Genomic DNA, 57,671 nt, shown 5'->3' with positions numbered 1-57,671 from the left:
TTTTTCTCGTAATTCTGATTGACGAATACTTTTTCCAATGAAAGCTTCGTTTTTCAATTCTATTTGACGCAATACGATTTCAGTTTCGGTTAGCGTATCCGGAACATCTATTTCATGCTGGTCTAAATAGGATTTAAATGCTGTCACCTGAGAATCTGTTCCTATCACACATATTTCATCGCCAGGAAATAAACGTTCATTCTTATTGGGAATATTGATCATAATATCACCTCGCTTGATAAAAGCAATATTTATTCCTATTTGCTCTCTAATCTTCAATTCTTCCAATGTTTTTCCTGCAATATTGGACTCATTTGCAATATCGAAAAAAGTCATGTGACCGTCCCAAGGGGATAAATCGCTTCGGCTTCTTTTAGCTTTTGTCATTTCTCGGGCATTTAGGTTTTTTAAGAAATGACTTTCGATTTTATGATATTGTGCATTTAATCTTTTTTGAAAAACAAAATAAACGCCTAAAGCTACAATTAATGTTAAAAAAGCAACAATTGGAGAGAAGAAAATATTTAGTAAAAAGCCAATGAAAAATATGGTAAGTAGCAATCTGAAAAGAAACATCATAACAATCGGCCCACGATATTTTCGTTCTTCCAGCAAAATGGCTACTTCATTTACAGCAACACGGCGCAATGAAAGCGCCCATAAAAAAGGAGAAAGTACCACCAAAGTAATTAATGCGCCTAATGCCTTGCCAAATTTAAAATCAGTAACTAACGGCAATAGATATTTTGACGAAAGTAAAATGGCTGCAAATATAATTACGGAGTAAACAACGACTTGAAGGATATAAGCGTTTATTACAATTTGCCAATTGCTGACTGATTTAATGGCTTGGGCATTTGCGCTGTAACGTTCAATCCTTTTAATCCATCTTCTAGGTAATTTTTTAGATAAATATTCTGAAAATGGAGTAGACATTTTTATCATAAATGGGGTGGTAAATGTTGTTACCGCCGAAACCGCCACCACTATAGGATACAAGAAAGAACTTGTTACATTCAGTGTCATTCCTAATGTTGCAATGATAAAAGAAAATTCACCAATTTGTGACAAACTCATTCCTGTTTGCACCGATTGTTTTAAAGGTTGCCCGGAAAGTAATGCTCCGATTGTTGAACTTATCGATTGACCAAAAATGGTAACGATTGTCAAAATCATTACAGGAATTGCATGTGCATATAATGTTTGCGGATTGATTAACATCCCTACTGATACGAAAAAAATTGCACCAAATAAATCCTTAACAGGCTTCACTAAATGTTCAATATGTTCCGCTTGAGTTGTTTCGGCAATGATTGAACCCATGATAAATGCACCAAGAGCTGGTGAAAAACCAACATCTGCTGCCAGAATTACCATCATCAAACATAAGGCAAGCGAAATAATAAGCAACATTTCATCTGATAGTAAATGTTTCGCTCTTTTGAGTAATGTTGGAATAAAAAAGATGCCCCCAACAAACCATATCGTTAAGAAAAAGACCAATTTTAAAACAGATAAAAACAATTCACTACCCGAAAATTGTTGGCTCACAGCAACAGTAGAAAGTAAAACCATCATCAAAATGGCAATAATATCCTGAACGATAAGTGAACCGATTACTATGCCGGCAAATTTCTGTGCTTTTACGCCTAATTCATCAAAGGTTTTGAGAATGATTGTCGTTGATGAAATCGAAAGAATAACACCTAAAAAGATACTATCCATTTTCGACCAATCCATCCATTGGCCTACGATAAAACCAACTAATACCATCGTGAAAATTTGAGTAATCGCGGTAATAGAAGCTGTTCCGCCTACTTTCATCAATTTCTTAAAACTGAATTCCAGTCCCAAACTGAATAATAAAAAGATTACCCCAATTTCTGCCCAAACCTCTACACTTTTAATATCATTCACCGATGGGAAAAAATCAAAATGATTCCCTGCCAAAAATCCAGCAATCAAATAACCCAAAACGAGCGGTTGCCTGATTTTTTTAAACAATAAAACAGCAACTCCTGCTGTCATGAGAATTAGTCCCAAATCGCTTATTAATGGCTTCAAGTGATGTGATGCTTCCGCTACTGCTGCTATTGTACTCATAGGTTTTTATTTTTAGAAGCTCTCCAGCCCTGCGTTTCAATCTCGAAGTTTTGGAACCAGTCCATAATCTTTTTTTGAGGCTTTTAGCAGCTGTCTGGGCTATTTTGCCAGAAGCATTTGTGTTTTTTATAAAATTAATACATTTCACTGTTGGAATGAAATGATATCTTATTTTAAATTGTTTAAGTCAGATAAACTATAAAAAGTCATATTGTGTTGTTTGACATAATTACAAATTAGTTTTAATGTTGCCATTTTGGTCTGATAATTGGCTGTAATGTTGATTACTGGTGTATGACCAAACAAGATTAGAATTTTATGCTTTCGTTTGGCATAATCTAGTAATTTTATAAGATATGGAATGCTGAAATTAGGATGATCTGTATCAATGCCTATTGCAAAAACTAATTTTGTATTATTAAAATAGCAATTTTGAAAAAAGGGATCTTCAGCCCCATAAGTCGTTCCTCTAATAATTTTAAATTTTTTTAAAAGGGCAATATCTATGGCTGAATTTCTAAAACCAAAAGGATAGGCAAATGAAGTTACTTTTAAGGAATAAAAATACATGATAGCAAGCATCGGATTTATTTCCTGATCAATGTAGGCGTCAATTCCGTTTTTCGCAACAAATTTAGGAGCATCAAAATGATTAAGGCTATGTCCTGCAATTTCATGTCCCTCCTTTTGTAAATCCAAGAGTTTCTTTATTTCAGAATGGTTTAATGTATTTATTTTAGAAACACAAAAAGTAGCTTTCCAAGAATATTGACGCAATATTTTATCTGCTTGGTACCATTCATTGATACTTGCATCATCAAATGAGATTACAACTCCAGGATTAGTCTCTTTAAGATTACTATTTTGAGATGTGTTTTTATTATCACAAGAAAATAAAAAAAAAGTACAAAGTAATATGAATTTGCAGTGCTTTTTGATCATATTACTTTGTACTTAGTAGGTGTTTTGTGTTTAAATTCCCAAGAAATTACTTGGAGTGATTTGCATTAATTCGGCTTTAATTTCATCCGAAACCTCTAACGTTGCAATGAAACCATGAATTGCTTTTTTGTCAATTGCTTCATTGGTTCTAGTCAATCCTTTCAATGCTTCATAAGGATTAGGATAGGCTTCGCGACGTAAAATAGTTTGAATTGCTTCAGCAACAACTGCCCAGTTTTTCTCTAAATCTTCGTGGAATTTTGGTTCGTTCAATAGCAATTTGTTTAATCCTTTCAAAGTAGCTTCAAAAGCGATTATGGTATGCCCCATTGGTACACCAATATTTCTTAAAACGGTACTGTCTGTTAAATCACGTTGTAATCTTGATAATGGTAATTTAGCTGATAAATGTTCGAAAATTGCATTTGCAATTCCTAAATTTCCTTCTGAGTTTTCAAAATCAATTGGGTTAACTTTATGTGGCATCGCTGAAGAACCAATTTCTCCCGCTTTGATTTTTTGTTTGAAATATTCCATGGAAACATAGGTCCAAACATCTCTGTCTAAATCAATTATGATCGTATTTATTCTTTTCAACGCATCAAAAAATGCTGCGAAATGATCGTAATGCTCAATTTGTGTAGTAGGGAAGGAGTGGTGTAACCCAAGATTTTCTTCAACAAATTTCCCTCCGAATTTTCTCCAGTCAATTTGTGGATACGCCACATGATGTGCGTTATAATTTCCTGTTGCTCCGCCAAATTTAGCTGCAAAAGGAATATTGAACAACAAACGCATTTGCTCTTCTAAACGTTCTACAAAAACACCAATTTCTTTACCCAAACGAGTTGGAGAAGCCGGTTGTCCATGTGTACGGGCAAGCATTGGAATGTCCTTCCACTCCACACTTAAATCTTTCAATTTTGATGTTAAAGTAATCAGTGAGGGCATGTATACTTTCTCGAAAGCTTCTTTTGTAGAAAGCGGAATCGCCGTGTTATTAATATCTTGAGAAGTCAATCCAAAATGGATAAACTCTTTATATTCTGATAAGCCTAATTTTTCAAAAGCATCTTTAATGAAATATTCTACCGCTTTTACATCGTGGTTGGTTACTTTCTCCGTTTCTTTGATCCAAAGAGCATCTTCAGTAGAGAAATTTTTATAGATGTTACGTAAACTTTCGAATAAATTCGGGTTTACATTTTTTAGTTGTGGCAAAGGAACTTCGCACAAAGCAATAAAATATTCAATTTCAACCAATACGCGGTATTTGATTAAAGCTTCTTCAGAGAAAAATGGAGCTAAAGAAAGGGTTTTACTTCTATATCTTCCATCAATAGGAGAAATAGCATTCAATTCGTTTAAAGTAGTCATTGTTTTGTTGTTTGTTCGAAAGGCGCAAATATAAACCTTTCGTGACAAAATAGAAAACGAATAGTTTTTAAATAAAGCCGATTAGCTTCTTTTTTAGTGTTTTCATTCCTTCAGAAGCCACTTCAGGAATCACATCTAATGGATTTCGGAGATTTGGAATTTTTATGGGTTTTGGATCAATATAAAAAATAGGCGTTTCGCGGGCTGTAAAATCGATTAATCCTGCAGCAGGATACACTTGTAACGAAGTCCCGATAACAGCAAAATAATCCGCTTTTTGTGTTATTGCAATAGCTTCGTCAAGTGCAGGAACTTCCTCGCCAAACCAAACAATATGGGGTCTTAGCTGATTTTGGTTGTTGTCGAAATCGCCAAAATTCAAATCCTCCTGCCAATCCAGGATATAATTTGGATTTTTTGAGCTTCTTACTTTCAATAATTCACCATGAAGATGCAAGACATTAGAGCTTCCGGCACGTTCGTGCAAATCATCTACGTTTTGGGTAATGATATATACATCAAATTCATGTTCTAATTCAGCTAGGATTTGATGACCCAAATTTGGTTCTACTTCTTTGAGTTGTTTTCGCCTTTGATTATAAAATTCAAGCACTAAAGCGGAATTTTTATGCCAGCCTTCGGGTGTTGCGACATCCATAACGTTATGACCCTCCCAAAGTCCGTTACTGTCTCGAAAGGTTTTAATGCCGCTTTCGGCGCTAATTCCTGCTCCTGTCAAAACCACTAATTTCTTTTTCATTTGTAAAATGCATTAAGAGATAAAGCTAGTCTTTTTTAGTATTTTTGCCAAAAAAATAACCCGCAATGATTGATATCGATTATCTTAATTTTCTCGAAAATATCCTGACCGATAACCGAAAAGAAAAATTTTTGAAAGTATTGGAAAACAGAACCAATCATTTTACCATTGCCGTGGAAGATATTTTCCAGATGCACAATACGAGTGCGGTAATGCGCAGTTGCGAGGTTTTTGGAATTCAGGAATTGAATGTAATCGAGCAGCGTTACGGAAAAAGTATCGATAAGGAAATAGCGATGGGCGCCCAAAAATGGGTTGACATCAATGCCTTCGACAGTATTACGAACTGTGTGGATACATTGAAAAGTAAAGGCTACCAAATTATTGCCACTACACCGCATGATAATGATTGTTTGATGGATGATTTTGATATTTCAAAACCCAGTGCCTTATTTTTTGGAACAGAAAGAGACGGATTGTCTGAAGAAATTTTACAACGTGCTGATGGTTTTCTTAAAATTCCCATGGTTGGTTTTACAGAGAGTTTGAATATCTCGGTTTCAGCGGCAATCATTATTCAAAACCTGACGAATCGATTACGAAATTCAAACATCGATTGGCATTTATCCGAAGAGGAAATTTTAGTAAAAAGATTGGCTTGGGCCAAAAACTCCATAAAAGATATTAAAAGAATAGAAGAACGATATTTTGGGGAAAACGTGAAATAATCTTTTTTTTTCGAATTGGTTTCAAAATAAAATCCCCAACTACTTTCGTAATTGGGGAATTTACTTTTAAGGAATCGAAACGGTTATTAGTTAACAATAACCCATTGACCTGAGGCGATTAAACTTTCGGCTTTTTTGAATTTCATTTCTTGTGTTTGTCCGTTAGCCACGTTTTGAATTGTAACGTTGTCATTGCGATTGATTTTTGGCATATCTCTCACGATGGTTTCTGTTACTTGTCGTTGTTGCGTTTCTCCAGCCTCACGATTTATATTTTCGCTGTTTGGAATTTCGTCTTTGCTCAATTTATAATCTTCTTTCTGACGAACTTCTTTTGCCTCTTGAATGTGTTGATTCTCTTGAGCCGGTAAATCACCTTTAAATAAGAATGAAATAACTTCTTTATTTACATTGTCAAGCATTCCTCTAAATAAATTGAACGCTTCCAGTTTGTAAATAAGTAATGGATCTTTTTGTTCGTGAACGGCTAATTGAACAGATTGTTTCAATTCGTCCATTTTACGCAAGTGTTTTTTCCAAGCCTCATCTACAATAGACAAAGTAATGTTTTTCTCAAAATCAGCAACTAATTGCGCCCCTTGAGTTTCGTACGCTTTTTTCAAATCGGTAACCACATTTAAGGTTTTGATTCCATCAGTGAATGGAACTACAATACGCTCAAATTGGTTATTTTTATCTTCGTAAACATCTTTTATAATAGGGAAAGCTTCTCTTGCACTTCTTTCTGTTTTCTCCGTATAAAATTCTAATGTCGCTTTATATACTTTACCGGTTAATTCCATCTCAGTTAATTTCACAAACTCACTTTCTGTAACCGGAGAAGTGATAGAGAAATAACGAATTAATTCGAATTCAAAGTTCTTGAAATTATTTGTTGCTTTGTTTTCGTCAACAATTAATTCGCAAGTATCGTAAAGCATGTTGGCAATATCCAATTTCAAACGCTCTCCAAACAAAGCATGACGACGGCGTTTGTATACTACTTCACGTTGTGCATTCATAACGTCATCATATTCCAATAAACGTTTACGAACACCGAAATTGTTCTCTTCTACTTTTTTCTGAGCACGTTCAATAGATTTTGTCATCATAGAATGCTGAATCACTTCACCTTCCTGCAATCCCATTCTGTCCATCACTTTAGCCACTCTTTCAGAACCAAACAAACGCATCAGGTTATCTTCAAGAGAAACATAGAACTGAGAACTTCCAGGGTCACCTTGACGACCGGCACGACCACGTAACTGACGGTCCACACGACGTGAATCGTGTCGTTCCGTTCCAACAATCGCTAATCCACCCGCCGCTTTTACTTCGGCAGATAATTTGATATCGGTACCACGACCAGCCATGTTAGTAGCAATCGTTACGACACCGGATTTTCCTGCTTCTTCAACAATTTGAGCTTCTTGTTTGTGCATTTTTGCATTCAATACATTGTGCGCAACACCTCTCATTTTAAGCATTCGGCTTAGTAATTCCGAAATCTCTACCGAAGTGGTTCCAATTAATACTGGTCTTCCTGCATTTGATAATTGGGTTACATCCTCAATTACGGCATTAAATTTCTCACGAGTAGTTTTATAAATAAAATCCTCTTTGTCTTTTCTTGCCATTCCTCTGTTAGTAGGGATTTCTACCACATCCAGTTTGTATATTTGCCATAATTCACCCGCTTCAGTTACAGCAGTTCCAGTCATACCGCCTAGCTTGCTGTACATTCTGAAATAGTTTTGTAATGTTACTGTTGCAAATGTTTGTGTAGCAGCTTCAATTTTTACGTTTTCTTTGGCTTCAATTGCTTGGTGTAATCCATCAGAATAACGACGACCATCCATGATACGCCCTGTTTGCTCATCCACAATCATGATTTTGTTGTCCATGATTACATATTCTACATCTTTTTCAAATAAAGCATAGGCTTTCAAAAGCTGTGTCAATGTGTGAATACGCTCGCTTTTTATTCCGAAATCTTGGAATAATCTTTCTTTTTCTTCCGCTTCAGTATCTTTGTCCAGTTTTTTCTTTTCGATGGCTGCGATTTCGGTTCCAATATCCGGAAGTACGAAAAAGTCAGCATCAGTATCTCCTGAAAGGAATTTTATTCCGTTATCAGTCAATTCAACTTGGTTGTTTTTTTCTTCAATTACAAAATACAACGCTTCATCAATCTTATGCATTTCGCGATTGTTGTCCTGCATGTATTGGTTTTCGGTTTTTTGAAGCAATTGCTTGATTCCTTCCTCACTCAAAAACTTAATTAAAGCTTTATTTTTAGGTAAACTTCTGTAGGCTCTTAGCAACAAGAATCCACCTTCTTTAGTATTTCCTTCTTTGATTAATTTTTTAGCTTCAGATAAGAAACCGTTAGCCAACTGACGTTGTAAACTAACTAAGTTTTCAATTTTTGGTTTCATTTCCATGAACTCATGACGATCTCCTTGTGGAACTGGTCCTGAAATAATCAATGGTGTTCTTGCATCATCAATTAAAACTGAATCGACCTCATCGACAATGGCGTAATTGTGTTTTCTTTGAACTAATTCATCTGGCGTATGCGCCATGTTATCTCTTAAATAGTCAAAACCAAATTCATTATTCGTTCCGTAAGTGATGTCAGCATTATATGCTTTTTTTCTTCCTTCAGAACTTGGTTGGTAATTGTCAATACATTCAACAGTTAAGCCATGAAATTCGAATAAAGGTGCTTTCCATGTACTATCACGTTTTGCTAAGTAATCATTCACGGTTACTAAATGTACCCCGTTTCCAGTCAAAGCATTTAAATACAGCGGTAAGGTTGCTACCAATGTTTTTCCTTCACCCGTTTGCATTTCAGCTACTTTTCCTTCATGCAAAACCATTCCGCCAATTAATTGTACGTCATAGTGAATCATGTCCCAAGTAATTTCTTTACCGGCAGCACTCCAGGAATTAGCCCAAATTGCGTTGTCACCATCTAAAGTGATGTAGCTTTTAGTTGCTGAAAATTCACGGTCTTTTGCAGTTGCCGTTACAACGATTTGTGTGTTGTCTTTAAAACGTCTTGCTGTTTCTTTTACTACGGCAAAAGCTTCAGGAAGAATTTCCAGTAATGTTTTTTCCGAAATATCGTAAGCTTCTTTTTCCAGCGCATCAATAGCGATATAAATATCTTCTCTTTTATCAATGTCTTCAATGCTTTCCACTTCCTGTTTCAATGCGTCAATTTTAGCATCTTTTTCAGAACGGGCTTGTTTTATTTTATCTTTGAAAAATGCGGTACGTGCTCTAAGTTCATCATTAGATAATGCCATTAGAGGATTTTCAAAAGTTTTAATTTTGTTAAGATAAGGCTGTAATGCCTTGACATCTTTTTGAGATTTATCTCCAACAAAGACTTTAATGATACTGTTTATAAAACTCATAATATGTTTTTATTTCTATATTGTGTAATTGTGTAAATTTAAACAAAAAAAAAGCCTCTTTTGAGACTTTTTCTTGGTTTACTTTTTAATATTCATCCTCATTCCAAAGATAATCTTCGTCTGTAGGATAATCTGGCCAAATTTCTTCCATTGATTCATATATCTCGCCTTCATCTTCTATAGATTGAAGGTTTTCTACTACTTCTAATGGAGCTCCTGCTCTAATAGCGTAGTCAATAAGTTCGTCTTTGTTAGCAGGCCACGGGGCATCACTTAAATAAGATGCTAATTCTAATGTCCAATACATCTGTTGTCGATTTAGTTTTGTGCAAAAATAAATTTTTTACTGAAAAAGACAAGTAAAAAATCATTTATTTTTAATTAAAGTTAAGAACGTCTTTGTTGATTGCTGATTTTTGATTTCAGATTAACGATTTTTGATTTTAAAAATGCTGCTTAATCTGAAATCCTATTTCCTTGGAATCCATTGAATTTCCGCAGCGTTTAAATCATGAGACAACTTTCGTGCCAACACAAAAAGATAGTCAGAAAGTCGGTTCAGGTATTTGATAGCGATTTCAGCAACGGGTTCATTGTGGCTTAAATGGACAGCTAAACGCTCTGCTCTGCGACATACGCAACGGGCTATATGACAATATGACACAGTGGTATGTCCGCCGGGAAGGACAAAATGAGTCATTGGAGGCAATGCTTCTTCCATCGTGTCAATTTCGTTTTCCAATAATTCAATATCGGACTCGATAATCCCCAATTTTTTTAAACGCAATTCCCCGTTTTTCATCACCTCTTTTTCCGGAGGCGTAGCCAAAATGGCGCCCACGGTAAACAATCGATCTTGAATTTCGATAAGGATTTCTTTGTAATGGCTATTCATTTCCTGATCCCGAATTAAACCTATATGGGAATTCAATTCGTCAACTGTGCCATAACTTTCTATACGGGCATGGTCTTTTGGGACTCTGGTTCCGCCAAAAAGTGCTGTTGTTCCTTTATCTCCCGTCTTTGTATATACTTTCATCTGCCGTTTATTTGATATAAAAAAAACAAATTTAGGGTATTAATTCCACTATTGCTGCTACAAATCGGTTCAGTGAACCGTCACTGAGATTGAAATACAAATCGGGTTCAATGCATTCCATTTCCATTACGTACAAATCATTGTCAATTACTATTCCGTCCACTCTGGCATACAATAAATCATTTTGAAAAGTATGGACAATTTTTAGTGCTTTTTCAATAAGTTCCTGACTCGGTTGAACCAAATGGTATTTTCCTCCAAATTGAGATTGCACCCTAAAATCCCCTTCAACGGGTTTTTTATTGACACAATGAGAGAATTTTTTATTAAAAAAAATAAAAGAGGTTTCGCCCAATGTTTGAATTTGCGGCATGAATTCTTGTAAAAGCAATTCTTTCTGCGAAGCTATAGCTGTATATTGTTCGTTTATCTTTTCAATATCCGATCTTTCAAAAACTTCGGTGAGATACGAACCCGCCGAAAACGCTGGTTTTATAACTGCTTTTTTCCAATGAGAGGGAATCCGTTCTGCAAGATTGAGATTGTCTGTTTTGTCTATGAAAACCGTAGGAAGAATTATAATTCCCTGCTTTTCCATTTCACGCAAATAAAACTTATGGATATTTTTCTTGATTACTTCAATTGGGTTAAGCGTTTTAATTCCTAATTTTTCTATTTGGTTGAGCCAAATAGAAAATTCGGTCTCTTTCTCGAAATAATCCCAGGTATTGCGAAAAATTAAATAGTCGAAATCGTTCCAATTGATGGTTTTGTCACTCCAAATTACCGCTTTGGCTTGCATGTTATGTTTGGCTAATGCAGGAATTATTTTTTGATCTTCGGGAGTTAAATCGGGAAGTTTTTCGCAGGTTAGTAGAGCGATTCTCATTTTGGTTGCAGGTGTTATTTGGAATTTTAGATGGTATTGTGAGCGGGATTCCTTAGCCCAGATAGCAGCGGTATCCTGCTTCTTGTCATTCATACGAAGGAAGAATGGCAAGAAAGAGATACAAGCGAATAGCTGGAAATGGCTCCTAAAAAAACTATTTTATAGTATCACTTTCAATAAGTCCATCTCTTAAACGGATAATTCTATGGGCGTAAGCAGCAATTTCTTCTTCATGAGTGACCAGAATTACTGTGTTACCATTAGCGTGGATGTCTCCAAAAAGTTTCATGATTTCTAATGATGTTTTACTGTCTAAATTTCCAGTAGGTTCATCGGCAAGAATGATGGATGGTTTATTTACTAAAGCCCTTGCAATAGCTACACGCTGGCGTTGTCCTCCCGAAAGTTGGTTGGGTTGGTGGTCCATTCTATCGGCAAGATTTACTTGTTCCAAAACTTCAGTAGCGCGTTTATTTCTGTCCGATTTTGAAAATCCCGCGTAAATCATCGGTAATGCCACATTGTCTAGTGCAGTTGTTCTTGGCAAAAGGTTAAAAGTCTGAAAAACAAATCCGATTTCTTTATTGCGAATTTCGGCTAATTCGTCATCTTTCATTTGGCTGACATCTTTTCCGTTCAGAATATAACTCCCGGAAGTTGGTGTGTCCAAGCAACCTAATAAATTCATTAAAGTAGATTTTCCGGATCCTGAAGGTCCCATTAATGCCACGTATTCCCCTTTATTTATTTGTAAATCAATGCCTTTTAGGACGTAAACGATTTCATTTCCGAGTACAAAATCTCGTTTAATATTGGTTATTTTTATTAGCGGGTTTGCCATTGGGATTTTTGGTTGCTGATTAACGATCTTTGATTTCAGATTTTAAAAGTACAAAAGACTTTCGAATTATTAATAAGTAGCCGTTTTTTAAAATTTGTTACAATTTTTTGCTTCAATTTAGAATAACGGAAGGATTTATATTTGAGCACTGTTTTTTGCTTTTCCAGATTTCTCTTAAAATACGATTTTTAATAAATAGAAATGCTCTTTATTGTTTTATACTATTTTAGCAATAATTTATATAATTCACACTTTATTTCTTTTTATTTCATAATTATATGAATAATTTATAATATTTTTGTATTTGTATTGGTTAATTAACAGTATTGTGTAACTTTGTTTAAATAATATTTAATCAAATCAAGAAATTATGGAAAGTAAAAAGTTATTATTAGGTGTTGCGGTGATCGCTTTGGGATTTACCTCTTGTAAAGATGAAAAAGCGGAACAAGCAGAGAAAACAGTTGATAGCTATGTTATGTACGTAGATTCAGTAGGTAATGTTGCTGCTGAAGACGCGAAAGGGAACTGGCAAGGAATTGAAGCTACTTATGAATTGAAAAGCGGAGAAGCCGAAGCCGCTATAGCAAACATGAAAGATAATGCAAAAGCGCAAGAGCGTCTTGATGCAAGTAGAGCCAAATATGAAGCTTTAAAAGCTAAATATGAAGCTGAAAAAGCGCCAGAGCAACCAACTACTGATGTAACAATTAGCTCTAAACAACAATTAAGAAATGCTTTATTTGGTCAAGGAAAAATTGGGGATGATATGAATTTTAGCTGGGTAAATGCAGCTAATATACATAGTGTTTACCAACAATTTATCCATACTGCTGAAGATAATAAAGACAGTTATACACGTGAAGACTGGGATGAAATTAAATTAATGTACGAAGCATTGGACAGCAGAAAAAATACTGTTGAAAAAGAAGGACTTTCGTCTGAAGATAACAGAAAAATTGCTGCTTTAAAATTCAAATTTGCTCCAATGTTGAAAGTGAATAGAATGGGTGCAAAATCAGGAGAAATGAAAAGAGCAAAAGAATAAACGACTTACTAATTCAAGGTTAGAAATGACAGTCAGCAATGGCTGTCATTTTTTTTGCATTAAATGCGAATTATAAAATGCTCTTTGGGCTGTTCTCTTCTAAAAAATACCAAACCCCATTGAAAAATATCAATGGTTACGGTAACTGTTGGATGTTTTTTTATCATTTCCCAAGCTTCTTCCATTTCTGGTGACCAATGAATGTCGTCAAAAATCCAAACGGTTTCATTAGTAATCGTAGGAAGTAATAATTCGAAATACGCTACGGTTGCTTTCTTGGAGTGATTGCCGTCGAAATAGACTAGTTGATAGTGTGCAGTGTGCAGTGTGCAGTTTAGCAAATAAGTACTGAACTCTGTTATTTCGGACTTTATGGTATTGAAATTGAATTTTTGAAATTGCAATTGGGCTTGTTTTGCTGTTTCCGGACAACCTTCTAAAGTGATTGTTTTTGCTTTTAAATTACCCAAAGAAAGGGCAGTAGTCGCTAATCCTAATGAAGTACCAATTTCTAAAACACATTCCGGCTGAAAATAATTAGTGATTCTAAATAATAATTGGGCTCGCTTCGGAGAAATTCCAGCCGTTCTGGCAATCTTGGAAATTTTTCTTTTATTAGATTTGAAAACTTTCGAACCTGCACCAAAATCGGTAACTTCGATTGTAGTGTTGTTTTCTAAAAGTGATTTTCTGTAATTCCTTAAAACAGCATATTCGGGTTTTGATTTTTTGTCATAAAAACATTTCGTCAATAAACTAAACACAAAAGGCGAATGTACTGCATGCTCATTTTTAGAGTGCCAAAGGAATTGTAGGTACGATTTTATTTGGAATAACATAGAGACATTTACAAAGTAGGGGCGAAGATACGAAAAAGGAGTAAGTAGTGTGGAGTGAATAATGTGCGTAAATTTGTAAAATCTGCGTGCCTATATTTTTCACGCAGATTTACGCAGATTCTAATGTGAAAATATCTTAAAAGTTTAATTCCTAAAGCGTATGCCTTGGGAATTAGTAATAATTCAGGTATTACACGAATCACTTCTCTAGATACTATTCACTTTAAATAGTATATTTGCACCCTTGGTATTTTTGCTAATAAAAATGCCTGTTTTATATAATGACAACATCAGCAATAGAAAATAAGACTGCCATAAGCTCGGAAGAAATTGACCGATGCATCGCTATTTTGGCACAATTGAATACGGATACAGACCAAATATTTGATATCCCGAAAGAACAACGAACGGCCTTAATCAAAGCTGCAGGAATGTTTTCCAGACCGGATCGTGATGAACTTTCCCGTAGAAAAAAGGACGGAAAGTTAGCTGTCAAAAGGAAAATGGAAAAGCGCGACCGAACTGCCCGCAAGGAAACCGGAATTCGTCATGCCCGTGAAGCGAGTGTTTTTGTGGCACCCAAATTATTGGCTATGAATCATCTCGCTCTAAAAGAACAATTAGAACTGGAAACTCCTAGAAATTGTTATGTATGTAAAACCGAGTTTACTAAAATGCACCACTTTTATGATACGATGTGTACCGATTGTGGCGATTTTAATTATGCGAAACGGTTTCAAACCGCAGATGTAAAAGGGCAAGTAGCGGTTATTACCGGGTCTCGCTTAAAAATTGGGTATCACATTGCCTTGATGCTTTTGCGTGGCGGAGCAACTGTTATTGCAACGACTCGTTTTCCGGTAGACTCAGCTTTGCGTTTTTCTAAGGAAGATGATTTTATGGATTGGGGACATCGTTTGAAAATTCATGGATTGGATTTACGACATATTCCCAGTGTGGAGATTTTTTGCAATTTCATAGAACAAAAATATGAACGATTGGATATCTTGATTAATAATGCGGCACAAACCGTGAGACGTCCTGCGGGATTCTATACCCATTTAATGGAAAACGAAGCGCTTTCTATCGCTTCTTTGCCAAAACAAGCACAAGAGTTATTGCTGGATCATACCAATTGTCTGGATGAATTAAAAGTATTGACAGCAGGAGCTTCTTCGAATCAAAATATGTCAGTGACTTGGCACGGACCAGAACCGGGAATTGGATTGCGGGCTTCCGCCAAATTATCCCAGATTCCGTATTCGTTTGATAATGCACTGGTGGCAAATGAAGTTTTTCCGGAAGGGCAACTTGATGCCGATTTGCAACAAGTAGATTTAAGAAAAACCAACAGTTGGCGTTTGCGATTGGGACAAATTGAAACGACGGAGATGATCGAAGTGCAGTTGGTGAATTCAGTAGCGCCTTTTGTATTGTGCAACCGCCTTTCCGAAGTTATGAAGAAAGACAACACGGGACAAAAGCACATCATCAACGTTTCGGCAATGGAAGGAAAGTTTCATCGTTTTTTCAAGGAAGACCGCCATCCGCATACCAATATGGCCAAAGCCGCATTAAATATGTTGACCCATACTTCCTCAGGTACTTTGGCAAAAGACGGAATTTTTATGAATGCAGTAGATACCGGTTGGGTAACCGATGAGGATCCTGCCGAATTAGCCAAAAGAAAACAGGAAGAAGAAGACTTCCAACCGCCATTGGATATTGTTGATGGTGCCGCACGGGTTATGGATCCTTTGTTTGACGGTATTAATACAGGAAAACATTGGTGCGGGAAGTTTTTGAAAGATTACAATCCTATTCCTTGGTAAAAGCCATAAAGTTTATGAAATTTTTAGAGTTTTAAATTAGGTTTAAAACCGTTTTATTAATTAGGTTTGTTATAAATTATTAATTTAGGGGCTGTTATTCTGCAGTTTTCTTTATATTAGTATCTTTAATATAGAATTCAATAAATATAAAAGTAGAGCATTAGCTAATTTAACCACATTTTAATTTTAAATACTATGGTAATAGAGTATCAAGGGGAACAAAACGGAATTCCGACAAAATTTACGGTAAGAATCATCGGAAATAATATATCGAAAACGAGTTCGAATTACCAAATTGATTTATTGGTAGGAGACAAAAAATTGCCGACTTTTAAGACCTTAATCCATAAGAGTTTGGCTAATTGTTTGAAAGAGATTTACTTGTTCCGCAAATACAACGGTATCAAGTTTGATGCTTCTTCCGAAAAAATCGCACCTAAAGTAACCCTTTATGATTCGAATTTATATAATTATCACAAGAAGACCTTGTTTTTGGCATAAACCATTTGCAAAAGCTACTAGTTTATAAAATAAAACCCACAACAGAATCAGATTCTGTTGTGGGTTTTCCTTTAAATACTATTTATAAAAATTCAATACTGAACGCTGAGACTGAATACTATCCTTCTATCTTCGCACTCAGCTCAAACCATCGCTCCTCTTTCTCTTCAATTTTATTGATGATATTTTTCAGTTCGTTGGCTTTCTTTTCAATATCAGCTTCGGCAATTTTTCCATCGGAAAACAATTGCTCGATAGTTGTTTTTTGAATCTCTAAATCTTTTATTTCACGTTCCGTTTTTTGGAATTCTTTTTGCTCGTTGAAAGTCAAATTCCCGGTTGGATTGTTTTGTTTCCAGTCTTTCTTATCGGCTTTGTTTTCCTCTTTTTGAGCCACATCAGCACTGTCTTCATAGGCTCTAAAATCCGAATAGTTTCCAGGAAAATCTTCCACCACACCATCACCTCTAAAAATGAACAAGTGATCCACAATTTTATCCATGAAATACCTGTCGTGAGAAACCACAACTAAGCAACCCGGATAATCTAGAAGGAAACTTTCCAAAACATTCAGCGTCACAATATCCAAATCATTGGTAGGCTCATCCAGAATCAAAAAGTTTGGATTCTGAATCAAAACCGTACACAAGTACAAACGTTTCAATTCGCCACCACTCAATCGATCCACAAAATCGTATTGTTTTTTAGAATCAAACAAGAAACGCTCCAATAATTGCGAAGCAGATATCAATTTCCCTTTCATCAACGGAATAAATTCTCCGTATTCCTTAATCACATCAATAACACGCTGACCCGGTTTTGGGTTAATCCCGCTTTGGGTATAATATCCTATTTTTATAGTTTCACCAACCACCACTTTTCCACTATCAAGGGGCAAAGTTCTGGTCAAGAGATTCAAGAAAGTAGATTTTCCAGTTCCATTTTTTCCAATGATTCCAATGCGTTCGCCACGTTGAAAATCAAAACTGAAATTATTCAAAATCACATGATCCTTGAATTTTTTGGAGATTTTGTGAAGCTCGATAATCTTGCTTCCCATACGTTCCATGTTGATTTCGAGTTCTACTTTATTTTCACGACGGCGACTTTGCGCTTTTTCCTTAATGTCATAAAAATCATCCTGACGCGATTTCGATTTTGTCGTTCTCGCTTTTGGCTGACGGCGCATCCATTCCAATTCTTTTACAAAAAGATTCTGCGCTTTATCCACACTCGAATTCTCGGATGCGATGCGTTCCTCTTTTTTCTCTAAATAATACGAGTAATTTCCTTTGTATTGGTATAATTTTCCGTTGTCTAATTCGATGATTTCGTTACAAACACGCTCCAAAAAGAAACGGTCGTGCGTCACCATAAACAACGTAATATTTTCTTTGGCAAAATAGCTTTCCAACCATTCAATCATCTCTAAATCCAAGTGATTCGTAGGTTCATCCAGAATCAATAAGTCAGGACGATTGATCAAAATGATAGCTAGTGACAACCTCTTTTTCTGTCCTCCGGAAAGATTTTTTACTTTCAGTTTGAAATCTTCCAACTTCAGTTTGAACAAAATTTGTTTGTACTGCGTTTCAAAATCCCAAGCATTGTGCTGATCCATTCCGTCAAAAGCTTTTTGGTAGGCTTCCTCATCCTCAGGATTTTCTAATGCTTTTTCATACGCTTCTATCACTTTTAAAGTCTCATTATCCGAAGCGAAAATGCTTTCTTCAATGGTCAATTCGTCTTGCAAGTTGTTATTTTGCGAAAGGAAAGCCATTTTTATGCCCTTTCTCAAAACTACTTGTCCCGTATCAGACTCTTCTAAACCATTAATAATGCTCATAATGGTAGTTTTTCCAGAGCCGTTTTTGGCTATGAAGGCAATTTTTTGGTCTTTATTGATTCCAAAAGAAATGTTTTCAAAAAGCGTTCTTTCTCCAAAAGATTTCGAGATATTTTCGACAGATAAGTAATTCACTTTGTAGGGTATGAGTTATAAATTAGAAGCTATGGATTCGTTACGAAACATAACTTTTTTGCAAAAGTAATTCATTTACACCAAGTTTCAAGTTTTTGTGATTCAAGTAATGTTAAAACTAAAAAATTAGGCTAATTTTTAGGAGCGAATGATTTGGTTTTATTTGGAGACATCCTTCCCGCTTTTCGTTGCAATCTTTGTTCGTTCCTCTCAAAGGATATCGGCTCTATCGGGGCTAAGGAGAAACATGTTTTTGTGTTTTTAATATTCTCAAAAAAAGTGTATATTTGATATTCAAAATAAGTGTAATGGATTCTAATTCAAAAAAATATAAAAGAAACGAAAAAGTTGAATCGGTAGAGGAGGAAGCTGTTTTGTATCAATCAAAATCGGATTTAGAAATCGGAAATCAGGATGACTTTTGGGATGGACTTCCTGAACATGTAAAGCAACTAATTGAAATTGGATTAAAACAAAGCGCGCAAGGACTTGGCAAGCCTCATTCTCAAATAATGGCTGAAGTTAAAATGAAATATAATCTCACTTAATGAAGTATTATATTCATTGGTTAACTTTAGCGGAATTAACTTTTTTAGATGAAATTGATTTTATTTTAAGAAAATGGAATACAAATGAAGTGGAGAAATTTACACTATTAGTTTACAGTTTTATTGATGCTTTGATCCAAAATCCGACCATTGGAAAGTATAGTCCAAAACGTAAAATTTATTCTTTAGTTATTTCAAAACAAACAACATTATATTACACCGTTTTAAAGGATAAAAAACAAATTGATTTGGTGTTATTTTGGAACAACAAACAAAATCCAAGTCTTCTCAAGAAATTATTAAGATAATTTTCTAATTTTATAATTGGCAAGTTTATAATTATATTTGCCCGATGCAACTATCCGTTATCATCCTCAATTACAACGTACGCTATTTTCTCGAACAATGTATTTTAAGCGTTCAAAATGCATTAGAAACCATTGACGGCGAAATCATTGTAATCGATAATAATTCCCAAGATGACAGTTGTGAAATGATGAAAAATCGTTTTCCAAACGTAAAACTCATTCAAAACAAAGAAAATCTTGGTTTTCCAAAAGGCAATAATATGGGAGTTGCACAAGCTCAAGGTGAATACATTTGCATTCTCAATCCGGATACAGTCGTCGCTGAAGATACGTTTAGCAAAGTATTGGCTTTTGCCAAAAAAATAGCTGATTTTGGAATCGTAGGCTGCAAACTCATCGATGGCACCGGAAATTTTCTGCCCGAAAGCAAACGCGGCGTTCCAACACCTTGGGTCGCTTTTACCAAAATTACCAGTTTGTACAAATTGTTTCCCTCCCGAAGTTTCGGGACAAGAACATTCGGGAAATACTACGCACAGCATTTAAACGAAAACGAAACGGGAAAAGTAGACATTCTTGTTGGTGCTTTTATGTTCATGAAAAGGGATTTGTATCTTGAAGTAGGCGGATTTGATGAAGATTGTTTCATGTATTCAGATGATATCGATTTGTCTTATCGGCTATTACAAAAAGGAAAATCCAATTATTATTTCCATCAAACCACGGTTATACATTATAAAGGGGAAAGTACCATTAAGGATGAAACTTATATGAAACGCTTTCAGGAGGCGATGCATTTCTTTTATAAAAAGCATTTTCGCATATCCATAATATTCTCTCTTTTTATGAAAGCAGGAATTGTCTTTTTTTCTTTTGTTAAAATGTTTCAAGGGAAATCTACAATAAAAATGTCTCCGAAATCATATATACTATATTCGGCTAACCAAAAATTAGCGGATAAACTCCGTTTAGTTTTGCAAAAAAAAGTGTCATTTCACGATTTAAAAACAGAAAAAATGGTAATTTCGTCTTCGCTAAGAAGTGGAGATGGAACCGAAATTATTTTGGATAACGAATTTGTTTCGTTCAAAAAAAGTATCGCAATTCTCGAATCTTCAAGAAATAAAGGATTTACCTTTAAGATTATACCAAAAAATGCTAATTTTTTAATTGGAAGTAATAATAGTAACGAAAGAGGTAAGGTTATAAAAATAGAGTGAAAAATTACATTAAATGTAATTTATATTTAAAATATTTAGTAATTTCGCAAACTGAAAATCAAAATCACCTTCTAGGTTAACAATATGGCAAGATTTGAATTAAAGCTCCCAAAAATGGGAGAAAGCGTTGCAGAAGCAACCATTACAAATTGGTTGAAACAAGTTGGAGACAAAATTGAAGCCGATGAAGCGGTACTTGAAATCGCTACTGATAAAGTCGATAGCGAAGTGCCAAGTGAAGTTTCGGGTGTTTTAGTGGAACAATTGTTCGGTAAAGATGATTTGGTTCAAGTAGGGCAAACCATCGCTATTATTGAAACGGACAGCGCAGCTATTACAGAAACAGCGCAAGAAATTGCAGCTCCGGTTGCCGTTGCAGCAATTGAAAAAACAGTTGATGCAGCTAAAGAAGCTGTTATGGCTCCAGCAGATTTCTCTCCCGACTATTCGGGATCCGAAAAATTCTTGTCACCTTTAGTTAAAAATATAGCTAAAGAAGAAGGCGTTTCTGTTGTAGAGTTAGAATCGATTTCAGGAACCGGAAAAGAGGGTAGAGTTACTAAAAATGATATTTTAGAGTACGTAAAAAATAGAACAAGCCAACCTGTAGTTTCGACTCCTGTTGCAGCGGTTCAAAACTCAACAACAGCTCCAGTTCCTCACAAAGCTGCTCCGGTATCTTTAAGTGGTGGTGATGAAATTATAGAAATGGACAGAATGCGCAAGCTCATTGCGGGTTACATGGTCGCTTCGGTACAAACATCTGCTCACGTGCAATCCTTTATTGAAGTGGATGTGACGAATATTGTAAAATGGAGAGAAAAAAATAAAATTGCTTTCGAAAAAAGAGAAGGAGAGAAGTTAACTTACACTCCTATTTTCATGGAAGCAGTTGCAAAAGCACTGAAAGATTTCCCTGGAATGAATATTTCTGTAGATGGTGATTTTATCATCAAGAAGAAAAATATTAACCTTGGAATGGCGGCTTCATTGCCAAACGGAAATTTGATTGTTCCAGTAATTAAAAATGCAGACCAATTAAATTTAGTTGGAATGGCAAAAGCGGTCAACGATTTAGGAGGCCGAGCAAAAGCAGGAAAATTAAAACCAGATGATACACAAGGGGGAACCTACACCGTTACAAATGTGGGGACTTTTGGAAGTGTTTTTGGCACGCCAATTATCAATCAGCCGCAAGTGGGGATTTTAGCCCTTGGAGCAATCCGTAAGATGCCGGCGGTAATCGAAACTCCGGAAGGAGATTTCATTGGTATTCGCCAGAAAATGTTCTTGTCGCACAGTTATGACCATAGAGTTGTAGATGGTGCATTAGGTGGTAGTTTTGTGAAACGAGTAGCGGAATATTTAGAAGCCTTCGATATCGACAGAGATTTTTAAAAGTATATAATTGCAATATAAACCCGATTGATTTTTAAAATCAATCGGGTTTTCTTTTTTTGATATTTTATGGAACTTTAAAGTTTAAAGTTTAAACCCAAATTTCTATATTTGTACTCATACAAAATTTAAAAATGGAACTTAAACTCAATAAACCAATTTGCTTTTTCGATCTTGAAACCACAGGAATTGATATCGGAAAAGATAGAATTGTAGAAATATCAATATTTAAAGTTTTTCCAAACGGAAATAAAGAAAGCAAAACGTGGTTAGTGAATCCAACGATTCCTATTCCGCCTCAAACAACGGCTGTTCATGGAATCACTGATGAAAAAGTAGCCAATGAACCTACTTTTAATGAATTAGCAACACAGGTTTACAATATGATTAAAGACAGCGATTTGGCTGGGTTTAATTCAGATCGTTTTGATATTCCATTACTTGCTGAAGAAATGTTGAGAGCTGGAGTAGATTTTGATATGAAAGGTAGAGTTTCAGTAGATGTGCAAACCGTTTTTCATAAAATGGAAGAGCGTACATTAGGCGCTGCACACAAGTTTTATTGTGGAAAAACGCTCGAAAATGCGCATTCTGCCGAAGCGGATACTATGGCGACTTACGAAATTTTAAAAGCGCAACTGGACCGTTATCCTGAATTAGAAAACGACATGAAATTATTGTCGGAATTTACTACTCGAAAGAGAATTGCTGATTTTGCCGGAATGATTGCTTTTGATAAAGATGACGAAGAGATTTTTGCTTTTGGAAAACACAAAGGAGTAAAAGTGAATAAAGTTTTAGAAACAGAACCCGGTTATTTCAGTTGGATGCAAAATGCTGATTTTCCGTTGTATACCAAGAAAGTTTTAACAGCAATCAAACTTCGAAAACTGAACACGAAATAGGTATTAGGTTATAGGTATTGGGTACAAAGTGTTCCAAAAACCAGAACTCAAAATCCAAAACCCAAGTTATGAAAATAATCTGCATTGGTAGAAATTATGCCAACCACATAGCCGAATTGCACAACGAAAGACCCACAGAACCGGTGGTTTTTATGAAGCCGGATTCAGCTGTTTTATTGAAACAACATCCGTTTGTAATCCCTGAGTTTTCGGAAGATATTCATCACGAAATTGAAATTATTGTCAAAATAAATAAGGTTGGTAAATACATCGAACCTAAGTTTTCCCATAAATATTATGACGAAATTAGTGTGGGAATTGATTTTACCGCACGTGATTTGCAAAGTAAATTAAAAGCGAAAGGGTTGCCTTGGGAAAAAGCCAAAGCATTTGATGGTTCTGCGGTTATAGGGGAATTTTTACCAAAAAATCAATTTAGTTCATTAGAAAATATTACTTTTGAATTAACCAACAACAATAAAACAGTGCAAATAGGTAATTCTGGTCTTATGTTGTGGAAAATTGATGAACTAATTTCTTATGTTTCTCAGTTTTTTACGTTAAAGATCGGGGATATCATTTTTACGGGAACACCTGAAGGAGTCGCTGCTGTAAAGCCAGATGACGTTTTAGAAGGGTTTTTAGAAGGACAACAACTATTTAGAATACAAGTAAAATAATGGCTATAAATTACAACCTTTCAAAAGTGTACGCGCTTTCAGACAACGATCCAGAATTTGTGACTGAAATTTTGACTTTGTTCGTTACTGAAGTTCCAGACGATTTATTGCAAATCAAAGAAGGAATAAAAAAGAAAGACCATAAGCATGCTTATGCTTATGCGCACAAGATAAAACCAACGCTGGATTTAATGGGCTTAAACGTGGCTTTCGAAGAAATTCTTCAAGTTGAAGCCTGGACCAAAGCGGAAGGCAAAAAGAAAGACATCAAAGAAACGTTCAAGAGCGTTAAGAATCAAGTCAACGATGCGATCAAAGAAATTAAAAAAGACTTTAATTTGTAAAATTTGGGCGTGACCCGCTGAAAAAGCGGGTCGGGCTATCCGTTCCAATCTCCCGAAAAAAACGGGAGGATTTTCACTTTTATCCCTCACGCAAAAAAAAAGGAATGTATTAATTTATACTTTCCTTTTTTTGGATTATAATCTCACAAAAAAATAGCACTAAAAAAATGAAAGCAACCATAGTTACAATTGGTGACGAAATTTTAATAGGCCAAATTGTTGATACAAATTCTGGTTTTATTGCAAAATCGTTGGACAAAATAGGTGTTGAAATCAATGAAATGATTTCGATAAGCGACGATAAAAAGCACATTTTAGATACGTTTGCGAAACTTCAAAACACCGTGGATTTGGTTATTGTTACCGGCGGTTTAGGTCCGACAAAAGATGATGTTACCAAGAAAACATTTTGTGATTATTTTGAAGATGAATTAATTGTCGATCAGAAAGTTCTGGCTCATGTTACCCATCTTATAGAAGGTTTTTACAAACGGACCATTACCCAAATCAATAAAGATCAGGCACTGGTTCCGTCAAAATGTACCGTGCTTCACAATGAGGTTGGTACGGCGCCAGGAATGTGGATGAAAAAAGAAAATACGGTGTTTATTTCGCTTCCCGGAGTTCCTTTCGAAATGAAATATTTAGTAGAGCATGAGATTATACCAAAAGTAGTCCTGGAATACAAGCGTCCGTACATTCTGCATCAAACAATTCTTACTTACGGTCAAGGCGAAAGTATGGTTGCGGAACGCATTGAAGAATGGGAAAACAACCTTCCTGAATTTATAAAATTGGCTTATTTGCCTGCCCCGGGAAGAGTGCGTTTGCGTCTTTCGGCACGAGGTATCGATAAGGAAAAATTAGAAGTGGCCATTGAAGAAAACGTAAAATCGCTGGATGCAATAATCCATGATATCATTGTTGGTTTTGATGATGATGAAACCCTGGAAGTTGTAGTAGGGAAAATATTGGCAAAACAAAATAAAACCATTTCAACTGCCGAAAGTTGCACGGGAGGAAAAATCGCTGAGGCTTTGACTTCGGTTTCGGGTTCTTCCAAATATTTTAAAGGAAGTGTGGTTTCTTATGCGACAGCCGTTAAAATTGATGTTTTAGGTATACCTGAAAACCTCATAAAGGAATATTCTGTTGTGAGTAGAGAAGTAGTTTCGGCTATGGCTTTGAGTATACAAAAGATGATGAAAACAGATTATGCAATTGCTACAACCGGAAACGCAGGGCCGTCAAAAGGAGACTCAGATGCAGAAATTGGGTCCGTTTTTATCGCATTGGCTACACCAAGCGAAGTAATTGTTGAAGAATTTAATTTTGGTCAACCCCGTGAAAAAGTGATAGATAGAGCCGTAATTAAAAGTTTAGAGCTGTTGCAGAAAGAAATTTTGAAAAATGTGTAATATTTTCTTTGCGTAATAGGTTTATTTTTCTTTTCTTTGCACCCTGATTTTGAATAACGATAAAAGATAAGTATAATGTCAAGAGTTTGTGACCTTACAGGTAAAAGAGCGATGGTAGGAAATAACGTTTCTCACGCTATGAACAAAACTAAGAGAAAATTTTCTGTGAACTTAGTTAAAAAGCGTTTTTATCTTCCAGAAGAAGATAGATGGATTACTCTAAGAGTAGCTGCATCTACGATAAAAACAATTAATAAAAATGGAATTGCTGCAGTTTTGAAAAAAGCGCAGTCAGAAGGATTTATTAAATAATCCCTTCCAAAATAAAAAAATAGCAAGATGGCAAAGAAAGGTAATAGAATCCAGGTAATTTTAGAATGTACTGAACACAAAACATCAGGTGTTGCAGGGACTTCAAGATACATCACAACAAAGAACAAAAAAAATACTCCGGACAGATTAGAGATTAAAAAATTTAATCCAATCTTGAAACGTGTAACAGTTCATAAAGAAATTAAATAATAATTAGTCATGGCAAAGAAAACAGTAGCATCGTTACAGACATCTTCTAAGAGATTATCAAAAGCCATCAAAATGGTGAAATCTCCAGTAACAGGGGCATATACATTCGTAGAATCTATTATGACTCCGGAAGCAGTTGATGAATTCTTGAAAAAGAAATAATTCATAAGCATATTATATAGAAAAGCTACTTTCATTCGGAAGTAGCTTTTTTATTTTCTATATTTACCGATTAGAAAAACGTATGGATTTTTAGGATTGATACATCATTTTTTATACCCCAAATACAATGAGTTTTTTTAAAAGAATATTTTCTTCAGAGAAAAAAGAAACATTAGACAAAGGTCTTGAAAAGTCAAAAACAAATTTCTTTTCGAAATTAACTAAAGCGGTTGCCGGAAAGTCAAAAGTTGATGATGAAGTTTTAGATGATTTAGAAGAAATCCTTGTTGCTTCAGATGTTGGTGTGAATACTACATTGAAAATAATCACCCGAATCGAAAACCGCGTTGCCTCAGATAAATATCTGGGCATAGAGGAACTTAATGAAATTCTGCGGGAAGAAATCGCTGCTTTATTATCGGAAACCAACTCCGGTGAAGCAACCGAATTTGTAATTCCAATACAGACTAAACCCTACGTTTTAATGGTGGTTGGAGTAAATGGAGTTGGGAAAACTACGACTATTGGTAAATTAGCGTATCAATTTAAAAAAGCGGGCTATAAAGTAGTTTTAGGTGCAGCAGATACTTTTCGTGCAGCAGCCATAGATCAATTGCAAATTTGGGCGGATAGAGTGGGTGTTCCCATTGTAAGACAAAATATGGGAAGTGATCCGGCTTCGGTAGCTTTTGATACTTTGCAATCAGCAGTGGCACAAGATGCGGATATTGTAATTATTGACACGGCAGGACGTTTGCACAATAAAGTTAATTTAATGAACGAATTGACCAAAGTAAAACGAGTGATGAAAAAAGTTGTTGGCGATGCGCCACACGACGTACTGTTAGTTTTGGATGGTTCTACCGGACAAAATGCTTTTGAGCAAGCCAAACAATTTACCGCTGCTACAGAGGTTACTTGTTTAGCGGTTACCAAACTGGATGGAACTGCCAAAGGTGGGGTTGTTATAGGAATCTCAGATCAATTTCAAATTCCTGTAAAATACATAGGTGTTGGAGAAGGAATCGAAGATCTTCAGGTTTTTAATAAATACGAATTTGTAGACAGTTTTTTTAAATAATATTTAGGCAATGAATTTTTCTTCTATCAAAAACACTAACCCCATTTATTTTTACTTTGTAAGTATTATTTCCTTCATAGTGGCAAATCTTATCCGAGATAAAAGTATTGGTTTCTATTATTTTTTGTTGGTAATTGGCTTGGTTTTCTTTATTTTAGGTTTTATGAAACGATTGAAAACGAAATAAATTACTGATAAAAAGCATTGATTTTTTGCCATAAAACATCGTCAAAATCGGACAAGGTCAGATTCGCATTATCAGCAGCGTCACCCATTCTGATTACTACCATTTTCTTGCTTGGAATGACATAGATTTTCTGATCATTTTTTCCTAATGCCATAAACATATCGTTTGGAGCAGACGGTATAATACTTCCGGGAATTGTAAGTTGGGATTGTGGTAAATGGTAACTGCTTTTTCCATTTAGCCACCATAAATAGCCATATCCTAAATTAATATTTTGAGAAGTCGTTGTTGCTTCGGTAAAGTAGTTTTCATTCAAAATTACGGTGTTATCCCATTTTCCTTTGTTGCACATCAGCAATCCAAAACGCGCCATGCTTCTGGTTGTACTTCCATAAACTGAATTATTACCAGATTGAAACCAAGCGCCATCCATTCCTATTTTGTCCCTTAATTTGGTGTTGAAATAAGTGTTCCAAGTTTGACCGGAAGCCTGCGCAATAACATCTTGTAATTTTACATACACATTATGATAGGCCCATCGCGTTCCTGCATCGGCTTTGTATTGCAGACCTGCAGGAGAAACATCATCACCATTAGCAATGTCCTCGATGCCGGAAGTCATGGTGAGTAAGTTTTTGCAGGTAATTATATTTTCTTTCGCTAATGTTTCGCTTGTCCAGCCTGTTCCAATGTATTGTGAAACTTTAGTATTGATGTTCAAAAAACCTTCCTGTTGCGCTATTCCCGTAAGTGTTGCTGTCAATGTTTTTCCCGCGCTTGCCCAATACCAATTGGTCGTTGCTGAATGTCCATTGAAATAATTTTCCATTACGATTCGGCCATTGATCAGAATGATGAAACCTTTGGAGTGTTTCAGTTCTAAATAATCCAAAAGTGGCTGAACAGCGGTTTGTTTCCAACCCAAACTTGCAATTGATTTTGTTTCCCAAGTTGTACCTGTTAACGGAGGAAAATAGATTGTTTCTGTTGGTGTAGGCATAGGATTTGGGTCGGCAGATCCTGAACTGCAACTCATGCACAAAAATGCGAAAAGCAGGTTGTAGATTGTTTTAGACATGTTCTGGCTATTTGTAGGGTAAGACCAAAAATATAGAAAATAGTTTAATGTGTTTTGAATTTTTTGTTTTTGTTTGAGTTTATTAAGTTTAACTTTGTCCTTAGAATAAAGTTTCTTTTTTATTCGAATGCATAGCCCTGATGGAAGTGACATCCTTTTTTTTGAGCTTCTGACGAAGGAAGAAGCTCAAGAAAAAGATATAACGGACAGCAGGAAATAGCTCCAAAAAATAAATTAAATATGAAAAATACATTCACAATTCTTTTTATAGTACTCTTTTTTGTGGCGTGTCAGCAAAAGATAAAGCCAGCCGATGTTGAGAAATTAAATGGGTATTGGGAAATTGAGAAGGTTACTTTTGATACTGTAAAAGATAAGGATTATACTATCAATGAAAGCTATGATTACTTTGAAATAGATAAAAATAATAAAGGAATTCGGAAGAAGGTAATACCGCAATTAGACGGGACTTTTTTAGTGAATGATACTTATGAAAACGTGACGGTGCGATTCAAAGACGATAAAGCTTATATTGATTATTCGACTCCTTTTACAAAATGGAGTGAAGAATTAATCACTTTGACCGATGATGAATTAGTGTTGCTGAATGTAGAAAAAAAAGAATATCATTACAAGAAAACGGGACCAATAAATTTACTGGGTGATGGCAAAAAGGTTAAATAATCAAAGTACGATTGGGGATGTTTTGAAACAAATTATCCAAGTGAATAAACTGCAACCCGGAATGGATCAAATTGACGTTAAAGACGCCTGGAAAAACCTGATGGGGAACGGTGTGAACAGTTATACGAATAATGTGGTTTTGAAAGGAAGTACGCTGTATGTGGAGTTAACTTCATCCGTATTAAGAGAGGAATTAAGTCACGGAAGATCAAAAATTGTAGCCATGATTAATGAGGAATTGCGTCGTGATGTGGTTAAAGATGTTGTTCTGAGATGATGATTTTAGATTGTTTATTTCAGATATCTGTGATTGTAAATAAAAAAAATCCCGTTTCAATTGAAACGGGATTTTGATTTATACGATTTTTAAATCTTAATTCAAAAATCTGAAATCTTCAATCATAAATTAAAACTGCTCTCTTCCGGCAAAATGGAAAGCACCTTCGATAGCTGCATTTTCATCGCTATCAGAACCGTGAACTGCATTTTCTCCAATAGAAGTAGCGTATGCTTTACGGATAGTTCCTTCGGCAGCTTCAGCAGGATTTGTTGCACCAATTAAAGTTCTGAAATCTTCAACAGCGTTGTCTTTTTCTAAAATAGCAGCAACAATTGGTCCTCTTGACATGAATTCCACTAATTCACCATAAAATGGTCTTGCAGCGTGAACTTCATAAAATGCTTGAGCATCAGCTACAGTTAATTGTGTTAATTTCAAAGAAACAATTTTGAAACCTGCAGTAGTAATCATAGCAAGTATGTTTCCGATGTGTCCGTTAGCAACAGCATCAGGTTTAATCATTGTAAAAGTTCTATTCGTAGCCATTTTTGTGTTTTTTAAATTTTGTGCAAAAATAGTATTTTTTTATTGAATGTTTTTATAAATAAGATATTGAAATAATGCTGATTTTAATTAAAGTACAATTATTTCAAAATTAGATTGCAACGGTTTTAATTGTTTGATCAATGCAGGAATTAAATGCTCTCCGTTTTCCAAATAGAATTCCGCAAAATTAGCTTGACGTTCCTGTAAACTTTGGTTGGGAAATAATTCGTTTTGCAAGTCAATAATTCGTTGTAAAATAGCGCTTAAATTTCTTTTTTGCGCTTTTAGTAATCGTTTCTCCAGATTTTCTAATCCTCTAGTTTGTTTTGCTTCCTGCGCTTTTACCGCTCCAATGAAAGATTTATCCGTTTTGTATGCTACTTCATAAAGCACTTCAAATTGTTTTTGCAATTGCTCTTTCAGATTGGTCAAATCGATTGGAAATTCCGATAATTGTTTGGTTTTATTGTTTATTAAATGGGTTTGTTTTGAAAACAAATCGGTCCAAGTTAAATCTAGTTTGTCTGCTTTTTTGGCTTGTTTTTCGGTTGCCAATAGTACCGAATTTCGTAGTAAAAGCATTGGGAAAGTCACTTTTGCGGAAGCAAAAAAGGATTTCAATTCCAACCAATACGCAATTTCTCCACCTCCTCCAATGTAACATAAATTGGGTAAAATAACTTCCTGATACAACGGACGCATAATCACATTAGGACTAAATTTTTCAGGATGGTTTTCTAAAAGTGCTAGAATTTCAGTCTCCGAAAATTCAATTTTAGTATGGTTTACTTTGTATGTATTGTTTTCAAAAACGATGCGTTCGCGTAAATTATCTTCAATATAAAACAAATTGATTTCACGAGGATTTACTTGAACGGTATACTCTTTTAGTTTTTCGGCCGTTTCAAGTACTAATGGATGAGCAGATTGGTGCAGTAATTCTTCTTTTATAAAAGGAATAAAGTTGCGTTTTAAATCTGAATCATCCGCATCCAGAATGACTAAGCCATACGTTCCAAAAAGTACATTCGCTAAATGTCTTGTGGCATCCGCTAGATTGTCATGTTTGATGTAAGAGTCCTCAAATAATTTTTTTATGGTGCTTGCATTCAAACTGGAACCAATTTCCAATGCAAATATTTCAAGAAATTCATCCAAACCCTCAGTGGACAATCGTCCAACGGGACCGGTACTTTCTTTATTCCAGTGGAATTTTTTTCCTTTAAAACTGAAATAATTGATTTCTTCAAAATCATGGTCTTCGGTAGCCATCCAATAAATGGGGACAAAATTATACGATGGGTATTTTGTTTTTAATTCGGTTGTCAAATTAATAGTCGAAATAATTTTATACAAAAAATATAGAGGACCACTGAATAAATTCAATTGATGTCCCGTAGTAACAGTAAATGTATTTGTATTGCTTAAAGTATCAATATTTTGTTGGGTCAAAGCCGAAGTTTCAACATTTAAATATTGCTTTTGTAAAACGGAAACTAACGTTTTTCGTGAAGTATCATTAAAATTTTCTTGCTTCTCCAGAATTTGCCCTTCAAAGTTCTCAAGCGTTGGAAATCTGTTGTATAAGGATTGTAAGTTTGGATTTTGGTCTAAATAATCATTCATCAAAGGAGAGAAATATCCGGAATTCTGATAGCTGATACAGTCGGTTGGCATAATAAATTTTTATATGTTGCTAAATTACCACTAATAATTGGAACTATAATATTTGTTACTTTCGAAAAATAGTATCAATTTTATCGAATATTTTTAACATTCCTATGAAAGATAATTCAAATCCTAATAAAAAAAATTCATTAAAACATGTCCTTTTTGGCAGTTTAATTGGTACAACTATAGAGTTTTTCGATTTTTATATTTATGCAAATGCAGCCGTATTGGTTTTTCCTCAATTATTTTTTCCTTCTACTGACAGTACGAACTCGGTTTTACTATCCTTGGCGACGTTCTCGATAGCCTTTCTTTCCCGACCTCTCGGTTCGGCAGTTTTTGGTCATTATGGAGATAAAATAGGTCGCAAGGCTACCTTAGTAATTGCGTTGTTGACCATGGGTATTTCAACGGTGAGTATTGGTTTCTTGCCGAGTTATGCCAGCATTGGAATTGCTGCCCCTTTATTGTTAATGTTGTGCCGATTTGGTCAAGGAGTTGGTTTAGGAGGAGAATGGGGTGGGGCCGTATTATTGGCCATCGAAAATGCTCCGCCAAATAAACGTGCTTGGTATGGTATGTTTCCCCAATTAGGAGCACCAATAGGCTTATTGCTTTCGGGAGGGACTTTCTTGATTTTGACTGATACGATGAGCGCCGAAGCTTTTCTGGATTATGGCTGGAGGATTCCGTTTGTAGCGAGTTCTCTATTGGTTGTTGTCGGTTTTTATATTCGATTAAAAATCACCGAAACTCCCGCCTTTGAAAATTCTAAAAAAGAACAAGAAGAAGTGAAAATTCCATTTTTCACTTTATTGAAATTTTATAAAAACCAATTGATTTTTGGCACATTTGCCGCTATTACTACTTTCTTGGTATTTTATCTCATGACGGTTTTCACGCTCAGCTGGGCAACTTCTGATTTAGGGTATTCCAAAAGAGATTTTCTGTTAATGCAGTTGTTTTCGGTATTGTTTTTTGCTCTTTTTATTCCTGTATCAGCCCTAATTGCAGATCGTATTGGACGCAGGAAGATGCTGATTTATGCCACGACAGCTATTGCTGTTTTTGGTTTTGCATTTTCTTTTTTCTTAAACTCAGGAAGTACCGTTCTGGTGACTCTTTTTTTATGTATGGGAATGGCTTTGATGGGATTTACCTATGGCCCTTTGGGTACTTTCTTGTCGGAATTGTTTCCTACTACCGTCCGTTATTCGGGTACCTCTTTGGCATTTAATTTGGCAGGAATCCTCGGAGCAGCTTTTGCTCCTATGATTGCGATTTGGTTGGCGACGCAGTATAGTTTGACCTATGTTGGTTTTTATTTGAGTACCGCCGCCTGTATTTCTTTATTTTCGTTGTTGATGATTAGCAAAGAAGAGCATAAGTTTTGATGATATGCTATCTCTTCAAACTAAAATGCCCTCGATATTCTTTTCCGTTTGCTCTGGTAACAATAAACCAATAATCAGTGGATGGAAGCTCTGTACCATTTAAAGTTCCGTTCCATGAGGTATTTTGAATTAATTCTTTGATGAATTTTCCATAACGATCAAATATTTTTATGGTCAAACCATCTTCCATGTCCGAGAATTTAATTTTCCAGGTGTCATTATAGCCATCTCCATTTGGCGTAAAAAATTTAGGGAACATCAATAAATAAATTTCTTCGGTTACAGTGCCACAACCGTTTTTGTCTCTTACGGAAACGGTGTATTGTCCATTAATGATGTTTGAGAATTGATTGCTATCCTGAAAATGACTGCCATCTATTGAATATTCAAAATCGCCGATGCCAGTAACGTAAGCTGTTATACTGTTTTGATTGTCCGTCCAGTCTTCGGTCTCAATAGAAGTAATTGTGGCGATATTTGATTTTTTTACTATGAATTTTTTTGTGCTGGAACAATAAAAAGAATCATAACCTTCAGTTACTGTAACAGAAAAATTACCGGGATTTTCTACAATTATGGACTGGGTAGTAGCTCCGTTTGACCATAAATAAGTGTCAAAACCAGAACCAGCATCAATAGTAATTGAATTGTTTTCACAAATGGGAACAACATCTGGAATCGTTATTTTTGGTTTAGATAAAAGGGTGAGTTTTAATTCCACAATAGCGTAGCATGGTGTATTTGAATTGATACGAACGTAGATTTTGTTATCTCCTAAAGCTAACTTATAATTCGAAAAATTAGTGATTTGATGGATTACCGATTGATCTTCTGCACCAGAAAAAGTAGAATGATAAGAAAAGGTATATCCAAAAATATTTGAAATTAGCTTTGAATTATAATCAGATAAATTCACTTTCTCAGAACCATCATTCAAATCATCACAAAATAATTCAGCATAATTATTTGCTGGTAAAGTGCTTATTAAAGAAACTGTAACAGCCAGTTTTGTGGTGCTTTCACATCCAATCACCGTTTGTGAAGCATAATAAGTCGCTCCATCTTGCAAAGACGTTGCATTAGACAAAAGAGTTTCAGCACTATTATACCATTTTATTGCAGTTCCAGATACTACGATAGTATCTAAAGTTGGATTCTGACTTGAACAAAAAGTTTGTGTGGAATTTCCCGTTGGAGTTCCCGTGTTTTGAATGTTTATTAAAACAGCAACTCTCTCGCTCTCACATCCGTTTATAGTTTGCGAAGCATAGTAAGTTGTGTTATTTTGTAATAAAGTTGTGTTTGATAACAAACTTCCATTGGTCAAAGCATCGTACCATTTTATGTTTTGTCCTGTAATTGCAATTGAACTCAAAATTGTATTTTGTTGGATACAGAAGGTTTGAGGATTTGTTAATGTAGGTTTCGGAGTAAAATTTGTAAAAGGAATTAGTACAACTGTGGTAGCATTTGAAATACAACCAATGCTGTTTTTTACTTTTATATAATATGTTCCAGGATCAAGATTTGATTGCATTGTATTTGTTGGCCAAGTAACTCCATTGTCGAAACTATACTCTGGAGCAGTGTCGGTAATTGTAATCGAGCCTTTAAGATTATTACAGTCTGGCTGAATAGTTGTAAATGCAGGATTTACTGGATAATCAGTTGGAGCATTAATTTTTATGGATAATGCTACAGACTCGCAACCACTGCTATTTTTAACACGAATTAAATAGGTTCCAGCTGCTAAATTTCCTGAAATTGGATTGGTCGAATAATTTGCGCCATTGTCAAAACTATACTGGTAAGCAGCACTTGTTATGGAGATAGCGCCAAAGGGATTACTACAACTCACAGGTTGAGAAACGTTTAAAGTTGGAGTTGAAGGTGCGTTTGGAGGCGTATTGATAGTTGCAGCATAGGCAATCGATGCACAACCATTTGTATATTTTATTCGGATTAAATAATTTCCTGGGGAAAAACTAGCAGTATTGCTCGTATTCCAAGTAATACCATCATCAAAACTATATAGATTTGCAACAGTAGAAACCATAATACTTCCTGTAGATGAGCTACAACCAGTAGGGTCTGTAACTACAACTTGTGGTGCTGCTGGAATTGTAGGAGCAGAATCTATAGTAACGGGTGCATTAAGGGAAATACAGCCGAAATTATATTTAACCATTAAATTATAAGTCCTTGGTGATACATTAGATTTTGTATTTGATATACCAAATGTGATTCCGTTATCAAAGCTGTAAAAATCGGCTACGGTATCGATGGTTAATGATCCTGTAAAGTTGGTGCAATCTGGTTGTCTTACTTTGTAGGCAGGGGCAGGAAGCGCTGATAATGGTGAAATAGTGACTGTGGCAGCATCTGAAACACAACCAGCTAAATTTTTAATTTTTATATAATAAATTCCTGGAGAAAGATCCGTTTTTGTATTGGAAAAAACGTAGGTTAGTCCATTGTCATAACTATATGTTGTAGCACTTGTAGTAATTGTAATAGAGCCTTTTGCAGAGCTACAATTTAGCTGAGTTGAAGTATAAGCAGGAGCGGCAATTGTAGTGCCCGAACTTAAATTTACAACTGTTGTTGATGATTCGCAACTATAAGAATTTGTTTTGATTTTAATAATGTACGTACCAGCTCCTACATTTATTTTTGTTGGGTTTGTTGTCCAGCTGTTTCCATCATTGAAACTATAACTTATGGCAGTTGTAGTTATGGTTATGCTACCGTCAGTTGCGCCGCAAGAAGAGGGCTGAATAATCTGTACAGCGGGTGCAGCTGGAATGGTAGGCGGTGTGTTAATATAGGCATAACTGCCGTAAGAAATACAACCCAAAGTGTTTTTTATTACTATATTATAAGAACCACCAGTTAGATTTTTCTTTATAGGATTTGTGGTCCAAGTTACGCCCTTATCAAAACTGTATTGATCTGCAGTAGTATTTATTATTATAGTCCCAGAAGGAGAACTACAAGTTGGCTGAATGGAAGTTATATTTGGTGAGGGTAAGTAATATTTATTAATGTAGGAATATTGCGACTGTGATTTACAACCTGTCGTATTTTTAACAACAATAGTATAGGACGATGTTGATGTGGGATTTAGTAGAATAGGATTGGTAGTCCAAGTTGTACCTCCATCAAAACTATATTGATCAGCAGGAGTAGTGATGGTAATACTTCCTCCATTTCCGCAACTAGGTTGTATCACTTTTACGTTTGGATTAGGAAGATAATAAGGGTTGATATATATTGATATGCTATAAGATTTGCATCCAGTTGCATTTTTTATTACGATACCATACGATCCAGAAGTAAGTCCAGAAAGGGTAGGGTTTGTAGTCCAAGTATAACCGCCGTCAAAACTATATGAAGTTGCAACTGTCGCAATAGTTATGCTCCCATTGATACCGCAAGTTGGTTGAACTAATGTAAAATCAGGATTTGGTAAATAATATGGATAAAAAGTAGTGTATGTGTTATGTGGATTAGAAGTACATCCTGAAGCATCTTTTACTACTAAATAAGAGCTTGAAGTAAGATTGGTGAATGTAGGATTGGTACTCCATGTATTACCTCCATCTATACTGTATTGTGCTGCAGTAGTAGTAGTAGTAAAAGTTATACTTCCTCCGTTTCCACAAGTGGGTTGTGTTGTTGTAAAAGTAGGGGTAGGAAGATAAAAAGTTTGAAGATTTACAGAATTCGAGTTAGAAACACAACCTTGAGCATTTTTTATATATAGGTAATAATATCCCGAAGAAAGATTTGAAAAAGTAGGACTTGTAACCCAATTTTGTCCATCTATGCTGTAAAAATCAGCAGTGGTAGTGATTGTAATGCTGCCTTTTGTTCCACAAGCGGGTTCTACTATTGTGTATTTTGGAGATGCTAAATGAGCCGAATCCAAATAAACAGAAATATATCGGGATGAACAATTCGCCTTTTTTACCAATAGATAGTAATATCCTTGGCTTAAATTATTAAAAATAGTATTGGTACTCCAGGTTGTGCCATTATCTATACTATAGTAATCTGCAGTGCTGTTGAATGTAATATTGCCAATATTTCCGCAACTTGGATTAGTAACTGTATAATCGGGATCTGGAAGACTAGGATTATTAATCGAAACACCTGTGCTATTTGATATACATCCAATATTGTTTTTTATAGAAATGTTGTAATATCCATAAGAATTAATATTTGATAGGGAAGAAGAGGTTCCCCAAGTATAACCTCCATCAAAGCTGTAGAAATCTGCAATTGTATTTATTGTAATACTTCCTGCGGTAGTACAAGTTGGCTGAATGACAGTATAAATAGGTGTCGCTATATTTGGATTATTTAAATAAACACTCGTTGGATAGGAAGTACAACCAATACTGTTTTTTATAATTATTGTGTAAACTCCTGGAGGTAATGATTTATTATTGAGGGTTGTCCAAGTTACTCCATTGTCAAAGCTATAAAAATCTGATAATGAATTAATCGTGATTTTTCCGTTTACACCACAGGTTGGCTGTTCGATGCTAATAATTGGTGAATACAAGTAAGGCTGATTTAAATTAACATAATTAGTGGAGCTAATACATCCCGCACTATTTTTTACTTTTATTTGATAGTTTCCAAAAGGTAAAATTTTTACGTTATTATTAGTCCAAGTTGCACCATTATCAAAGCTATAGGAATCTGCAACTGTAGTGATAGTAATACTTCCGTTACTACCGCAAACTGGTTGCACAGTAGTATATTCAGGATAGGAATATTGAAAATCATTTAAATAAACATAGGTATAATAGGAAGTGCAACCTAAAGTATTTTTGATTCCTAAAGAATAACTTCCTGAGCCTAAATTACTCTTTGTGTTGCTTGTACTCCACGTTGTACCTCCGTCAAAAGTATAAAAATCTGAAATCGTATTTATAGTAATGCTTCCTGTCACATTACAAGCAGGCTGTGTCGTAGTATAAGTTGGAGTTCCTAGCGTATTACTACTAATAAGTACATTGTTAGCTGAAGAAATACAACCTTGTAAATCTTTTGTACGAATTTTATAATTTCCGGGTGAAAGGTTGGTAGCAGTAGAATAATTTACCCAAGTTACACCATCATCAAAACTATAGTATGTAGATGGAGTGGTAATGGTAATACTACCAGTATCTCCACAAAATAAAGGATTGGTATAGTTATAATTTGGATATGAAGTTGAGACAGCTGTAATTGTTACACTTTGAGAATAAGAAGTACATCCATTTATGGTTTTTATTTTCACTAAATACGTTCCAGGATATAAATTACCCTTTGTGTCGTTTGTACTCCAAGTTGAACCATCATCAAAACTATATTGTGATGCAGCTGAAGTTACTTTTATGCTTCCTGTGGTAGAAAAACACGAAGGTTGAGTGATTTGTAAAATTGGTGAAACAGCAGTTTGGCTAGGCTCTATAGAAACACTAGCATCGCTATTACATCCAGAAGAATCAGTAACAGTTACAGAATAATTTCCTATGGAAGTTACTGTAACGCTTTGAGAAGTATCTCCTGTACTCCATAGATAGGAAGATCCTGAAGAAGCTTTTAGTACAGTGCTTCCTGAGCAAACATTTAGAATACCTGTAATATTTGCTGTGGGATTCCTTACCTCTAAACTTGCCGAAATTATTTTGTAGCAAGTTGCATTTTTACCAGCTCTAACAAAAAGAGAAGTGCTTGAACTTGGATAACTTGTAAAATTGGAGATGGCATTCAAGTTCGCTTCTGCATCATTATAATTTTTGTAATAACTAAAACTTAAACCTGTAGTAGAAGTTACCATCAAAGAATTTAATTTAGATAAGTCAAAATTTTCGCTTCCGTCATGATTTGTATCACATTGAGATATTTTTGCAGTCGTTACATTAATATCACAACTTGCAGTACAATTTAAAAAAGAAATATCCCAACCAGGATTTGCATCTGGATCTGTGGCCGAATTAAATGTAGTTCCAGCACAAGAAGTTCCAGAAATGTCGTAATCTACTTGTACTCCTACATTATAATTGGCATTGGTACTATTTGGAAAATTAGTGGCATTCAGTGTGAAACAAAACTTTTTATTTGTTGTGTCTAAACTTGAAGTTGTAGAGGTATTATAAACAGATACGTTATTACTGTTATAAATAGATAAAGTGATTTTATTTACTGTTGCAGAAATCCCCCCCGAATTAGGAATGGTATAATTTCCACACACAGAAATCGGTAAACTAGGGCAAACTTTATTCAAAGGATCAAGATCTATAGATCCTTGCATATTTTCTGCGGAATGCAATAAGCAAATATCATCTACATACATATACCCGAAATGTCCACCCAATCCACATCTTGAAGCCATAAATTCCACGGTAAATTCTTCATTATTAGGTATAGATGAAATATCCAGAATTCCAGATTGCCAATTGGCAGTATATAAAGTAACATAAGAAGAAGTTTGACTTGGAACTTTGGTGAAAATGCAATTTTTTTCGTCGCCTACCAAACAAAATTCATTTACAACAACCCCATTTTTATCTAAAATCCGTGCTTTTACAAATGCTTGATTATCAGTATGACTATTATCGTATACAGATTGTAATACAGCTTTGTAGTTGAATTTTAGATAATTTTCATTATTTGTTTTAAACCTTTTACTTTGAACAATAGAACCGTAAGTAGATGAGTTTTCATAATTAATTTTAAGAGCATATTGATCAAATGCTTTAATATCTCCCATATAGGGATCAACCAAATTTGAAGAAACGCCCGTTGCCATAATATTCATATTATTAGGGTCATACCGATTGATGTATGAATTGGCGGTATTGGTAATAGAGCGGCATTGCGTTGGTCCAGGAGGATCACCTATTGTATAAAGAAAATTCTTGAGGGAACTACTGCCACTGATAGTTTCATATTGTTCGAAACTTCCATTGGTACACATTTCTACAGCTTGTTGTGTAGCTCTTGTTTTTAAATTCAGATTTACTTTTTTTAAATTCAGGATTTCTTTTTTCCTTTTTTCTTCCCGAATTTTCAAAAACTCGTTTTGCTCATCCAAAGCTTGAATTAAATGACCATTTTTATCTTCCAATAAAATTTTATTGGATGAATTTGGATTTGTTTCTTGAGAAAAAACAACAATATATTGGTGAAATAGAATAAACAGCAGTAGGACTTTCAGCTTCATTGTGGGAATTTTGTACACAAAAGTAAATAAAAAATCAGGGTTTTAGCGTTAAAAATATTAATTTTGTATGAATTTTACATTTGAAATGGTAAGGATCAAAATGCAGAAATGACATTGTTTTTCAAGAGATTTAATTCAATTAATTACGCAATTCATTTCGTGATTTTACTCGAATAATTGCAAGTTGTTTCTTTTGTTGAAAAACAATAAATATCCCTTATTTTTGCACCAAACTTATTCCTTTTGAAAACTAAACTTTTCCTCATTACGCCTCCTTTTACCCAACTGAATACACCGTATCCGGCAACCGCATATATCAAAGGGTTTCTGAATACTAAAAATATTGAGTCTGTTCAGGCAGATTTAGGAATCGAAGTGATTTTGAAATTGTTTTCTAAAGAAGGTTTGCGAAGTTTATTTACCGTTGGAGGTTTAAAGTTTAAAGTTGGAGAAATCTCAGACAATTCTAAACGTATTTTTGCTTTACAAGACGAATATATAAAAACTATTGATCCAGTCATTGCTTTTTTACAAGGAAAAAATGCAACATTGGCACTTCAAATTTGTCAGGAAGATTTCTTGCCGGAAGCATCACGATTTGCACAATTAGAAGAATTGGATTGGGCTTTTGGTACTATGGGAACGCAGGACAAAGCAAAACATTTAGCGACTTTGTATCTCGAAGATATTTCGGATTTTATTGTGGAATGCGTCGATGCTAATTTTGGTTTCAGTCGCTATGCAGAACGTTTGGGGCGAAGCGCGAATTCTTTTGATGAATTGTATGATGCCTTGCAACAAGAACCAACGTATATTGATAACTTACTTCTTTCGATTCTAAAAGAGAGAATAGAAACCATTCAACCTACATTATTTCTGATTTCGGTTCCGTTTCCAGGGAATTTATATTCGGCTTTTCGTTCGGCACAATGGGTGAAAAAGAATCATCCCAATATCAAAATTTCTATGGGTGGCGGTTTCCCAAATACCGAATTGCGCTCGCTTTCGGATGCCAGAGTTTTTGATTTTTTCGATTATATTACTTTGGATGATGGCGAAGTTCCCGTTGAAGAATTAATTTCCAATATTGAATCCCGAAATTTCGGGACAGATTATAATTCCTATAAACGAACTTTTCTGTTGGAAGACGGGAAAGTAGTTTATAAAAATAATTCCCTAAAACACGATTACAAGCAATCCCAGGTGGGTACGCCTGATTATTCGGATTTGCTATTAGATAAATACATTTCGGTTATTGAAATTGTGAATCCAATGCACCGAATGTGGAGCGACGGTCGCTGGAATAAACTCACCATGGCGCACGGTTGTTATTGGGGAAAATGTACTTTTTGCGATATTTCTTTGGACTATATCAAAGTGTACGAACCTGTTGCCGCCAGTTTATTGTGTGATCGAATGGAAGAAATGATTGCTCAAACAGGCGAGAACGGATTTCATTTTGTAGATGAAGCGGCGCCTCCGGCTTTGATGCGCGCTTTAGCATTCGAAATCCTTCGCAGAAAATTAGCGGTTACGTGGTGGACCAACATTCGATTCGAAAAAAGCTTTACCAGAGATTTGTGTTTGCTTTTAAAAGCTTCCGGTTGTATTGCCGTTTCTGGCGGTCTTGAAGTCGCTTCGGACAGATTATTAAAACTGATTGACAAAGGTGTAACGGTGGAACAAGTCGCTAAAGTCACCCGAAATTTTACCGAAGCCGGCGTAATGGTTCATGCTTATTTAATGTATGGTTATCCTACACAAACCATTCAGGAAACCGTAGACAGTCTCGAAATGGTACGTCAATTATTTGAAGTTGGCGTGTTGCAATCGGGATTTTGGCATCAGTTTGCGATGACTGCGCACAGTCCCGTGGGCTTGTATCCAGAGAAATTTGGTGTAGTAAAAGAAACTGAAATCTTAGGAACTTTCGCCAATAACGATATTAACTATACGGATTCAGCAGGAATCGACCACGATAAATTCAGTTTTGGACTTAAGAAATCGTTATTCAATTTTATGCATGGAATCTGTTTTGATTATGAATTACAGGATTGGTTTGAATTTAAAATTCCAAAGACTAAAATTTCACCTGATTTTATTTTTGATGCTTTACAAGAAGACAATGATTTTAACATCAAACCCACTGCCAAAATCGTTTGGCTAGGAGGGAAGCCATTTATTGAGCATTTTACCAAATCCAAAAAAGGGAATTCCTGGGAGCTAATGACGTTAATCTTCCATGATAAAAAAGAAAGTTTCAGCATTCAAACAAATAAAAAAGAAGGAGAATGGCTTGTGGAAATACTACAGAAAATCTCGGTTTCCAATACTAAAATCCACACGTTTCAAGAAATAAAAACAGATTTTGAAAAACAATTGGAAGACTTTGAATTGTTTTGGTACTCAAAACCAGTTAAAACTCTTAGAGAATTTGGATTATTAGTGTTGTAAATTTATTTTACGATAACTATATCAAATTAGCATAAAACTTTTATTTTTCGATTACGAAAACGTTTTCTTTACTTATTTTTACAACCAATTAAATAAATACACGTATGAGTATTGGTTATAAAGTAAATGTAAATGATGCTTTCCATTTTGATTTGGAAAAGGAAAGTGTTTCACAACTTGATGCAGTTAGTGCGGAAGCTAATAAATTTCATATACTACATCAAAATATTCCTTATCAAGCAGAAATCCTAACTTCTGATTTTCTTCAAAAAAGCTATACGGTAAAGGTAAATAACAACACCTACGTTGTGGTAATTTCAAATCCTTTGGATATTCTTATCAAAGAAATGGGGTTTGAAGTGGGGCTTATCAAGCAAGTTAATTTTATCAAAGCACCAATGCCCGGATTGATTTTAGAAATCAGCGTTGTGGTGGGGCAAATTGTAAAAGAGAATGATAACCTAATTATTTTGGGCGCCATGAAAATGGAAAATAGTTTTCTTTCTCCTCGTGACGGCGTTATAAAAACGATTTCGGTAATGATGGGAGATGCTGTAGATAAAGGACAGTTATTAATTGAATTCGAATAAAGAAAAAGATAATAGAGTATAGAAAATAGAAAAAAGATAAATAAAACAAGAATTTTCGGCTCTTTGTTCTAGCAGTGAAACGGTCTTTATTCTTTTAGTCTTAATAAATATGAAAAAATTATTAGTTGCCAATAGAGGTGAAATTGCCATCAGGGTGATGAAAACCGCACAAAAAATGGGCATTAAAACCGTAGCAGTTTATTCAACAGCTGACAGGAATGCACCTCACGTAAAATTTGCCGATGAAGCCGTTTGGATTGGTGAAGCTCCTTCAAGTCAATCCTATTTATTAGGAAGTAAAATCATTGAAGTGGCGAAAGCCTTAAACGTGGATGCCATTCATCCAGGTTATGGGTTTTTGAGTGAAAATGCTGATTTTGCCGAAGAGGCCGAAAAAAATAACATCATCTTTATTGGTCCCAAGTCGAAAGCGATAAAAATCATGGGGAGTAAATTAGCGGCCAAAGATGCAGTTAAGCAATACAATATTCCAATGGTTCCCGGTTTTGACGAAGCGATTACCGATGTCGAAAAAGCTAAAGTAGTTGCTAAGAAAATTGGTTTTCCAATTTTGATTAAAGCTTCAGCAGGTGGTGGTGGAAAAGGAATGCGTGTGGTAGAAAGTGAAGCTGATTTTGAGTCCCAAATGGACCGTGCAATAAGTGAAGCGATTTCTGCTTTTGGAGATGGTTCGGTTTTTATCGAAAAATATGTGGGTTCGCCAAGACATATCGAAATTCAAATTATGGCAGACAGTCATGGCAATGTTTTGTATTTATTCGAAAGGGAATGCAGCATACAACGTCGCCACCAGAAAGTAATTGAAGAAGCGCCTTCTTCGGTTTTAACTCCGGAATTGCGTAAAAAAATGGGCCAAGCAGCCGTTTTGGTTGCCAAATCCTGTGATTATTTAGGAGCTGGAACTGTCGAGTTTTTATTAGATGAAAACAATGATTTCTACTTTTTGGAGATGAATACGCGTTTGCAAGTGGAACATCCCGTTACGGAATGGATTACAGGAACTGATTTAGTAGAATTGCAAATCAGAGTGGCAAGGGGAGAAGCATTGACAATCAGACAATCAGATTTGAAAATAAAAGGGCACGCGATGGAATTGCGTGTGTATGCCGAAGATCCGATGAATGATTTTCTACCAAGCGTAGGTCATTTGGATGTGTATCAATTGCCTATTGGCGAAGGTATTCGGGTGGATAACGGTTTTGAACAAGGGATGGATATTCCCATTTATTATGATCCAATGTTGGCCAAACTGATTACTTACGGAGAAACCCGTGAAGAAGCGATACAAATTATGTTGAAAGCCATTGAAGGGTATCAGGTATCAGGTGTTCAGACCACTTTGTCTTTCGGGAAATTTGTTTTTGAACACGAGGCGTTTCGTTCCGGAAAATTTGACACGCATTTCGTAAAGAACTATTACAACGCCGAGGTATTGAAAAACCAAATGGCACAAGAAGCCGAAATTGCTGCTTTAGTGGCGTTGAAACAGTATTTTGAAGATCAAAAAATCGTTCGCTTACTAAATTAAAATATTTTTTTAACCATTAAAAAATTAAGGAGTACTCTTCTAAATGAAACTTGATTTCTTAATGGTTTTAAATAAAAATTAGCGAATTGGCGGTTAAAAAAGAACACTATGAAAGACAAAATAAATACATTAAACGATAAAATTGCCGAAGCTCATTTGGGTGGCGGTAAAAACAGAATTGCAAAACAACATTCCAATAAAAAACTGACTGCAAGAGAACGGGTTGATTATTTGATGGATGAAGGTTCTTTTGAAGAAATTGGTATGTTAGTAACACACCGAACGTCTGATTTTGGAATGGAAAAAGAACTGTATTATGGTGACGGAGTCATTACAGGATACGGAACGATAAACGGACGATTGGTTTATATTTTCGCTCAGGACTTTACAGTTTTTGGGGGTTCATTATCCGAAACGCATGCCGAAAAAATTTGTAAAGTAATGGATATGGCAGTCAAAATGGGAGCACCAATGATTGGTCTGAACGATTCTGGTGGCGCACGTATTCAGGAAGGTGTTCGTTCCTTGGGCGGTTATGCCGATATTTTTTACAGAAACGTACAAGCCAGCGGTGTGATTCCGCAAATCTCTGCGATCATGGGACCCTGCGCCGGTGGAGCCGTATATTCTCCTGCAATGACCGATTTTACGATGATGGTTGAAGACACCAGTTATATGTTTGTAACAGGTCCGAATGTGGTAAAAACCGTAACCAATGAAACTGTGACTTCGGAGGAATTGGGAGGGGCGAGTACACATTCTACTAAATCTGGTGTGGCGCATTGCACATCGACAAATGATGTGGAATGTCTGGAAGATTTGAAGCGATTGTTAAGTTATTTGCCACAAAGCAATAAAGAAACACCTCATAACTTACCTTACGAATTGAATGATGAGGTTAGAACTAAATTAGCGACTATTATTCCGGATAATCCAAACAAACCGTATGATATGCACGAGGTGATTGGTGGAATTATTGATGAACATTCGTTTTTTGAAATTCATAAAAATTATGCCGAAAATATCCTAGTGGGTTTTGCCCGACTAGCAGGGAAAAGTATTGGGATTATAGCGAACCAACCGATGATTCTAGCCGGTTGTCTCGATGTGAACAGTTCGAAAAAAGCGGCTCGATTTACCCGTTTTTGCGATTGTTTTAATATTCCGTTATTGGTTTTGGTAGATGTACCGGGGTTTTTACCGGGAACCGACCAAGAGTGGAGCGGAATTATCGTTCACGGAGCAAAATTATTATACGCCCTAAGTGAAGCAACAGTGCCGAGAGTGACCGTGATTACCCGTAAAGCATACGGTGGTGCGTATGATGTAATGAACTCGAAACACATTGGTGCCGACATGAATTTTGCCTGGCCAACTGCAGAAATTGCAGTTATGGGAGCTAAAGGCGCCTCTGAAATTATCTTTAAAAAAGAAATCAATGAAGCTGAAGATCATGAAGCAAAACTCTTGGAAAAAGAAGCGGAATATGCCGATTTGTTTGCGAATCCGTACACTGCAGCCCAACGTGGTTTTATAGATGAGGTAATCCTCCCACAAAACACCCGACGCAAATTGATAAAAGCATTTAGCATGCTCGAAAATAAGGAGAGTATAACTCCTAATAGAAAACATGGGAATATACCTTTGTAATTGTTGGATAGAACTGAAGAAACCACCTGATAAAGGTGGTTTTTTGGTTTTAGGGACTTAAGTTTTAGCACAACTCTTCAGTTCTGAATTTATCATACTGCGAAAATTAGTCGTGTATTGACAAAATTCCTGTTTATTTTTCATAAGCTTCTATTGTTTTTAACAGCAAGTCAGAATAATTAAAAATTTCATCTAAATTTCCAATTTCGTTTTTAATTTCTTTTTTGTTCTCATCAAATGTTCCAATATATTTCTTACCTCCATTTAAGTAAAGTCTACATACTGCTTTACGATTGTTATCGTCTAGAAATACTGCAAAATAGGATTGAGCATCTCGATAAGTTACTCTTGTTGCAGGAGTTTTTTGGCGCAAAATTGTTTTGACAATCAGAAATCCTTCTAATTCTTCTCCAGTTGTATTAATTTTACTTATATCTTCTAAATTTGGTTCGATAGAAATGTTAATCTCATTGATTTTTTCATCTTCTTTTGACAAGGCAGTTTTTAACCTTTCTGTGATTAAATCACTAATATGTTGTTGAACAGATTTTTTGGTTAATTCTGTAAATTGCTCTAAAATTTTTGCAGTTACAACACTCGGATAAACTTGTTTTGCAAAATGTTTTACAAATTCGGGGGTTGGATTTGTAAGTTCTAGATTCAGTAAAATTTTTAGTTCATTCATAAATTTCAATTCACTTGCGGTATTTACAATACTTTCAGCATCGAAATTAGTTTTATGAAATTTCTTCAATTCTTCAATTTGATTGTCTTTAACATCTATAATGTTGAATTCCAAGAATGGTTTTTCGTCCATTTTGTTTGGAGAAACTAAATCGGAATAAAAGCGGTAAACGATTCCGTTTGTTAAAATTCCAAATTTAGCTTTTGATACGTGAAAATATCTTAGTAGTTGTCCATCGTGAATATTTAAGTTTTGCGCCCAATGTTTACACTCAACCAATATTGTTGGATTTCCATCTTTAAAGATTGCGTAGTCAATTTTTTCACCTTTTTTAATTCCAATATCCGCTATGAATTCAGGTACAACTTCTAGAGGATTAAAAACATCATAGCCCAGACTTTGCAAGAACGGCATCACAAATGCATTTTTTGTTGCTTCTTCAGTTTGTATTTGGTCTTTGTGTTTTGTTCTGTCTGCAATTACTTTAATTTGGTCTTTTAAATCCATAATTTTTTTATCGTATTTGTTATTAATTTTTTAGTTTTCAACCATCATTTATGCAATCAATAGGTTTGATGACTAAATCTTTTTTATATATAAATCACTAAAACAGATTTAGTTAAATAAAATACTTTAGTATACAAATTACACTCTCTTTTTTTAGTATTCCTTACGGTTTTCCGTAAAAGGGTGATGTTTTTTCAACCGATAAATTTTTAACTTGTTTTTTGTCATTTAAAAAAACCGGTTGGTGTTTTTTTAGTATCATTGGACATTTTAGTATCTTTCGCAACTGACTAAAAAACCTAAATTAGAATTTGATTAAAAAAAACAAATAGATGAAATACAATAGATGTGGAAAAAGTGGTTTATTACTGCCACAAATTTCTCTTGGCTTATGGCATAACTTCGGTTCAGTGGATAATTTTGAAAATGGAGAAAACATAGTTAAAGCAGCTTTTGATAAAGGAATTACTCATTTTGATTTAGCCAACAATTATGGTCCGGTTCCGGGTTCGGCAGAGACTAATTTTGGTAAAATCCTGAAGAATAATTTTCAGGGAAACCTGCGCGATGAAATTGTAATTACTACTAAAGCCGGTTACACGATGTGGGACGGTCCCTATGGTGACTGGGGTTCTCGAAAATATTTATTATCAAGTTTAGATCAGAGTTTGAAACGTATGAATCTGGAATATGTGGATATTTTTTATTCACATCGTTTTGATCCGGAAACACCTTTGGAAGAAACCATGATGGCTTTGGATTATGCCGTGCGAAGTGGAAAAGCTTTGTACGCTGGTATATCCAATTATAATGCTGAACAAACCAGAAAAGCAACTGAAATCTTGAAACGATTGGGAACACCTTGTTTAATTCATCAAGTAAAATATTCGATGTTTGTTCGGCAACCAGAAGCAGGTTTGTTAGATGTTCTCGAAGAAAACGGAGTAGGCTGTATTGCTTTTTCACCTTTGGCGCAAGGACTTTTAACAGATAAATATTTAAAAGGGATTCCAGAAAATTCAAGGGCTTCGAATCCAAACGGTCATTTGAAAACGGATGAAGTTTCGGTGGAAAGAATCCAGAAAATCATTCAGCTGAATACCATTGCACAGGAGAGAAATCAGTCTTTGGCTCAAATAGCTTTGGCTTGGTTATTAAAAGATAACCGAATTACTTCTGTTTTGATTGGAGCCAGCTCTGTCGGGCAATTGAATAATAATATTGACAGTTTGCAGAACTTGGATTTCTCCGCAGCTGAATTATTGGAGATTGAGAGGATTTTGGGATAACAATTAGACAGAGGAACCGTATGTGTCATTAGTTTTGAGAAAGTAAATGTCTGAAAACATTCATGAAAAAGGCTGTCTAAAAAAGACAGCTTTTAATAACATAACTAGGAGTGGATTAAATCACACATTCATCTGCAATACTTAATGCCTGAGAAATAATGGCTAAGCCTTCATCAATTTGTTCCTCATTTATCATTAATGGTGGCGCAATAAAAATGTAACCCCAGCGAACAAAAGTGTACAATCCTAATTCTCTTAATTTAGCACCCACTTTATTCATAACTTCCATTTCGGAAGCATTAGCATTGAAAGGAGCCATCAACTGATACGGTTCTTTACTTTTTACAACATCTAAACAACCTAATAATCCTTTGTTTCTAAAATCACCTATGGAAGGATGTTGCGCTCTCATTTCGTTGATGCGTTTCTCCATATAAGCGCCCATTTTAATTGTGTTTGTTATCAAGTTGTCACTTACATAAATGTTGAGAACTGCTAGCGAAGCCGCCAAAGAAACCGGATGTGAATTATAGGTCAATCCCAACCATAAAGGCGATTCTTCATATTTTGAGGCAATTTGATCTGAAACCATTAAACAACCCAACGGTAAATAAGAGGAAGTTAAACCTTTTGCCATGCAAATCATATCTGGGATGATATCACTATGTTCAAATCCGAACCATTTTCCGGTTCTTCCAAAACCGCTCATTACTTCGTCGGCAATAAAAAGGATATCATATTTTTCGCATAACGCTTTGATGCCTTTTAAATATCCTTTTGGATAATGGAGACAACCGGAGGAACCGCTTTCTCCTTCGAAAATAAAAGCAGCAATTGTATGACCGCCTTCATAGCGAATGATTCTTTCTACAGCATCCAAGCTCCATTTTAATCTCGTTTCTTCATTTTGATCGCTTAATCCATAAAAGTCATAAGGATCATCAAGATGAAAAATATTAGTCGATTGTTGCGCATCCGTATATTGTTTTCTAGGATCGCCACCCACCGTCATACTTGCGGATGAATTTCCGTGAAAGCCTCTGTATCTTCCAAATATTTTATGTTTTCCAGTATATAAACGGGCTAGTTTTATTGCATTTTCAATAGATGATGCTCCACAAAGTGTAAAAAAAGCTTTGTTTAAATCCCCGGGACAAATGGACGCTAATTTTTTAGCTAATCGAGCCCGGATTTCTGTGGTGCAAGAAGGCGTTACATAACTCACTTTTTGCATTTGTTCGACTACGGCATCCGTAACACGCTGGTCCCCATGACCTATATTCACCGACATTAATCCGCTGGAGAAATCAATAATTTTTTTACCGCCTGTTTCATATAAATAAACACCTTCGGCTCTTTCGATTGGAATAGGATTTACATTTTTTTGGGCAACCCAAGTAAACAAGCTGTATTGTTTACTATCACTTATTATTTGTTCTTTAGTCAACATGCTGTTATTTATATAGTTTATTTTACAGCAAGGTCATAGCTGTAAAGATGTTCGTCTCTTATGAACCCCATTTTGTGATACAGCCCTTGTGCTGTAATGTTGTTTTTTGCCGTTCTCAATCGAATTAAATCAGAGCCTAATTCTTTTGCTAAATCAATGGTTTTTAGAATTAATTGTTCTCCAATTCCTTTCTTTCGAATAGTAGAATCTACAAATAAATCATTTAAAATCAGTATTTTATTCAATGCTAAAGAAGAGAATGTGACATAGATTAAAGTAAATCCTATGGCTTTTTCGATATTATCTTCATCAAAAGCTAAAAAAATAATCGCTTCATTATTCTCTAATCGTTCTTTTAAATACGTTTTGTGTTTTTCGTAATCAGATGGTTTTTTATAGAAAACCAAATATTGATCAAACAATAGCGTCAATTGATCCAAATCTTGTAAAGTAGCTTTTCGTATCATAATTGTTTATTTTTAAATGGTTTGAACATTAAAAATACAAATTATTATTTAATATCTATCTTTCTCTCCTTTGGAGAGTCCACATAACTTCTCGAATGAAGGATTTAACTCATCCAGTTGGTACCTGCTTCAGGATTCCATTTGGTAGTGGTTTTCTTTTCTTTGGTAAAAAATCCTACAGCACTTTTTCCTGTAATATCTCCTGAGCCAAATCTCGATTCATTCCATCCGCCAAAACCAAAAGGTTCTCTGGGAACTGGAACACCAATATTTACACCACACATTCCTGCGGAAGCATTTTCAGTTACATAATTTGCCAAACCACCGCTTTGTGTAAATACGGAACAGGCGTTTCCATAAGGATTCGCATTCTCAATTGCCAAAGCTTCATCAATCGTGTTAACGCGAACAATAGTAAGAACAGGCCCAAATATCTCTTCTTTTGCCACACGCATGTTGGCAGTAGCGTAATCTATAATTGTTGGTCCAACATAAAAACCATTTTCTTTCCCTGGAACAATAGTGTTTCTACCATCCAAAATTATTTTGGCGCCTTGTTGTTCGGCTTCGGTGATATAGGATTCAATTTTTTCTTTGGCTGCTTTCGAAATCACAGCACCCAATGTTGTCCCGCATTGAATTTTATTGGCATCATCGATTAATTTACTTAGAATGGCATCGCAATTTCCTACTGCTATTAAAGTAGCCGCTGCCATGCATCGTTGTCCTGCACAGCCACTCATGGAAGCCACAATATTTGATGATGCCATATCAGGATGCGCATCTGGAAGAAGAATGATATGGTTTTTGGCTCCGCCAAGTGCTAAAACCTGTTTTAAATTATGACTGGCTCTTTGATATACTATTTTTGCCACTTTCGTAGAACCGACAAAAGTGATGGCTTTGATATCCGGATGATCACAAAGATTCTCAACAGTTGATTGTGTGCCATTTATGATATTAAATAAACCATCAGGAAGTCCGGCTTCTTTCAATAATTTTGCGGTGTATTGACTGCTGATCGGGACCACTTCGGATGGTTTCAAAATGAAAGCATTTCCCAATGCGATAGCATTTACAATGGTCCAATGTGGAACCATAGTTGGAAAATTAAAAGGAACAATCGATGCCACAATTCCTAATGGTAATTTAGTAGAAGAACAAAAAACTCCTTTACTTACTTCCATATTTTCTCCATTTATAAATTGTGGAAGTGAACAGGCAAATTCTGTCAGTTCAATGGCTTTGTCAATTTCGGCTTTGGCTTCACCATGAATTTTTCCGTTTTCACGGTAAATAATTTCGGTTAGTTCCGCACTGTTTTGTTCCAGTAATTGTTTGTATTTATAGAAAACCTGCACACGTTCTTTTAAGGTGACTTTTTGCCAAGCTTTTTGTGCTTTTTTAGCAAAACTGATAATTTCATTCAAATCTTCTATTGTGGATTCTTTGAAAGTAGTCAATTCATTTCCGTCTAAAGGGGATACAACAGCATGAATTTTATTAGAGCTTCCAGATTTGAACTCCCCATTTATAAAGTTTTTTACTTCATCAAATACCATAATTATACTTTTTTAAGTTTTTCAAATATACACTATTTAATAAAAATAAAATAATATTTTTTGTATGTATTAAAAATATTGTTAGATTTACAAAATAATAAGCTATATATTAATTTATTTACAATTTATAATAAAAAGTGAGCATGAGTTTAAATACTAACCAGTTTAAATTATTCTATTAACCAAAAACAAAATCAATGAAATCAATCTCAACTATTATCGGAGTAGCCTTACTGTCTCTGGCGGCACTTTGTTATTTTATCAATTGGCATGCTCTAGTTCCCGCATTTACTGTATTAGGAATTGCAATAATGACAAGAAAAGCATTAGAGCCTTTAATTATTGGTTGTGCTGTGGGATTTGTTTTATTAGCAATGCAAGGTGGATCCAAAGAATTTTTTCCTGAAGGGGAAGGTATGATTTTTCCATTGAATATGTTTGATGGTATGTTTTCCTCCATTTCGAGAGATGCTCACGATCAAGGATTAATATGGGTGATTTTAGTTTGTATATTATATGGTGCATTTGTGCAATTATTAGTGGCTTCCGGTGGAATTAATGCAGTTGGGAAATATTCTGAAAATCATGTTACAAATAAAAAACAGTCGCTCATTATGACTTATTTTCTAAGTTTTTTCTTTTTCCTGGATGATTACTTAAGTGCATTGTCTATTGGTAATACCATGAGACCTATTACAGATAAATTTGGTGTTTCAAGAGAAAAATTAGCCTTGGTTTTGAGTTTTGTTTGTGTACCGTTGACTATAATATTTCCAATTTCGAGTTGGACTATTTTTTATGGAACTCAAATCGCAACTATTGAAGGAGGTGTTTTAAATAGTGCAGGAAAAGTTATAACAAGTCCCATTGAAGCATTTTTGGGAACAATTCCGTATAATTTTTCGGCGTGGATTTCTTTAATTCTTGGGGCATTAGTAGTGTTTCAGTTAATCCCGGATTCAAAAGCAATAAGAGAAGCGGAGGCAAATGTAAAAATAATTGATATTGATGTTTTAAAAGTTAAGAAAAAATCAGCCAAAGAAGGGAAGCTAGTATATTTCATTTTGCCTTTGGTTATTCTAATCTGGTGTTCCATTTTTCCTTATCCGTATGATTCAGAATATTGGGGTAGTGTAACTTTTTCTTCTGAATCTATATTTAGTAATATTGATGCATTACGAGGAATAGCAACAGCATGCGTAGCGACTTATTTATATTATCTCGTATTTGGTGTAATTAAGTTTAATAAAATATCTAACAATTTCGTTAAAGGGATGGAATCAATCACTTTCGTGTTAGTGGTTTTAGGAATGACCTATTTATTAAAAGATGTTCAAAACGGATTGGGATTTAATGAATTTGTAGCTGAGAAATTACAAGGAATTAGTTGGTTGAATAGTGCGACCCTTCCTTTTGTTGTTTTTGCATTAGTGGCATGGATTTGTTGGGCTACGGGCTCAAACTGGGGAATATATGCAATTTTAGTACCAACGACAGCTATCTTATCACGTACAATAGGAGCCGATTTTTGGTTGACCCAAGGAGCGTTGGCTTCTGGAACTGTTTGGGGAGCTGCGGCTTGTTTCTTTTCTGATAATAGAGTTCTTACGGCGCAATCGTGTAAAATAGATATGATGAAACATGGTATTTCACAATTTCCATATCAGTTAGTAATATTTGGAATATCATCCATATTATATCTTTTGGCGGGTTTCATTTTGTAATAACATAAACCTATGATTTGTAAAAAGATTTTAGATGATCAATTTCTGATACGGAATGCAACTCAGGATGATGGTATTGAAATGGAATATGTTCAATTACAATGTTATCCAACATTGCATCAATCGGAGCTATTAGACAGGAATCATTTTGCGAATCATATTAAAATATTTCCAGAAGGTCAAATTATAGTGGAAAAAGACGGAAAGATTGTTGCATCTGCAAGTACTTTCAGATGTAATTTCCCGGTCCATTACAGTACTTTTTTGGAAGAAACAGATAATTTGTGGCTTACTAATGTTCAAATACCGGATGGAGATTGGATGTATGGAATTGATATGGGCGTGTTGCCGGAATACAGAGGTTTAGGCCTTTCTAAAGAACTGTATAAAGCGCGGCATGAAGTGTGTAAAAACCTTGGAATCAAAGGACAGATTATTGCGGGAATGACTATTGGTTACGGAAAAGTAAAAGATAAAATGACCATTGCAGAATATTGCGAAGCATTGGAGAAAAAAGAATTTACGGATCCAACAATTACACCGCAACGAAATGCAGGGTTTAGATGGATAAGGACTTTATACAATTATATCAATGACTCGGAAGCGGGATACGCCAGTATTTTAATGTACTATCCGGTCGATGAAAATTATAGTTTATAATTTCATCTTTTTGAAAAAAAAGTGCAGCAATAAAGTTAGAATAAAATTCAGAATATAATTAAATTAAAAAAAATGGGAACTCAAATTAAAAAAGTATCAGAAATTCCTGGACCAAAGAGCAAAGAAATGTTAGCAAGAAGAGCAGCTGCTTTACCTGCGGGTTTAGGAAAATCTACCGAAGTGGTTGTAGAAAAGGCTGAAGGCGCTTTAGTGTGGGATGTAGATGGAAATCAATTGATTGATTTTGCTGGCGGAATCGGGATGGTAAATTTGGGACACAGACCTCAAGCAGTTGTTGATGCCATTAAAGACCAAATGGATAAATACCTGCACACGGGCGCATTGGTAACTACTTTTGAACCCTATTTAGAGTTTGCAGAATTGTTGAATAAAATTACTCCGGGAGATTTTCCTAAGAAAACGTTATTGGCTTGTTCGGGATCTGAGGCGGTAGAAAATGCAGTGCAAATTGCACGATATTATACGAAACGACCTGCCGTTATTTGTTTCGAAGGAGCCTATCACGGTAGAACTTTACTTACGTTGAGTTTAACTAGTAAATACGCTTTGTTTAAAAAAGGGTTTGGTAGCTATGCCCAGGATATTTATCGTTTTCATTCTCCAAATGTATATCGCAAACCCGATAATTTCACGGAAGAAGAATATATTGATTTTTGTATCGAGCGTTTTGACCAGAATTTAATTTCACACGTTGATCCTTCTTCGGTTGCAGCAATTATTATCGAACCTGTTCAAGGCGAAGGGGGTTTTATTCCTGTTCCTAAACGTTTCTTGGAAAAAATCAGAAAGGTTTGTGATGAACATGGTATCGTTTTTATTGCCGATGAGGTTCAGGCAGGAGCTGGTAGAACTGGGAAATTCCTTTCTATTGAACACAGCGGAGTGATTCCTGATATGGTAACTATGGCAAAATCGATAGGTTCAGGATTACCAATTAGCGCCGTTACCGGTAGAGCAGAAATGATGGATGCACCGCATTTAGGAGGTGTTGGGGGAACGTATTCTGGAAGTCCAATTGCTGTAGTTGCCGCACTTGCTACAGTGAAAGAAATTAACACACCGGAGTTTTTAGCGCAATCAGTTCATGTGGGAGATGCCATTAAAACACGATTAGATACAATGGCAGATAAGTTTTCTTGTATTGGTGATGTTCGTGGAATAGGAGCGATGCTGGTAGTTGAATTTGTAAAAGATAAAAAAACCAAAGAGCCTGATATGGATTTTGCTATGGCAGTAATCAAAAAATCAGTCGCAAATGGATTGATTTTAATCAGAGCAGGATTGTATACCAATTGCATTCGATTTTTACCTCCAATTGTTATCACTGACGAGCAATTACACGAAGGATTGGATGTAATAGAAAATGCTATTCAAGAAGTTTTGAACGAAAGAAAATAATTTAGACGAAAGTCTCAAAGTCGTAAAGACTTAGTTCGACATTGAGACTTTATGACATTAGACTTTATGACTTTTAAACTGATATATAATGCCAATATTAGTACTATGGATTCTGCTTTTGCAAAAGCGGATTCCATGGTAATTAACCATTTGGGAAAAATTGAGGGAATTGGAACTGAATCCGAATTGCGAAATCAGTTTGGTTCTTTTTCCAATGAATTTGATTTTAACGGACAAACAGTGGTTCCGGGTTTGAATGATGCGCATATCCATGTTTGGAAAATTGGACATCTTCGCACGTATATGTTAGATGTTCGCGGTGTAAAATCCATAGTAGAATTCAAAAGACTATTAAAAGAGTTTGCTGAGAATAATCCGAATTCTGAATGGATTATGGCTCGTGGAATTAATGAAATGGTACTCGAAGAAAAACGGTTGCCAACCAAAGAAGATTTAGACGAAATTATTTCTGACAGGCCTGTTTTTGTAATTAGAACTTGCGCTCACATTGGAATTGCCAATTCAAAAGCCATAGCGATTTCAGGAGTTGATGAAGCTACTGAAGTTCCTTTTGGAGGAGAAATTCGCAAAAATCGAGATGGAAGCCTACAAGGTATTTTTACCGAAAGAGCTTTGGGATTAATCATGAATAACATTCCTCCATTTACTTTCGAAGAATATAAAAATATGATTCTGGAAGCGCATAAGTATTTATTGAGTTTAGGAATAACAAGCGCAACAGATCCGGCTGCGAATGAAGAATTATTGGCAGCTTACATTAAATTGGATCAAGAAGGATTATTGAAAGTGCGAATGAATGTTTTTCCGCTTAGAATTCCGGATGGGAGTGATGAGATTCAGGTGTTACCGGAACAATATGAATCGGAATTTTTACAAATAAAAACGGTAAAGTTTTTTTCTGATGGTGGTTTGAGTTCGGCTACAGCAGCATTGAATGTTCCGTATAAAAACACTGATGGTTACAAAGGCGTTTTGAGATTGGATTATGATAAGTTTTATCAAACAGCCAAAGAAGCCGTTGAAAAAGGATTCTCGGTTGCCACACATGCAATTGGGCATCAAGCGGTTGATTTGACTTTGAAAGTGTATCGTGATTTATTCAAAATTGACCATACATTAAAACACAGAATTGAGCATGTTGGATTTTTATCCAATGAAAATATCAAAGATTTTAAACTGATGAACATGACTGCAGCGATGCAACCCATTTTCATTTATGAATTAGCAAACAATTTCAAAAGCACTTTGCCAGACGCATTATTAGATGTGGTTTACCCTTGCAAAACGGTTTTGGATAACGGAATAAATTTAGCCTTATCTACCGACGGTCCTGTGGTGAAAGAAATAAATCCCTGGGTTAATATGGAAACGGCGGTTACTCGAAAAGCGATGGACGGCTTTGTCATTGGCGAAAGCCAGAAAATAACTTTCGAGCAAGCATTACGCGCCTATACTTTAGGAAGTGCGATTGCGGATAATTTAGAGAATATAAAAGGAAGTCTTTCCACAGGGAAATATGCCGATTTTATTGTTTTGAATAAAAATCCATTTAAATTAGACGATGTTTCTACCGTTGAAGCCAATGAAACTTGGGTAAATGGAGAATTAAAATATAAAAAAGAGTAGAAAATCATACGTTATCGGGGTTTTAAATCCTGATACCGTTTTAAAAAAAATAAAAGATGAGT

At 35.3% G+C, this 57,671-nt stretch carries 48 protein-coding genes (2 of these 48 running past the window's edge); 29 read left to right on the top strand and 19 right to left on the bottom strand.

Annotated features, from left to right (window positions below):
• From ACM55M_RS06535 to ACM55M_RS06520, 4 genes are all read right to left on the bottom strand, one after another.
• On the bottom strand, window positions 1-2,103 hold the 5' portion of the coding sequence (locus ACM55M_RS06535) for a cation:proton antiporter domain-containing protein (RefSeq protein ID WP_416856765.1). It extends 138 nt beyond the left edge of the window; only the first 2,103 of its 2,241 coding nucleotides appear in the window; its start codon is at window positions 2,101-2,103; its stop codon lies off the left edge, out of view.
• 168 nt (window positions 2,104-2,271) lie between these two features.
• Window positions 2,272-3,045 carry a polysaccharide deacetylase family protein gene (locus ACM55M_RS06530; RefSeq protein ID WP_416856764.1) on the bottom strand — a complete coding sequence of 258 codons (774 nt, stop codon included), beginning with the start codon at window positions 3,043-3,045 and terminating at the stop codon, window positions 2,272-2,274.
• A gap of 30 nt (window positions 3,046-3,075) precedes the next feature.
• Window positions 3,076-4,422 (bottom strand): adenylosuccinate lyase, encoded by a 1,347-nt coding sequence (gene purB, locus ACM55M_RS06525; RefSeq protein WP_416856763.1) that lies wholly within the window; start codon window positions 4,420-4,422, stop codon window positions 3,076-3,078.
• Between the two features lie 67 nt (window positions 4,423-4,489).
• Window positions 4,490-5,182 carry an SIR2 family NAD-dependent protein deacylase gene (locus ACM55M_RS06520; RefSeq protein ID WP_416856762.1) on the bottom strand — a complete coding sequence of 231 codons (693 nt, stop codon included), beginning with the start codon at window positions 5,180-5,182 and terminating at the stop codon, window positions 4,490-4,492.
• Window positions 5,183-5,247: 65 nt separating this feature from the next.
• On the opposite strand from ACM55M_RS06520, the gene ACM55M_RS06515 reads away from it, so the two are divergent.
• The gene (locus ACM55M_RS06515) at window positions 5,248-5,910 is read left to right on the top strand and encodes a TrmH family RNA methyltransferase (protein WP_416856761.1); all 663 of its coding nucleotides are present in this window, start codon (window positions 5,248-5,250) and stop codon (window positions 5,908-5,910) included.
• Window positions 5,911-5,996: 86 nt separating this feature from the next.
• Here ACM55M_RS06515 and secA read toward each other — a convergent pair whose 3' ends face one another.
• The 5 genes from secA to ACM55M_RS06490 all read right to left on the bottom strand — a co-directional run bounded on the left by secA (window position 5,997) and on the right by ACM55M_RS06490 (window position 12,107).
• Window positions 5,997-9,338 (bottom strand): preprotein translocase subunit SecA, encoded by a 3,342-nt coding sequence (secA, locus tag ACM55M_RS06510; RefSeq protein ID WP_416856760.1) that lies wholly within the window; start codon window positions 9,336-9,338, stop codon window positions 5,997-5,999.
• 85 nt (window positions 9,339-9,423) lie between these two features.
• Complete coding sequence (locus ACM55M_RS06505) at window positions 9,424-9,645, bottom strand: DUF2795 domain-containing protein (protein WP_007138072.1); 222 nt, start codon at window positions 9,643-9,645, stop codon at window positions 9,424-9,426.
• Window positions 9,646-9,807: 162 nt separating this feature from the next.
• Window positions 9,808-10,377: a cob(I)yrinic acid a,c-diamide adenosyltransferase gene (locus tag ACM55M_RS06500; RefSeq protein ID WP_416856759.1), complete on the bottom strand. Its 570-nt coding sequence runs from the start codon at window positions 10,375-10,377 to the stop codon at window positions 9,808-9,810.
• Window positions 10,378-10,408: 31 nt separating this feature from the next.
• Window positions 10,409-11,359, bottom strand: a complete 951-nt coding sequence (locus tag ACM55M_RS06495) for an ATP-grasp domain-containing protein (RefSeq protein WP_416856758.1) — start codon at window positions 11,357-11,359, stop codon at window positions 10,409-10,411.
• Between the two features lie 61 nt (window positions 11,360-11,420).
• Window positions 11,421-12,107: an ABC transporter ATP-binding protein gene (locus tag ACM55M_RS06490; protein ID WP_416856757.1), complete on the bottom strand. Its 687-nt coding sequence runs from the start codon at window positions 12,105-12,107 to the stop codon at window positions 11,421-11,423.
• A gap of 370 nt (window positions 12,108-12,477) precedes the next feature.
• On the opposite strand from ACM55M_RS06490, the gene ACM55M_RS06485 reads away from it, so the two are divergent.
• Entirely contained in the window at window positions 12,478-13,155 is a 678-nt protein-coding gene (locus tag ACM55M_RS06485; RefSeq protein WP_416856756.1) for a hypothetical protein, read from the top strand.
• Between the two features lie 59 nt (window positions 13,156-13,214).
• Here ACM55M_RS06485 and ACM55M_RS06480 read toward each other — a convergent pair whose 3' ends face one another.
• Window positions 13,215-13,994, bottom strand: a complete 780-nt coding sequence (locus ACM55M_RS06480; RefSeq protein ID WP_416856755.1) for an O-methyltransferase — start codon at window positions 13,992-13,994, stop codon at window positions 13,215-13,217.
• Window positions 13,995-14,275: 281 nt separating this feature from the next.
• Between ACM55M_RS06480 and ACM55M_RS06475 the strand changes: the two genes are divergently transcribed.
• Window positions 14,276-15,826 carry an SDR family NAD(P)-dependent oxidoreductase gene (locus ACM55M_RS06475; protein ID WP_416856754.1) on the top strand — a complete coding sequence of 517 codons (1,551 nt, stop codon included), beginning with the start codon at window positions 14,276-14,278 and terminating at the stop codon, window positions 15,824-15,826.
• A gap of 195 nt (window positions 15,827-16,021) precedes the next feature.
• Complete coding sequence (locus ACM55M_RS06470; RefSeq protein ID WP_416856753.1) at window positions 16,022-16,327, top strand: hypothetical protein; 306 nt, start codon at window positions 16,022-16,024, stop codon at window positions 16,325-16,327.
• Between the two features lie 118 nt (window positions 16,328-16,445).
• On the opposite strand, the gene ACM55M_RS06465 is transcribed toward ACM55M_RS06470, so the two are convergent.
• Window positions 16,446-18,308: an ABC-F family ATP-binding cassette domain-containing protein gene (locus tag ACM55M_RS06465; protein ID WP_416856752.1), complete on the bottom strand. Its 1,863-nt coding sequence runs from the start codon at window positions 18,306-18,308 to the stop codon at window positions 16,446-16,448.
• A 308-nt stretch (window positions 18,309-18,616) separates the two neighbouring features.
• On the opposite strand from ACM55M_RS06465, the gene ACM55M_RS06460 reads away from it, so the two are divergent.
• The 12 genes from ACM55M_RS06460 to ftsY all read left to right on the top strand — a co-directional run bounded on the left by ACM55M_RS06460 (window position 18,617) and on the right by ftsY (window position 26,894).
• The gene (locus ACM55M_RS06460; protein WP_416856751.1) at window positions 18,617-18,856 is read left to right on the top strand and encodes a hypothetical protein; all 240 of its coding nucleotides are present in this window, start codon (window positions 18,617-18,619) and stop codon (window positions 18,854-18,856) included.
• On the top strand, window positions 18,856-19,164 hold the full coding sequence (locus tag ACM55M_RS06455) for a type II toxin-antitoxin system RelE/ParE family toxin (RefSeq protein ID WP_416856750.1): 309 nt from the start codon (window positions 18,856-18,858) through the stop codon (window positions 19,162-19,164). Before ACM55M_RS06460 ends, ACM55M_RS06455 begins: the two co-directional genes overlap by 1 nt.
• A 44-nt stretch (window positions 19,165-19,208) precedes the next feature.
• On the top strand, window positions 19,209-20,384 hold the full coding sequence (locus tag ACM55M_RS06450) for a glycosyltransferase family 2 protein (RefSeq protein WP_416856749.1): 1,176 nt from the start codon (window positions 19,209-19,211) through the stop codon (window positions 20,382-20,384).
• Window positions 20,385-20,468: 84 nt separating this feature from the next.
• A complete protein-coding gene (locus ACM55M_RS06445) occupies window positions 20,469-21,782 on the top strand; it encodes a dihydrolipoamide acetyltransferase family protein (RefSeq protein ID WP_416856748.1) in 1,314 nt (437 codons plus the stop codon).
• A gap of 134 nt (window positions 21,783-21,916) precedes the next feature.
• Window positions 21,917-22,687 (top strand): exonuclease domain-containing protein, encoded by a 771-nt coding sequence (locus ACM55M_RS06440; RefSeq protein ID WP_416856747.1) that lies wholly within the window; start codon window positions 21,917-21,919, stop codon window positions 22,685-22,687.
• 68 nt (window positions 22,688-22,755) lie between these two features.
• Complete coding sequence (locus ACM55M_RS06435; protein ID WP_416856746.1) at window positions 22,756-23,367, top strand: fumarylacetoacetate hydrolase family protein; 612 nt, start codon at window positions 22,756-22,758, stop codon at window positions 23,365-23,367.
• Window positions 23,367-23,711: an Hpt domain-containing protein gene (locus ACM55M_RS06430; protein WP_416843636.1), complete on the top strand. Its 345-nt coding sequence runs from the start codon at window positions 23,367-23,369 to the stop codon at window positions 23,709-23,711. Before ACM55M_RS06435 ends, ACM55M_RS06430 begins: the two co-directional genes overlap by 1 nt.
• 167 nt (window positions 23,712-23,878) lie before the next feature.
• Window positions 23,879-25,129 (top strand): CinA family nicotinamide mononucleotide deamidase-related protein, encoded by a 1,251-nt coding sequence (locus ACM55M_RS06425; protein WP_416856745.1) that lies wholly within the window; start codon window positions 23,879-23,881, stop codon window positions 25,127-25,129.
• Between the two features lie 75 nt (window positions 25,130-25,204).
• Window positions 25,205-25,441, top strand: a complete 237-nt coding sequence (gene rpmB, locus ACM55M_RS06420) for a 50S ribosomal protein L28 (protein ID WP_024980263.1) — start codon at window positions 25,205-25,207, stop codon at window positions 25,439-25,441.
• Window positions 25,442-25,468: 27 nt separating this feature from the next.
• A complete protein-coding gene (gene rpmG, locus ACM55M_RS06415) occupies window positions 25,469-25,651 on the top strand; it encodes a 50S ribosomal protein L33 (protein WP_017495179.1) in 183 nt (60 codons plus the stop codon).
• Window positions 25,652-25,660: 9 nt separating this feature from the next.
• The gene (locus tag ACM55M_RS06410; RefSeq protein WP_143386768.1) at window positions 25,661-25,813 is read left to right on the top strand and encodes a DUF4295 domain-containing protein; all 153 of its coding nucleotides are present in this window, start codon (window positions 25,661-25,663) and stop codon (window positions 25,811-25,813) included.
• Window positions 25,814-25,940: 127 nt separating this feature from the next.
• Window positions 25,941-26,894, top strand: coding sequence for a signal recognition particle-docking protein FtsY (gene ftsY, locus ACM55M_RS06405; protein ID WP_416856744.1), 954 nt, complete (start codon window positions 25,941-25,943; stop codon window positions 26,892-26,894).
• Window positions 26,895-27,082: 188 nt separating this feature from the next.
• Here ftsY and ACM55M_RS06400 read toward each other — a convergent pair whose 3' ends face one another.
• Window positions 27,083-28,159: a serine hydrolase domain-containing protein gene (locus tag ACM55M_RS06400; RefSeq protein WP_416856743.1), complete on the bottom strand. Its 1,077-nt coding sequence runs from the start codon at window positions 28,157-28,159 to the stop codon at window positions 27,083-27,085.
• Between the two features lie 240 nt (window positions 28,160-28,399).
• Between ACM55M_RS06400 and ACM55M_RS06395 the strand changes: the two genes are divergently transcribed.
• Window positions 28,400-28,843, top strand: a complete 444-nt coding sequence (locus tag ACM55M_RS06395; RefSeq protein ID WP_416856742.1) for a lipocalin family protein — start codon at window positions 28,400-28,402, stop codon at window positions 28,841-28,843.
• Complete coding sequence (locus ACM55M_RS06390; protein WP_035673647.1) at window positions 28,824-29,120, top strand: DciA family protein; 297 nt, start codon at window positions 28,824-28,826, stop codon at window positions 29,118-29,120. The genes ACM55M_RS06395 and ACM55M_RS06390 overlap by 20 nt, the downstream gene beginning before the upstream one ends.
• Window positions 29,121-29,249: 129 nt before the next feature.
• Here ACM55M_RS06390 and ACM55M_RS06385 read toward each other — a convergent pair whose 3' ends face one another.
• Together ACM55M_RS06385 and bshC are read right to left on the bottom strand one after the other, a co-directional pair.
• Window positions 29,250-29,669, bottom strand: a complete 420-nt coding sequence (locus tag ACM55M_RS06385; protein ID WP_039109514.1) for a nucleoside-diphosphate kinase — start codon at window positions 29,667-29,669, stop codon at window positions 29,250-29,252.
• Between the two features lie 87 nt (window positions 29,670-29,756).
• Complete coding sequence (gene bshC, locus ACM55M_RS06380) at window positions 29,757-31,346, bottom strand: bacillithiol biosynthesis cysteine-adding enzyme BshC (protein WP_416856741.1); 1,590 nt, start codon at window positions 31,344-31,346, stop codon at window positions 29,757-29,759.
• A 104-nt stretch (window positions 31,347-31,450) separates the two neighbouring features.
• Here bshC and ACM55M_RS06375 point away from each other — a divergent pair, with 104 nt between their 5' ends.
• Entirely contained in the window at window positions 31,451-32,734 is a 1,284-nt protein-coding gene (locus tag ACM55M_RS06375) for an MFS transporter (protein ID WP_416856740.1), read from the top strand.
• A gap of 7 nt (window positions 32,735-32,741) precedes the next feature.
• Here ACM55M_RS06375 and ACM55M_RS06370 read toward each other — a convergent pair whose 3' ends face one another.
• Complete coding sequence (locus tag ACM55M_RS06370) at window positions 32,742-39,956, bottom strand: T9SS type B sorting domain-containing protein (protein WP_416856739.1); 7,215 nt, start codon at window positions 39,954-39,956, stop codon at window positions 32,742-32,744.
• 243 nt (window positions 39,957-40,199) lie between these two features.
• Here ACM55M_RS06370 and ACM55M_RS06365 point away from each other — a divergent pair, with 243 nt between their 5' ends.
• The 4 genes from ACM55M_RS06365 (at window position 40,200) to ACM55M_RS06350 (ending at window position 46,199) form a co-directional block, all read left to right on the top strand.
• Window positions 40,200-42,410 carry a B12-binding domain-containing radical SAM protein gene (locus tag ACM55M_RS06365; RefSeq protein ID WP_416856738.1) on the top strand — a complete coding sequence of 737 codons (2,211 nt, stop codon included), beginning with the start codon at window positions 40,200-40,202 and terminating at the stop codon, window positions 42,408-42,410.
• A 104-nt stretch (window positions 42,411-42,514) separates the two neighbouring features.
• On the top strand, window positions 42,515-43,000 hold the full coding sequence (locus tag ACM55M_RS06360; protein ID WP_416856737.1) for an acyl-CoA carboxylase biotin carboxyl carrier protein subunit: 486 nt from the start codon (window positions 42,515-42,517) through the stop codon (window positions 42,998-43,000).
• Between the two features lie 109 nt (window positions 43,001-43,109).
• Window positions 43,110-44,549 (top strand): acetyl-CoA carboxylase biotin carboxylase subunit, encoded by a 1,440-nt coding sequence (gene accC, locus ACM55M_RS06355; protein WP_416856736.1) that lies wholly within the window; start codon window positions 43,110-43,112, stop codon window positions 44,547-44,549.
• A gap of 108 nt (window positions 44,550-44,657) precedes the next feature.
• Window positions 44,658-46,199, top strand: a complete 1,542-nt coding sequence (locus ACM55M_RS06350; RefSeq protein WP_416856735.1) for an acyl-CoA carboxylase subunit beta — start codon at window positions 44,658-44,660, stop codon at window positions 46,197-46,199.
• Window positions 46,200-46,332: 133 nt separating this feature from the next.
• On the opposite strand, the gene ACM55M_RS06345 is transcribed toward ACM55M_RS06350, so the two are convergent.
• Window positions 46,333-47,391 (bottom strand): type I restriction endonuclease, encoded by a 1,059-nt coding sequence (locus ACM55M_RS06345; RefSeq protein WP_416856734.1) that lies wholly within the window; start codon window positions 47,389-47,391, stop codon window positions 46,333-46,335.
• A gap of 332 nt (window positions 47,392-47,723) precedes the next feature.
• Here ACM55M_RS06345 and ACM55M_RS06340 point away from each other — a divergent pair, with 332 nt between their 5' ends.
• Complete coding sequence (locus ACM55M_RS06340) at window positions 47,724-48,680, top strand: aldo/keto reductase (RefSeq protein ID WP_416856733.1); 957 nt, start codon at window positions 47,724-47,726, stop codon at window positions 48,678-48,680.
• A 115-nt stretch (window positions 48,681-48,795) separates the two neighbouring features.
• On the opposite strand, the gene ACM55M_RS06335 is transcribed toward ACM55M_RS06340, so the two are convergent.
• The 3 genes from ACM55M_RS06335 to mmsA all read right to left on the bottom strand — a co-directional run bounded on the left by ACM55M_RS06335 (window position 48,796) and on the right by mmsA (window position 52,159).
• Entirely contained in the window at window positions 48,796-50,130 is a 1,335-nt protein-coding gene (locus tag ACM55M_RS06335) for an aminotransferase family protein (RefSeq protein WP_416856732.1), read from the bottom strand.
• A gap of 17 nt (window positions 50,131-50,147) precedes the next feature.
• Window positions 50,148-50,597, bottom strand: coding sequence for a GNAT family N-acetyltransferase (locus ACM55M_RS06330; RefSeq protein ID WP_416856731.1), 450 nt, complete (start codon window positions 50,595-50,597; stop codon window positions 50,148-50,150).
• Between the two features lie 104 nt (window positions 50,598-50,701).
• Window positions 50,702-52,159 (bottom strand): CoA-acylating methylmalonate-semialdehyde dehydrogenase, encoded by a 1,458-nt coding sequence (gene mmsA, locus ACM55M_RS06325; protein WP_416856730.1) that lies wholly within the window; start codon window positions 52,157-52,159, stop codon window positions 50,702-50,704.
• Window positions 52,160-52,356: 197 nt separating this feature from the next.
• Here mmsA and ACM55M_RS06320 point away from each other — a divergent pair, with 197 nt between their 5' ends.
• The 5 genes from ACM55M_RS06320 to ACM55M_RS06300 all read left to right on the top strand — a co-directional run.
• Window positions 52,357-53,883 (top strand): Na+/H+ antiporter NhaC family protein, encoded by a 1,527-nt coding sequence (locus ACM55M_RS06320; RefSeq protein WP_416856729.1) that lies wholly within the window; start codon window positions 52,357-52,359, stop codon window positions 53,881-53,883.
• A gap of 12 nt (window positions 53,884-53,895) precedes the next feature.
• Window positions 53,896-54,543, top strand: coding sequence for a GNAT family N-acetyltransferase (locus ACM55M_RS06315; RefSeq protein ID WP_416856728.1), 648 nt, complete (start codon window positions 53,896-53,898; stop codon window positions 54,541-54,543).
• Between the two features lie 72 nt (window positions 54,544-54,615).
• Window positions 54,616-55,962 (top strand): aspartate aminotransferase family protein, encoded by a 1,347-nt coding sequence (locus tag ACM55M_RS06310; protein ID WP_416856727.1) that lies wholly within the window; start codon window positions 54,616-54,618, stop codon window positions 55,960-55,962.
• 51 nt (window positions 55,963-56,013) lie between these two features.
• On the top strand, window positions 56,014-57,609 hold the full coding sequence (locus ACM55M_RS06305; RefSeq protein ID WP_416856726.1) for an amidohydrolase: 1,596 nt from the start codon (window positions 56,014-56,016) through the stop codon (window positions 57,607-57,609).
• Between the two features lie 56 nt (window positions 57,610-57,665).
• Window positions 57,666-57,671 carry the start of an Lrp/AsnC family transcriptional regulator gene (locus tag ACM55M_RS06300; protein ID WP_039109557.1) on the top strand. Its footprint extends 480 nt past the window's final position, so only the first 6 of its 486 coding nucleotides appear in the window; its start codon is at window positions 57,666-57,668; its stop codon lies beyond the right edge, outside the window.

Origin of the sequence: Flavobacterium galactosi, assembly GCF_048158585.1 — a bacterium.
GTDB lineage: Bacteria > Bacteroidota > Bacteroidia > Flavobacteriales > Flavobacteriaceae > Flavobacterium > Flavobacterium galactosi.
Note: the sequence above shows the minus strand (reverse complement) of the source record. Positions and strands in the feature narration are given on the sequence as shown.

Coding starts and splice junctions, on each gene's coding strand:
- ACM55M_RS06530 (WP_416856764.1), bottom strand. CDS start 3,045: ATGATCAAAAAGCACTGCAAATTCATATTACTTTGTACTTTTTTTTTA.
- purB (WP_416856763.1), bottom strand. CDS start 4,422: ATGACTACTTTAAACGAATTGAATGCTATTTCTCCTATTGATGGAAGA.
- ACM55M_RS06520 (WP_416856762.1), bottom strand. CDS start 5,182: ATGAAAAAGAAATTAGTGGTTTTGACAGGAGCAGGAATTAGCGCCGAA.
- ACM55M_RS06515 (WP_416856761.1), top strand. CDS start 5,248: ATGATTGATATCGATTATCTTAATTTTCTCGAAAATATCCTGACCGAT.
- secA (WP_416856760.1), bottom strand. CDS start 9,338: ATGAGTTTTATAAACAGTATCATTAAAGTCTTTGTTGGAGATAAATCT.
- ACM55M_RS06505 (WP_007138072.1), bottom strand. CDS start 9,645: ATGTATTGGACATTAGAATTAGCATCTTATTTAAGTGATGCCCCGTGG.
- ACM55M_RS06500 (WP_416856759.1), bottom strand. CDS start 10,377: ATGAAAGTATATACAAAGACGGGAGATAAAGGAACAACAGCACTTTTT.
- ACM55M_RS06495 (WP_416856758.1), bottom strand. CDS start 11,359: ATGAATGACAAGAAGCAGGATACCGCTGCTATCTGGGCTAAGGAATCC.
- ACM55M_RS06490 (WP_416856757.1), bottom strand. CDS start 12,107: ATGGCAAACCCGCTAATAAAAATAACCAATATTAAACGAGATTTTGTA.
- ACM55M_RS06485 (WP_416856756.1), top strand. CDS start 12,478: ATGGAAAGTAAAAAGTTATTATTAGGTGTTGCGGTGATCGCTTTGGGA.
- ACM55M_RS06480 (WP_416856755.1), bottom strand. CDS start 13,994: ATGTTATTCCAAATAAAATCGTACCTACAATTCCTTTGGCACTCTAAA.
- ACM55M_RS06475 (WP_416856754.1), top strand. CDS start 14,276: ATGACAACATCAGCAATAGAAAATAAGACTGCCATAAGCTCGGAAGAA.
- ACM55M_RS06470 (WP_416856753.1), top strand. CDS start 16,022: ATGGTAATAGAGTATCAAGGGGAACAAAACGGAATTCCGACAAAATTT.
- ACM55M_RS06460 (WP_416856751.1), top strand. CDS start 18,617: ATGGATTCTAATTCAAAAAAATATAAAAGAAACGAAAAAGTTGAATCG.
- ACM55M_RS06455 (WP_416856750.1), top strand. CDS start 18,856: ATGAAGTATTATATTCATTGGTTAACTTTAGCGGAATTAACTTTTTTA.
- ACM55M_RS06450 (WP_416856749.1), top strand. CDS start 19,209: ATGCAACTATCCGTTATCATCCTCAATTACAACGTACGCTATTTTCTC.
- ACM55M_RS06445 (WP_416856748.1), top strand. CDS start 20,469: ATGGCAAGATTTGAATTAAAGCTCCCAAAAATGGGAGAAAGCGTTGCA.
- ACM55M_RS06440 (WP_416856747.1), top strand. CDS start 21,917: ATGGAACTTAAACTCAATAAACCAATTTGCTTTTTCGATCTTGAAACC.
- ACM55M_RS06435 (WP_416856746.1), top strand. CDS start 22,756: ATGAAAATAATCTGCATTGGTAGAAATTATGCCAACCACATAGCCGAA.
- ACM55M_RS06430 (WP_416843636.1), top strand. CDS start 23,367: ATGGCTATAAATTACAACCTTTCAAAAGTGTACGCGCTTTCAGACAAC.
- ACM55M_RS06425 (WP_416856745.1), top strand. CDS start 23,879: ATGAAAGCAACCATAGTTACAATTGGTGACGAAATTTTAATAGGCCAA.
- rpmB (WP_024980263.1), top strand. CDS start 25,205: ATGTCAAGAGTTTGTGACCTTACAGGTAAAAGAGCGATGGTAGGAAAT.
- rpmG (WP_017495179.1), top strand. CDS start 25,469: ATGGCAAAGAAAGGTAATAGAATCCAGGTAATTTTAGAATGTACTGAA.
- ACM55M_RS06410 (WP_143386768.1), top strand. CDS start 25,661: ATGGCAAAGAAAACAGTAGCATCGTTACAGACATCTTCTAAGAGATTA.
- ftsY (WP_416856744.1), top strand. CDS start 25,941: ATGAGTTTTTTTAAAAGAATATTTTCTTCAGAGAAAAAAGAAACATTA.
- ACM55M_RS06400 (WP_416856743.1), bottom strand. CDS start 28,159: ATGTCTAAAACAATCTACAACCTGCTTTTCGCATTTTTGTGCATGAGT.
- ACM55M_RS06395 (WP_416856742.1), top strand. CDS start 28,400: ATGAAAAATACATTCACAATTCTTTTTATAGTACTCTTTTTTGTGGCG.
- ACM55M_RS06390 (WP_035673647.1), top strand. CDS start 28,824: ATGGCAAAAAGGTTAAATAATCAAAGTACGATTGGGGATGTTTTGAAA.
- ACM55M_RS06385 (WP_039109514.1), bottom strand. CDS start 29,669: ATGGCTACGAATAGAACTTTTACAATGATTAAACCTGATGCTGTTGCT.
- bshC (WP_416856741.1), bottom strand. CDS start 31,346: ATGCCAACCGACTGTATCAGCTATCAGAATTCCGGATATTTCTCTCCT.
- ACM55M_RS06375 (WP_416856740.1), top strand. CDS start 31,451: ATGAAAGATAATTCAAATCCTAATAAAAAAAATTCATTAAAACATGTC.
- ACM55M_RS06370 (WP_416856739.1), bottom strand. CDS start 39,956: ATGAAGCTGAAAGTCCTACTGCTGTTTATTCTATTTCACCAATATATT.
- ACM55M_RS06360 (WP_416856737.1), top strand. CDS start 42,515: ATGAGTATTGGTTATAAAGTAAATGTAAATGATGCTTTCCATTTTGAT.
- accC (WP_416856736.1), top strand. CDS start 43,110: ATGAAAAAATTATTAGTTGCCAATAGAGGTGAAATTGCCATCAGGGTG.
- ACM55M_RS06350 (WP_416856735.1), top strand. CDS start 44,658: ATGAAAGACAAAATAAATACATTAAACGATAAAATTGCCGAAGCTCAT.
- ACM55M_RS06345 (WP_416856734.1), bottom strand. CDS start 47,391: ATGGATTTAAAAGACCAAATTAAAGTAATTGCAGACAGAACAAAACAC.
- ACM55M_RS06340 (WP_416856733.1), top strand. CDS start 47,724: ATGAAATACAATAGATGTGGAAAAAGTGGTTTATTACTGCCACAAATT.
- ACM55M_RS06335 (WP_416856732.1), bottom strand. CDS start 50,130: ATGTTGACTAAAGAACAAATAATAAGTGATAGTAAACAATACAGCTTG.
- ACM55M_RS06330 (WP_416856731.1), bottom strand. CDS start 50,597: ATGATACGAAAAGCTACTTTACAAGATTTGGATCAATTGACGCTATTG.
- mmsA (WP_416856730.1), bottom strand. CDS start 52,159: ATGGTATTTGATGAAGTAAAAAACTTTATAAATGGGGAGTTCAAATCT.
- ACM55M_RS06320 (WP_416856729.1), top strand. CDS start 52,357: ATGAAATCAATCTCAACTATTATCGGAGTAGCCTTACTGTCTCTGGCG.
- ACM55M_RS06315 (WP_416856728.1), top strand. CDS start 53,896: ATGATTTGTAAAAAGATTTTAGATGATCAATTTCTGATACGGAATGCA.
- ACM55M_RS06310 (WP_416856727.1), top strand. CDS start 54,616: ATGGGAACTCAAATTAAAAAAGTATCAGAAATTCCTGGACCAAAGAGC.
- ACM55M_RS06305 (WP_416856726.1), top strand. CDS start 56,014: ATGACATTAGACTTTATGACTTTTAAACTGATATATAATGCCAATATT.